Annotated in this window: 49 protein-coding genes and 3 tRNA genes (2 of these 52 cut by a window edge); 33 read left to right on the top strand and 19 right to left on the bottom strand. The window is 69.9% G+C overall.

All coding sequences use genetic code 11. The annotated features are described in order from the left end of the window. Window positions 1–267 carry the final stretch of a CAP domain-containing protein gene (locus IEY81_RS13105; RefSeq protein WP_189118918.1) on the top strand. The gene continues 810 nt to the left of window position 1, outside the view, so the window shows 267 of its 1,077 coding nt (coding positions 811–1,077); its start codon lies off the left edge, out of view; its stop codon occupies window positions 265–267. Window positions 268–271: 4 nt separating this feature from the next. Here IEY81_RS13105 and IEY81_RS13100 read toward each other — a convergent pair whose 3' ends face one another. From IEY81_RS13100 to IEY81_RS13090, 3 genes are read right to left on the bottom strand one after another with little or no spacing between them, the layout of a single operon-like run. Further along, window positions 272–1,768 carry a DHA2 family efflux MFS transporter permease subunit gene (locus tag IEY81_RS13100; protein WP_189118917.1) on the bottom strand — a complete coding sequence of 499 codons (1,497 nt, stop codon included), beginning with the start codon at window positions 1,766–1,768 and terminating at the stop codon, window positions 272–274. A 60-nt stretch (window positions 1,769–1,828) separates the two neighbouring features. Beyond that, entirely contained in the window at window positions 1,829–2,635 is an 807-nt protein-coding gene (locus IEY81_RS13095; protein WP_189118916.1) for an ABC transporter permease, read from the bottom strand. Continuing rightward, complete coding sequence (locus IEY81_RS13090; protein WP_189118915.1) at window positions 2,632–3,648, bottom strand: ATP-binding cassette domain-containing protein; 1,017 nt, start codon at window positions 3,646–3,648, stop codon at window positions 2,632–2,634. Before IEY81_RS13090 ends, IEY81_RS13095 begins: the two co-directional genes overlap by 4 nt. A gap of 230 nt (window positions 3,649–3,878) precedes the next feature. Here IEY81_RS13090 and IEY81_RS13085 point away from each other — a divergent pair, with 230 nt between their 5' ends. Further along, window positions 3,879–4,835 (top strand): helix-turn-helix transcriptional regulator, encoded by a 957-nt coding sequence (locus IEY81_RS13085; protein ID WP_189118914.1) that lies wholly within the window; start codon window positions 3,879–3,881, stop codon window positions 4,833–4,835. On the opposite strand, the gene IEY81_RS13080 is transcribed toward IEY81_RS13085, so the two are convergent. From IEY81_RS13080 to IEY81_RS13070, 3 genes are read right to left on the bottom strand one after another with little or no spacing between them, the layout of a single operon-like run. After that, entirely contained in the window at window positions 4,824–5,375 is a 552-nt protein-coding gene (locus tag IEY81_RS13080; RefSeq protein WP_189118913.1) for a GNAT family N-acetyltransferase, read from the bottom strand. The two genes, IEY81_RS13085 and IEY81_RS13080, sit on opposite strands and share 12 nt — an antisense overlap. 42 nt (window positions 5,376–5,417) lie before the next feature. Further along, window positions 5,418–6,167: a serine hydrolase gene (locus IEY81_RS13075; protein ID WP_189118912.1), complete on the bottom strand. Its 750-nt coding sequence runs from the start codon at window positions 6,165–6,167 to the stop codon at window positions 5,418–5,420. 23 nt (window positions 6,168–6,190) lie between these two features. Then, the gene (locus tag IEY81_RS13070; RefSeq protein WP_189118911.1) at window positions 6,191–6,925 is read right to left on the bottom strand and encodes a hypothetical protein; all 735 of its coding nucleotides are present in this window, start codon (window positions 6,923–6,925) and stop codon (window positions 6,191–6,193) included. 75 nt (window positions 6,926–7,000) lie between these two features. On the opposite strand from IEY81_RS13070, the gene IEY81_RS13065 reads away from it, so the two are divergent. Together IEY81_RS13065 and IEY81_RS13060 are read left to right on the top strand one after the other, a co-directional pair. Continuing rightward, a complete protein-coding gene (locus IEY81_RS13065; RefSeq protein ID WP_189118910.1) occupies window positions 7,001–7,354 on the top strand; it encodes a sterol carrier family protein in 354 nt (117 codons plus the stop codon). Window positions 7,355–7,749: 395 nt separating this feature from the next. Then, on the top strand, window positions 7,750–9,099 hold the full coding sequence (locus IEY81_RS13060) for a dipeptidase (protein ID WP_189118909.1): 1,350 nt from the start codon (window positions 7,750–7,752) through the stop codon (window positions 9,097–9,099). 21 nt (window positions 9,100–9,120) lie between these two features. Here IEY81_RS13060 and IEY81_RS13055 read toward each other — a convergent pair whose 3' ends face one another. The 3 genes from IEY81_RS13055 to IEY81_RS13045 form a co-directional block, all read right to left on the bottom strand. After that, entirely contained in the window at window positions 9,121–10,890 is a 1,770-nt protein-coding gene (locus IEY81_RS13055; RefSeq protein ID WP_189118908.1) for a GAF domain-containing sensor histidine kinase, read from the bottom strand. Window positions 10,891–11,061: 171 nt separating this feature from the next. Beyond that, complete coding sequence (locus IEY81_RS13050; RefSeq protein ID WP_189118907.1) at window positions 11,062–12,906, bottom strand: sensor histidine kinase; 1,845 nt, start codon at window positions 12,904–12,906, stop codon at window positions 11,062–11,064. Between the two features lie 61 nt (window positions 12,907–12,967). Next, window positions 12,968–14,860 (bottom strand): GAF domain-containing sensor histidine kinase, encoded by a 1,893-nt coding sequence (locus tag IEY81_RS13045; RefSeq protein ID WP_189118906.1) that lies wholly within the window; start codon window positions 14,858–14,860, stop codon window positions 12,968–12,970. Between the two features lie 179 nt (window positions 14,861–15,039). On the opposite strand from IEY81_RS13045, the gene purF reads away from it, so the two are divergent. After that, on the top strand, window positions 15,040–16,557 hold the full coding sequence (gene purF, locus IEY81_RS13040) for an amidophosphoribosyltransferase (RefSeq protein ID WP_189118905.1): 1,518 nt from the start codon (window positions 15,040–15,042) through the stop codon (window positions 16,555–16,557). Between the two features lie 14 nt (window positions 16,558–16,571). Beyond that, window positions 16,572–17,648, top strand: coding sequence for a phosphoribosylformylglycinamidine cyclo-ligase (gene purM, locus IEY81_RS13035; protein WP_229787812.1), 1,077 nt, complete (start codon window positions 16,572–16,574; stop codon window positions 17,646–17,648). A 137-nt stretch (window positions 17,649–17,785) separates the two neighbouring features. Here purM and IEY81_RS13030 read toward each other — a convergent pair whose 3' ends face one another. Continuing rightward, window positions 17,786–19,918 (bottom strand): PhoX family protein, encoded by a 2,133-nt coding sequence (locus IEY81_RS13030; RefSeq protein WP_229787810.1) that lies wholly within the window; start codon window positions 19,916–19,918, stop codon window positions 17,786–17,788. Between the two features lie 286 nt (window positions 19,919–20,204). Between IEY81_RS13030 and IEY81_RS13025 the strand changes: the two genes are divergently transcribed. Continuing rightward, the gene (locus tag IEY81_RS13025; protein WP_189118903.1) at window positions 20,205–20,396 is read left to right on the top strand and encodes a DUF3073 domain-containing protein; all 192 of its coding nucleotides are present in this window, start codon (window positions 20,205–20,207) and stop codon (window positions 20,394–20,396) included. A gap of 51 nt (window positions 20,397–20,447) precedes the next feature. Here IEY81_RS13025 and IEY81_RS13020 read toward each other — a convergent pair whose 3' ends face one another. The 3 genes from IEY81_RS13020 to IEY81_RS13010 form a co-directional block, all read right to left on the bottom strand. After that, window positions 20,448–21,782 (bottom strand): hypothetical protein, encoded by a 1,335-nt coding sequence (locus tag IEY81_RS13020; protein ID WP_189118902.1) that lies wholly within the window; start codon window positions 21,780–21,782, stop codon window positions 20,448–20,450. A gap of 33 nt (window positions 21,783–21,815) precedes the next feature. Beyond that, window positions 21,816–25,259 (bottom strand): SCO7613 C-terminal domain-containing membrane protein, encoded by a 3,444-nt coding sequence (locus IEY81_RS13015; protein ID WP_189118901.1) that lies wholly within the window; start codon window positions 25,257–25,259, stop codon window positions 21,816–21,818. Between the two features lie 122 nt (window positions 25,260–25,381). Next, a tRNA-Phe gene (locus tag IEY81_RS13010) sits at window positions 25,382–25,455 on the bottom strand. A 115-nt stretch (window positions 25,456–25,570) separates the two neighbouring features. Between IEY81_RS13010 and IEY81_RS13005 the strand changes: the two genes are divergently transcribed. From IEY81_RS13005 to IEY81_RS12980, 6 genes are all read left to right on the top strand, one after another. Next, window positions 25,571–25,643 (top strand) — tRNA-Glu (locus tag IEY81_RS13005). Between the two features lie 93 nt (window positions 25,644–25,736). Then, entirely contained in the window at window positions 25,737–26,879 is a 1,143-nt protein-coding gene (gene macS, locus IEY81_RS13000; RefSeq protein ID WP_229787808.1) for a MacS family sensor histidine kinase, read from the top strand. A gap of 5 nt (window positions 26,880–26,884) precedes the next feature. After that, window positions 26,885–27,514: a response regulator gene (locus IEY81_RS12995; protein ID WP_229787834.1), complete on the top strand. Its 630-nt coding sequence runs from the start codon at window positions 26,885–26,887 to the stop codon at window positions 27,512–27,514. Window positions 27,515–27,724: 210 nt separating this feature from the next. After that, window positions 27,725–29,518, top strand: coding sequence for a PGAP1-like alpha/beta domain-containing protein (locus tag IEY81_RS12990; protein ID WP_189118898.1), 1,794 nt, complete (start codon window positions 27,725–27,727; stop codon window positions 29,516–29,518). Window positions 29,519–29,595: 77 nt separating this feature from the next. Continuing rightward, window positions 29,596–29,669 (top strand) — tRNA-Asp (locus IEY81_RS12985). Between the two features lie 588 nt (window positions 29,670–30,257). After that, window positions 30,258–30,929 (top strand): hypothetical protein, encoded by a 672-nt coding sequence (locus IEY81_RS12980; protein ID WP_189118897.1) that lies wholly within the window; start codon window positions 30,258–30,260, stop codon window positions 30,927–30,929. A 90-nt stretch (window positions 30,930–31,019) separates the two neighbouring features. Here IEY81_RS12980 and IEY81_RS12975 read toward each other — a convergent pair whose 3' ends face one another. After that, the gene (locus IEY81_RS12975; protein ID WP_189118896.1) at window positions 31,020–32,024 is read right to left on the bottom strand and encodes a hypothetical protein; all 1,005 of its coding nucleotides are present in this window, start codon (window positions 32,022–32,024) and stop codon (window positions 31,020–31,022) included. A 351-nt stretch (window positions 32,025–32,375) separates the two neighbouring features. On the opposite strand from IEY81_RS12975, the gene IEY81_RS12970 reads away from it, so the two are divergent. Further along, a complete protein-coding gene (locus IEY81_RS12970; RefSeq protein ID WP_268244497.1) occupies window positions 32,376–32,708 on the top strand; it encodes a WhiB family transcriptional regulator in 333 nt (110 codons plus the stop codon). Window positions 32,709–32,738: 30 nt separating this feature from the next. Further along, window positions 32,739–33,095 carry a metallopeptidase family protein gene (locus IEY81_RS12965; protein ID WP_189118894.1) on the top strand — a complete coding sequence of 119 codons (357 nt, stop codon included), beginning with the start codon at window positions 32,739–32,741 and terminating at the stop codon, window positions 33,093–33,095. 10 nt (window positions 33,096–33,105) lie between these two features. Here IEY81_RS12965 and crcB read toward each other — a convergent pair whose 3' ends face one another. Genes crcB through IEY81_RS12950 form a run of 3 tightly spaced genes read right to left on the bottom strand, consistent with a single transcriptional unit; the run spans window position 33,106 to window position 34,901 of the window. Continuing rightward, complete coding sequence (gene crcB / locus IEY81_RS12960) at window positions 33,106–33,474, bottom strand: fluoride efflux transporter CrcB (RefSeq protein ID WP_189118893.1); 369 nt, start codon at window positions 33,472–33,474, stop codon at window positions 33,106–33,108. Next, window positions 33,471–33,938, bottom strand: coding sequence for a fluoride efflux transporter FluC (locus IEY81_RS12955; protein ID WP_189118892.1), 468 nt, complete (start codon window positions 33,936–33,938; stop codon window positions 33,471–33,473). The genes crcB and IEY81_RS12955 overlap by 4 nt, the downstream gene beginning before the upstream one ends. Before the next feature lie 18 nt (window positions 33,939–33,956). Next, the gene (locus IEY81_RS12950) at window positions 33,957–34,901 is read right to left on the bottom strand and encodes an ATP-binding protein (RefSeq protein ID WP_189118891.1); all 945 of its coding nucleotides are present in this window, start codon (window positions 34,899–34,901) and stop codon (window positions 33,957–33,959) included. A 315-nt stretch (window positions 34,902–35,216) separates the two neighbouring features. Between IEY81_RS12950 and IEY81_RS12945 the strand changes: the two genes are divergently transcribed. From IEY81_RS12945 to IEY81_RS12920, 6 genes are all read left to right on the top strand, one after another. After that, on the top strand, window positions 35,217–36,656 hold the full coding sequence (locus IEY81_RS12945; RefSeq protein ID WP_189118890.1) for an NAD(P)/FAD-dependent oxidoreductase: 1,440 nt from the start codon (window positions 35,217–35,219) through the stop codon (window positions 36,654–36,656). A gap of 169 nt (window positions 36,657–36,825) precedes the next feature. Continuing rightward, the gene (locus IEY81_RS12940) at window positions 36,826–37,665 is read left to right on the top strand and encodes an alpha/beta fold hydrolase (protein WP_189118889.1); all 840 of its coding nucleotides are present in this window, start codon (window positions 36,826–36,828) and stop codon (window positions 37,663–37,665) included. Further along, on the top strand, window positions 37,662–38,609 hold the full coding sequence (locus IEY81_RS12935) for a metal-dependent hydrolase (RefSeq protein WP_229787804.1): 948 nt from the start codon (window positions 37,662–37,664) through the stop codon (window positions 38,607–38,609). The genes IEY81_RS12940 and IEY81_RS12935 overlap by 4 nt, the downstream gene beginning before the upstream one ends. After that, window positions 38,606–39,682 carry a PDR/VanB family oxidoreductase gene (locus IEY81_RS12930; RefSeq protein WP_189118888.1) on the top strand — a complete coding sequence of 359 codons (1,077 nt, stop codon included), beginning with the start codon at window positions 38,606–38,608 and terminating at the stop codon, window positions 39,680–39,682. The genes IEY81_RS12935 and IEY81_RS12930 overlap by 4 nt, the downstream gene beginning before the upstream one ends. Window positions 39,683–39,733: 51 nt before the next feature. Next, complete coding sequence (locus tag IEY81_RS12925; RefSeq protein WP_189118887.1) at window positions 39,734–40,267, top strand: GNAT family N-acetyltransferase; 534 nt, start codon at window positions 39,734–39,736, stop codon at window positions 40,265–40,267. Further along, on the top strand, window positions 40,264–40,539 hold the full coding sequence (locus IEY81_RS12920) for a hypothetical protein (protein ID WP_189118886.1): 276 nt from the start codon (window positions 40,264–40,266) through the stop codon (window positions 40,537–40,539). The genes IEY81_RS12925 and IEY81_RS12920 overlap by 4 nt, the downstream gene beginning before the upstream one ends. A 632-nt stretch (window positions 40,540–41,171) precedes the next feature. On the opposite strand, the gene IEY81_RS24470 is transcribed toward IEY81_RS12920, so the two are convergent. Then, the gene (locus IEY81_RS24470; RefSeq protein WP_189118885.1) at window positions 41,172–41,942 is read right to left on the bottom strand and encodes an IclR family transcriptional regulator; all 771 of its coding nucleotides are present in this window, start codon (window positions 41,940–41,942) and stop codon (window positions 41,172–41,174) included. Between the two features lie 69 nt (window positions 41,943–42,011). Here IEY81_RS24470 and IEY81_RS12910 point away from each other — a divergent pair, with 69 nt between their 5' ends. The 12 genes from IEY81_RS12910 (at window position 42,012) to IEY81_RS12855 (ending at window position 56,509) form a co-directional block, all read left to right on the top strand. Next, window positions 42,012–42,809, top strand: a complete 798-nt coding sequence (locus IEY81_RS12910; RefSeq protein ID WP_189118884.1) for a 2-keto-4-pentenoate hydratase — start codon at window positions 42,012–42,014, stop codon at window positions 42,807–42,809. A gap of 5 nt (window positions 42,810–42,814) precedes the next feature. Beyond that, on the top strand, window positions 42,815–43,774 hold the full coding sequence (locus tag IEY81_RS12905; RefSeq protein ID WP_189118883.1) for an acetaldehyde dehydrogenase (acetylating): 960 nt from the start codon (window positions 42,815–42,817) through the stop codon (window positions 43,772–43,774). Next, complete coding sequence (gene dmpG / locus IEY81_RS12900; RefSeq protein ID WP_189118882.1) at window positions 43,771–44,793, top strand: 4-hydroxy-2-oxovalerate aldolase; 1,023 nt, start codon at window positions 43,771–43,773, stop codon at window positions 44,791–44,793. The genes IEY81_RS12905 and dmpG overlap by 4 nt, the downstream gene beginning before the upstream one ends. Before the next feature lie 170 nt (window positions 44,794–44,963). Continuing rightward, window positions 44,964–45,203, top strand: coding sequence for a helix-turn-helix domain-containing protein (locus IEY81_RS12895; protein ID WP_189118881.1), 240 nt, complete (start codon window positions 44,964–44,966; stop codon window positions 45,201–45,203). Continuing rightward, window positions 45,196–46,458: a type II toxin-antitoxin system HipA family toxin gene (locus IEY81_RS12890; protein WP_189118880.1), complete on the top strand. Its 1,263-nt coding sequence runs from the start codon at window positions 45,196–45,198 to the stop codon at window positions 46,456–46,458. Before IEY81_RS12895 ends, IEY81_RS12890 begins: the two co-directional genes overlap by 8 nt. A gap of 43 nt (window positions 46,459–46,501) precedes the next feature. After that, complete coding sequence (locus IEY81_RS12885; protein ID WP_189118879.1) at window positions 46,502–46,909, top strand: DoxX family protein; 408 nt, start codon at window positions 46,502–46,504, stop codon at window positions 46,907–46,909. Continuing rightward, window positions 46,906–47,967 (top strand): L-glyceraldehyde 3-phosphate reductase, encoded by a 1,062-nt coding sequence (gene mgrA, locus IEY81_RS12880; RefSeq protein WP_189118878.1) that lies wholly within the window; start codon window positions 46,906–46,908, stop codon window positions 47,965–47,967. The genes IEY81_RS12885 and mgrA overlap by 4 nt, the downstream gene beginning before the upstream one ends. Window positions 47,968–48,178: 211 nt before the next feature. Continuing rightward, the gene (locus IEY81_RS12875) at window positions 48,179–49,789 is read left to right on the top strand and encodes an AbgT family transporter (RefSeq protein ID WP_189118877.1); all 1,611 of its coding nucleotides are present in this window, start codon (window positions 48,179–48,181) and stop codon (window positions 49,787–49,789) included. Between the two features lie 19 nt (window positions 49,790–49,808). After that, window positions 49,809–51,284 carry an amidase gene (locus IEY81_RS12870; protein ID WP_189118876.1) on the top strand — a complete coding sequence of 492 codons (1,476 nt, stop codon included), beginning with the start codon at window positions 49,809–49,811 and terminating at the stop codon, window positions 51,282–51,284. Window positions 51,285–51,360: 76 nt separating this feature from the next. Further along, a complete protein-coding gene (locus IEY81_RS12865; protein ID WP_189118875.1) occupies window positions 51,361–53,190 on the top strand; it encodes a serine hydrolase domain-containing protein in 1,830 nt (609 codons plus the stop codon). Window positions 53,191–53,215: 25 nt separating this feature from the next. Beyond that, entirely contained in the window at window positions 53,216–54,535 is a 1,320-nt protein-coding gene (locus tag IEY81_RS12860) for a M20 family metallopeptidase (RefSeq protein ID WP_189118874.1), read from the top strand. Window positions 54,536–54,709: 174 nt separating this feature from the next. Beyond that, complete coding sequence (locus tag IEY81_RS12855; protein WP_189118873.1) at window positions 54,710–56,509, top strand: bifunctional metallophosphatase/5'-nucleotidase; 1,800 nt, start codon at window positions 54,710–54,712, stop codon at window positions 56,507–56,509. A 54-nt stretch (window positions 56,510–56,563) separates the two neighbouring features. Here the strand turns inward: IEY81_RS12855 and IEY81_RS12850 are convergent, their stop codons facing one another. Beyond that, a protein-coding gene (locus IEY81_RS12850) for an MFS transporter (RefSeq protein WP_189118872.1) crosses the window boundary here: on the bottom strand, window positions 56,564–57,671 show its 3' portion. It continues 362 nt past the right edge of the window; only the last 1,108 of its 1,470 coding nucleotides appear in the window; the start codon falls outside the window, past its right edge; its stop codon occupies window positions 56,564–56,566.

Here is a 57,671-nt window from a genome sequence, read left to right as displayed (position 1 = left end):
CTGCTGGCCCGCCGTCGCCGCCGTGAGCGGGTCCGGCGTGATGCCGAGGCCGTGCCCGGCCGGCACGCCGCTCCTGCCGGTCCTGTGCCGGGCTCTGGTGGTGCCCCGGCCTACCGGGGCCCGGCCCACCCGGGCCGCCCGGCTCCACGCGGCCCCGCCCCGAGCCGGTTCGCGCCCCCGCCGGGACGTCCCGTCCCCGGACGGCCGCTCCCGGGTGGCCCGAACCCGGGTCGTCCCTACCCGGGCGGCGGCCACCGGCAGTGGTGACGCCTCAGTCGACGGCTGCGGCGGCAGGCTGCGGGTCGACGGGCACGGCCTGAGCCGACGGCGTACGACGGAAGACCACGAGCGCGATCACGGCCGAGACCGTCATCATCGCGACCGGGAGCCAGAAGGCGACCCGCATGGCCTCGGCGGCCAGCGGCGCCGCGGCCGCGAGCTCGGCAGGTGAGGCGGCACTGAGCGCGCCCACGCCGTCGCCGGCCAGGCCGGGCAGGCGCGAGGAGAGCGCGGCGGCGAGGAGCACCGAGACGCCTGCTGTGCACAGCGCGGTGGCCACCTGGTTCAGGACGTTGATCAACGTCGACCCGGCCGGGATGGCGCTGTCCTCGAGGTAGCGGGTCGCCACGGTCATCGTCGGGAGCATCACGAACCCGGCGCCCGACGTCGCGACGGCGTGGGTGACGGCCAGTGCGAGCATCGGCGCGTCGGCGCTCAGCTGCAGCGCCAGCGCGACGAAACCGAGGGTGGAGACGACGATGCCCGAGCCGATCACCGGCAGCGGTGGGAAGCGGTCGATGAGTCGCCCGGAGACCTGGATCATGATGCCGGCCGCGATGCCGGCGGGTGCCATCAGCAGACCGGCGGTGGTGGCGGACTCACCGCGCACGGCCTGCCAGTAGAGCGGCACCAGGATCATCGAGCCGAAGTAGCCGCCCGCGAAGCAGACGAGCAGCGCGGCACTCCCGCCGGTCAGGCGGCGGCTGAGCAGCCTGATGTCCAGCAGGGGCGCCACCGAGCGGAGCGCATGCCGGACGAAGAGCGCGATCAGCACGACCCCGGCGCCGATCGGGACCAGCACCTCGGCGGCGAGCAGGGTGTCCTCGGCGAACGAGGTGCCGAGCACCAGCAGCGCCATCGCCGGAGGAAGCAGCAGAAGACCGCGTACGTCCAGGCGAGCGGTCGGACCGTTGGGCAGCCGCGGCAGGTTGCGGAGCCCGAGAGCCAGACCGATCAGGCCGAGCGGCAGGTTGATCAGGAACATCCACCGCCATGACATCGTGTCGAGCAGCCAGCCGCCGAGCACCGGCCCGAAGACCGGCCCGACCAGCACCGGCAGCCCCATCAGCGCCATCAGCCGGCCGCGTTCCTCGGGCGGTGCCGAGCGCAGCGTCAGCGTCATCGCGGCCGGCATCACGAAGCCGCCGCCGAGGCCCTGCAGCACTCGGAACGCGATCAGCGACTCGACGTTCCAGGACGCCGCGACCAAGCCGGAGCCGATCGTGAAGACGCCGATCGCGGTCAGGAACACCTGCCGGGCGCCGAACCGGCTGATCGTCCAGGCAGCGGCCGGGATGACCGTCGCCAGGGCGAGCGTGTAGCCGGTGGCGACCCATTGGATCACCGGCAGCGAAGCACCCGTCTCCTGGGAGAGACGGGTGATCGCCACGGCGACGATGGTGATGTCGATGGGGATCATCAATGTGCCGGCGATGACTGTCAGCACGATCGTCATGGGGCTGGGAGGTCTGCGAAGTCGGGAAGTCATGCTTCAAGTCTGTGAGCTGAAGTCCGGTTGAGCGCAAACCATTTCTTTACATTGGCTCCCTCAGCTGGACCGCTCCATCGTCCGTACGCCGACCAGGACTCCGGCCACCGCGACGGCCGCCGCCGCGACGAGACCGCCGGTGACGACATCGGCCGGGAACCGGCCGGCGAAGAGCGCGCGCTCCGCCTCCACGACGTACGTCATCGGGTTGATGTCGCTGAGGAACCGCAGCCAGCCGGGGGCGCCGTCGAGCGGGAGCAGGACGCCGGAGAGGAGCAGCAGCGGGAAGATCAGCATCTGCTGGACGGTCCAGAAGACCCAGTCCTGCTCCTTCGCGGCGGTGGCCAGGGCGAAGCTGAGCGCACCCAGGCCGATCGCGAACAGCGAGACGATGACGGCGCCGACCAGGACCCCGCCGAGATGCAGGTCGAAGCTGAACGGCGTGACCACGGCGAGGATGAGCGCCGTCTGGAACAGGACCGGCACGACCTCCTTCAGGGCCCGCCCGACCAGCAGGGACGGCCGGGAGAGGGGCGAGACCAGCAGCCGCTCGTGGGAGCCCGAGCGGATCTCGGCGGTCAGGTCGGCGCCGGTCATCGAGGCGCCCATCAGTGCGGTCATCACGACGATGCCGGGCACGAACCACTGCAGCGCGCTGCCGCTCTCGACGTCGGGGAGGAGGGGCGCGAAGAGGGCCAGGAAGACGAGCGGCTGCACCATCGCGAAGAGCATCGAGGCGGGCTGACGCAGCTTCGGGGTGAGCTCGCGGACGAGGACGGTCCAGGTGTCGGTGAGGAACCCGGTCGGCCGGCTCTTCGGCTGGGTCGTGCGTCGGGCCTGGGTGGTGGGGACGGTGATGGTGGTCATGCTGCTGCTCCTTCGGTCTGGGTGCCGGTGGTGGACTCGGCCGACTCGCGCAGGCTGCGGCCGGTCAGGTCGAGGAAGACGTCGTCGAGGGTGGGGGTGTGGACCTCCATCCGGGACGCGGGTGTGCCGTGGGCGGCCAGGTCGAGGGCCAGGGCTGGGGCGCTGTCGGCTCCGCGCGGGCTGCGGATCGAGACCTGCGTCCCCGTCCGCTCGACGAGGGTCGGACCGGCGAGGACCGACTCGGCACGGCCTGCCGCGACAGCGGCGTCCGCCTCGGTGGCGAAGCCGAGCCGCACCAGGTCACCGAGCCGCTCCTTGAGCCGCGTCGCGGTGTCGTCGGCGATCACCACTCCGTGGTCGACCACGATGACGCGGCCGGCGAGGGCGTCGGCCTCCTCGAGGTAGTGGGTGGTCAGCACGATCGTGGTGCCGTCCTCGTGCAGACGGCGGATCTGCTCCTGCAGGTTGGCCCGGTTCTGTGGGTCGAGGCCGGTCGACGGCTCGTCGAGGAAGAGCACCTCGGGGTGGTTGAACAGCCCGATCGCGATGTCGAGCCGCCGGCGCTGACCGCCGCTGAGCGTCTGGACCGGGCGGTCGGCGTGCTCCTGGAGGTCGAAGGCGGTGAGCAGCTCGTCGGTGCGCGTCTTCGCGGCGGCCCGGGGGATCCCGTGGGCGCGTGCCTGCGACATCAGCTCGTCCCGGCCGCGCTGCACGAAGGCGGCGGCGTTGCCCTGCCCGACGTAGCCGATCGATCGCCGGACGGCCCCGCGCGAGCGGACCACGTCGTGACCGGCGACCTCGGCAGTGCCGGAGGTCGGCGGGATGAGCGTGGTCAGCATCCGCAGCGTGGTCGACTTGCCCGCCCCGTTCGGGCCGAGGAAGGCGACCAGCTCCCCCTGCTGGATCTCGAGGTCGAGCCCGCGGACGGCCTCGACCGTCTTCTTGCCGCGCGTGAAGTGCCTGGTGAGCGCCTGAGTGCGGATCACCGGCCGCTGGTGGTTGTGGTTCGTCATGACTCCACTCTCCGAAGTCATCCGGTCAGTTCCTGGCCGCTTTCGAAAGTTTCCCGAAATCGACGGTTTAGAACTGCAGATACTGGGTAGGAGGGAGGGAGCGCGGCGGTGGTCGGCTCGAGGAGGGGGCGAGCCGACCACCGCGAGGGGGGCGCGCGACCGACTTCGCGCCCCATGTTGGCGCTCTATCAGGTCACGACCTGACCGCAATCCGGCCTAAGGTCGCAGTCATGAGCACAAGCGCCCGGATGCTGCAGCTGCTCTCCCTGCTGCAGACCCACCGGTTCTGGCCCGGCACGGAGCTGTCTGTGCGGCTCGAGGTCAGCGAACGTACGCTGCGCCGCGACATCGAGCGGCTGCGAGACCTGGGCTACGACGTGGACGCCACCCGCGGGGTCGCGGGCGGCTATCAGCTCCGGGCCGGCAACGCGCTGCCGCCGCTGCTGCTCGACGACGAGGAGGCGGTGGCCATCGCCGTCGGCCTGCGCACCGCCGCAGCCGGCATGATCGCCGGCATGGGCGACACCTCGGCCCAGGCGCTGGGCAAGGTCGTCGCGCTGATGCCGCCCCGGCTGCGCCGTCGGATGGATGCGGTCACCTCGCAGACCGACTCGCTGCCCTGGGGTGGCCGGGTGCCGTTGGACGCAGGCGTGCTCGGCGTCCTGGCCCAGGCCTGCCGCGACGACGAGGCGCTCACCTTCACCTACCGCGCGCCCGAGGCCGAGCCGACCCGGCGCCGCGTCGAACCGCACCGCCTGGTGAACCTCGGCAACCGCTGGTACCTCCTGGCCTACGACCGGGTCCGTCAGGACTGGCGCTCCTTCCGCGTCGACCGGGTCACCGATCCGACCACGACCGGCCAGCGCTTCCGCCCCCGCGACATCCCGGGCGGCGACGCCGCTGCCTACGTCCAGAAGGGGATCCGCTCCCGGGCGGCGACCTACGACATCAGCGTCTTCGTCCGCGTCGAGCCCGACGTGGTCGCCGGGCGGGTGGGCCGCTGGGGTGAGGTGGAGCCGGCCGAGGGTGGCTGCCGGATGCGGATGCAGGCCGACGACCTGGGCTGGCCGATGATGATCCTCGCCGGGATCGAGGCCGACTTCACCGTCGAGCAGCCCGCCGAGCTCGCCGAGATGGTGCAGCGGGCGGGGGAGCGGTTCGTACGCTCCGGCGCCTCATCCACCTGACCGGGAGAGCCACTCCTCGCTCAGCAGCCCGTAGACCACCAGGTCGCGGCGCTCGCCCGGGTAGGCCTGCGCGCCGCGCAGCGTGCCCTCGTGGGTGAAGCCGAGGCGCTCGGCGACAGCACGGCTGCGCTTGTTCATCACCGAGGTCTCGATGATCGCCCGGGCGATGTCGTACTCCTTGAAGAGCGTGTCCAGCAGCGCGGAGACGGCTCGGGTGACCAGCCCGCGGCCCTCGAACTCCTCGCCCAGCCAGTAGCCGATCGTGGCTGACTTCTCGTAGAGGTTGATCCGCGCGGTGGTGGCGCCGGCGACCTGGCCGTCCTGCCGGATGATGCACGGGACCGCCTCGCCCTTGACCCACTGGTTCAGCAGGTAGGTGCCGAAGCCGGCGACGCTCAGGATCGTCTGGTCGCTGTGGGCCCACGGCTCCCACTCACGCAGATGGTCGAGGTTGGCGTTGATGAGCTTGTGGACGGCGAAGTCGGTCGACCGGTCCCGCAGGACCATCTCCGCGCCGTTCCCGAGGTCGATGCTGAACAACTGGGCTCCTACCGTGCCGGACCGGGATTGGATCGTACGCCCTCAGTCCGCGCGCAGCGCGTCGATCAGCTGTGTCCCGTGGTCCCGCATCCGGGCCAGCACCGGCAGCACCTCGCCGTCGAAGCGGCAGATCACCGCGTACGCAGCACGTCGACCGCCGGTCTGGAGCAGCCCGACCTCCGCGCGGACGCCGTCGTCGGTGCCGGTCTTGCTCCAGACGCGCAGGTCCGCACCCGGGTCGGTGTGTGCCAGCGGGTCCAGGCCGAGCGCCGAGGAGACCATCGAGAGGTCGGTGGCCGGAGCCAGCCAGGAGAGGACGGTCGGGTGCGGCGTACGGAAGTAAGCTGCCCAGTCGGCGGCGCAGCCGGTGGAGAGCATCGGCGGGTCCTCGGGCGTGCGTACGTCCCGGACGGCGTCGTAGAGCATCGAGCCCCCGGGCGCGAGCCGCTTCGCGACCTCCTGGACCGGGGCGAGCCCGACCAGGTCGAGGAGCACGTTGGTGGCCAGGTTGTCCGAGACCGCTCCGACCAGCCGGGCACAGTCGTTCACGCTCAGCTCGGCGGCGTCGAGGTGCTGCCACAGCCCGCTGTCGGCGACCGGCTCGACGCTGTCGCGGCGCAGCATCCGCTGCCCGAGCGTCGGGTCGGCGTCGAGGAGCTCGGCCAGGTGGTGGAGCAGGAAGAGCTTCCCGACGCTGGCGGTCGGCAGCACGAGGTCCGGGGTGGACTCGATCAGGGTCTCGCCCGAGTCGGCGTCCACCGCGAGGATCGACCAGTCGGTGTGTGAGCTCATGCTCCGAGCCTAATGACGCATCACTAGGCGGACCGTTGCGAGGACTGCTCCTCGCGCAGCTGATCGACGACCTGGATCTTCTGCCAGATCTTGCGGTCGAGGTCGACGGTGAGGCTCTCCACCGTGCTGACCGTGTCCAGGACGACGTCGTCCTGGGAGTCCTCGGCGCACAGCGCGGCGGTCTTGCCGACCAGGCTGAGGAGCTCGGAGCAGTACTCCAGGTAGTGGACGAGGTCGTCGGCATCGAGGGTGAGCCGGACGCTCGCCGAGGTCGGGGTGAAGCCGGTGCGGAGCCACTCCGGGTCCTTGGTGAGCTGGTGCATGTCGATGATGTGGGCCAGCGATCGCAGCCGGTGGAGCACCTGCAGCGCGCGCGAGCGCAGCAGACGCTCGGGGATCGTATAGAGGAAGAAGATCGCGACCCCGGTGAAGATGAGGTCGTTGACCGTGCTCTCGAACAGCGGCAGCCACTGGGCGCCGCCCTTGAGGGTCGGGTCGCCGATCGCCGTCGCCAGGGCCCAGACGATCGCGACCAGCGTCAGCGCCAGGAACGCCACGATCACCGCCCGCGAGGCCGCCCGCGTCCACAGCAACCGCCGGCGGTGCCGCTCGCCCGACCCGGACGACTCCCTGATCAGGCCGATCAGCTCCTCGGTGACCTTCACCAGGCCCCGTTCCGGGAAGCGCGTCGCGATGCGTACGTGCAGCGCTTCCACGGTGGTCAGAACCTTCGCCGACTCGAGTCTCTCCAGTCCCACGGTCGGACCCTATCGGCTCGCTGGGGCGTAGGTGGACGAGTTCGCACACCTCGTCGCGACGGTAGGCTCGCCGCTGTGCCAGCACGACTCAAGCCCGCCCCGGCCGCCGAGGTCTCTGCAGCGCTCGAGCGCCTCACCGCGTCGGCCGAGAAGGCCGACCTTCGACTGCTCACCAAGCACTTCCTCGCCCTCCTGGAGCAGCGCGCCCCGGGCCGGAGCGTGGAGGTCCGCGTCCCGCCGTACGCCGCGGTGCAGTGCGTCGAGGGCGTCCGGCACACCCGGGGCACGCCGCCGGCAGTGATCGAGACCGACGCAGCCACCTGGATCGCGCTCGCCACGGGCGAGCTCACCTGGGCCGACGCCGTCGACCAGGCCCGAGTGAGGGCCTCCGGCGAGCGCACCGACCTCTCGGCGTACCTGCCCCTGTAGTCCCCTTCGCTGGTCGAGCCTGAGCCTCCGCTGGTCGAGTCGAGACCAACACGGTCCCCTGTCGCGCTCGAATCGACTGTGTTGGTCTCGACGCGCCTCCGCCCAGGGGCTCCGGCGGCTCGACCAGCGGGGGATCCGGAGGTCGAGCCTGTCGAGACCCCTCGAACGAAAGATCCCCAGCAGTTTGAGCCGCGAGGCCGTCTGAGCATCCGCTGGTCGAGCCGGGAGGCCGGCCACGACCGAGCGTGTCGAGACCAACACAGTCCATTCGCCGCTCGATGAAGCTGTGCTGGTTCCGACACGGCTCGGCCCAGAAGCTCCGGCGGCTCGACCAGCGGGGGTCGGCAGCGGACCGCGGACCTTCAGCGGCGACGGCCTGCTTGTAATCTCACCCCATGACCCTCTCCACCGAAGACATCAAATCTCGTGTAGACGACCTCTTCCCCGGGATCCGCAAGGACCTCGAGGAGCTGGTGCGGATCGAGTCCGTGAGCGCGGACCCCGCGAGGCTGAGCGAGGTCGAGAAGAGCGCGGAGAAGACCCGCGACCTCTTCGCGGCCGAGGGCTTCGAGGTGGAGATCGTGCGCGCCTTCGACGGTGCGCCGCCGGCGATCGTCGGCGAGAAGAAGGGGCCGGAGGGCGCCCCGACGGTGCTGCTCTACGCCCACCACGACGTGCAGCCGGAGAACGACCACGCCGACTGGGACACCCCGCCGTTCGAGCCCACCGAGGTGGGTGACCGGCTCTACGGTCGCGGCGCGGCCGACGACAAGGCCGGCATCGCCGCCCACATCGGTGCCGTCCGCGCGCTGGGCGACGACCTCCCGGTGACCGTCCGCCTCTTCATCGAGGGTGAGGAGGAGGTGGCTTCGGCGACCCTGCCGCAGCTGCTCGAGAAGTACCAGGACCGGCTGAAGGCCGACGTCATCGTCATCGCCGACTCCGGCAACTGGGACATCGGCGTCCCGGCGCTGACCACCTCGCTGCGCGGCCTCATCCGCGTCGACGTCGAGCTCCGCACCCTGGGCCACGCGGTCCACTCCGGCATGTGGGGCGGTCTGGCCCCCGACGCGATCATGGCGCTCGTACGCCTCCTCAACACCCTCTGGGACGAGGACGGCGCGCCCGCGGTCGAGGGGCTCGTCTCCGGTCCGGCCGCCGACGTCGACTACCCCGAGGACCGGCTCCGCGCCGAGTCCGGCGCCATCGACGGCCTGCACTGGGTCGGCAAGGGCAGCGCCGTCGAGCGGATGTGGACCCAGCCGGCGATCACCATCACCGGCCTGGACGCGCCCAAGGTCGACGGCGCCTCCAACACCCTCTCGCCCGCGGCCCGCGCCAAGGTGACCATCCGGATCGCCCCGGGCGACACCGGTGAGAACGCCGTCGCCGCCCTCACCAAGCACCTGGAGAAGCACGTCCCGTGGGGCGCCCAGCTGGCCACCAAGGTCGTCGACACCGGTGAGCCGATCGCCCTGGACGCGACCGGCCCGGCCTACGACGCGGCTCGCGCCGCCTTCACCGAGGCCTGGGACGGCACCGCCCCGATCGACATGGGCGTGGGCGGCTCGATCCCGTTCATCGCGGAGTTCCTCGAGGCGTTCCCGCAGGCGAGCGTGCTGGTCACCGGCGTCGAGGACCCCGACACCCGCGCCCACGGCGCCAACGAGGGTCTCCACCTCGCCGAGTTCCGGCGCGTCGTCGTCGCCGAGGCGCTGTTGCTTCAGAAGCTCGGTAGCCGCTGACCGCGACCGGCACCCGGGTGGTTACGCGCTGTACATCGTGAGCACGACCCGGGTGCCCTCGCCCGGGCTGGAGTCGAGCTCGACCAGCCCGTTGTGGCGGTTGGTGATGATCTGATCGACCAGCGTCAGGCCGAGACCGGCCCCGCGTGAACCGCCCAGCGCGGAGTTGGAGCCCCGGAAGAACGGCTTGAAGACCTCTTCCTGCTCCTCGTCGGAGATGCCGACGCCGGTGTCGGCGATGATGATCGTGACCTCGGCGCCGGCGCTGTAGAGCATCACCTGCACCCGCGAGCCCCGGTAGCTGTAGGTCAGCGCGTTCTTCACCAGGTGGAGGAAGGCGGCGCGCAGCTCGCGCGGGTCGGCGACGACGTACGCCGGCCCGGTAGGGGTCGTCAGGACGCACTCGATGTCCTTCTGAGCGGCGTCGGGATCGAGCTCGTCGAGCACGTCGTGAAGCATCTCGGAGACCTCGATGGTGGTCTCGCCCGGAGCGTTTGCTGGGTCGCGGATCCGGGAGAGCAGCAGCAGGTCGCTGACGATGCCCTCGATCTGGGCGCTGCGTACGGTGAGCGTCTCCACCTGCACGATCCACGGCAGCGTGTTGGGCTTCTCCGCACCCAGCGCGTTGAGCGAGGTGCCGAGCGCGTTGACCGGGATGCGAAGCTCGCGCGCGACCGCCTCGATGAGCCGGTTGCGCTCGCGGTCGGCGTCGGCGAGCTGCTGGGCGAGGTCGCGCTCCTGGGTGTAGGCGTTGGCGGTGAGCACTATCCGGCCGAAGTCACGGCCCAGCTCCATCGCCAGGCGACCCTCCGCGTCGGTCCAGCTGGGCCTGCCGGGGGAGCGCAGGAGGACGATGTGGCCGAGCCACTCGTGGTCGGCGCCCACCGGCACGACCAGCGCGCTGTCGGCGCCCAGGGTCTCGAAGAACTTCTCGGCGACGGCCGCCTGCTCGCTCCACTCCGCGGACTCCACGATCTGCTGGCGGCTCATGATCGAGTAGGTGCCCTCGGCCCAGTAGCGGGACGAGTTGCGTGAGGTGAGCGAAGCCAGGCCCGGGTCGGGGTCCCAGTTGAGGCCCGGGGTCGCGTGCACGACCATCTCGTTGTGGGGTCCCTTGGTCGCCATCCAGATGCCGTCGGCGCCCAGACCGCGGATCAGCGAGTCGTGGCTGGCGTCGAGCACGTCGGCGAGGCTGAGCTTGGAACTGGCGTCGCGCAGGAACTCCTTGGCGGTCTCCAGGTTGGCGGCGCGCTCGTAGAGGCGCTCGCGCTCGAGATAGCCGAGCACGACCCGCTGGGCACGCTTCGCGAACCGGTTGAGCACACGCCGCTGGGTGAAGTCGGGACGACGACCGCTGATCGGCATGTCGACGGAGAGACAGCCCTTGATCGACCCGTCCTCGCCGATGATCGGCGCGAGCAGCATGTCGTGGGGGTGCCAGGCGTCGGGGGCGTCGATCATGTTGGTCGTCGAGACCCAGCTGCCCTCGTGGAGATTGACCCGCTCGTGCGGGATGAACCGCCAGGCGCCCCAGTTCTCCCCGCGGGAGAGGTTGCCCTGCATGTCGGAGAGGGGCCATCGGGTGCCGAGGATCTCCTCGGCGGTCTCGCGCTGGCCGTGAGCGTTCAGGCCGCTGGTGAAGCCGTGGACGGCGACCATCTCCACCTCGTCACCGCGGACGACGTTGATCGCGGCGATGCCGAAGCCGAGCAGCTCGCAGATGCCCTCGGCGATCATCTGCAGAGCAGGGTCCACCGGCAGCGACGTCTTGCTCGGCGTGCTCTGCGGCACGTCGATCGCATCGACTGACTGTGGTGGGGGCATCCTTGCTCTCGATTAGGTCGGTCAGGGGGTGTTGCAACGTCGTGGCAGTCCTGAGGACCTGGGCACCACGGAGTGTTGCACGAAACACGCATCCTGTGCAGGCGTAGGCCACCGTCTCGACCAGATTGTGACGTTCGGTTAACCGAGCGAGGCCGCGTCGTTGGACAGCGGGAGCACCATCGAGACCCGGGTGCCGGTGCCGGGCTCGGAGCGCAGCGTCACGCGGCCGTCGTGGCGTTTGGCGACCCGGTCGACGATGCTGAGCCCCAGCCCGACACCCTTCCGGCCGCCGATCGCCTGGCTGGTGCCGCGGTAGAACTCGTGGAAGACCTGGCGCTGCTCGCCCGCCGGGATGCCGACACCGTTGTCGGTCACCGAGATCGCCGCCTCGCTCGCGCTCTCCACGATGTAGAGCCGCACGTGGCCACCGCGGTGGGTGTAGACCAGCGCGTTGTCGACCAGCCGCAGGATCGCCGCCTTGATCTCGCTGCGGTCGCCGAGCACGTGGACACCGTGGTTCGGCACGTCGATGGTCACCTCGATGCCACGCTTCTCCGCCTCGTACGTCCTCTGCTCGAAGATCTCCTGCAGCAGCGAGGTCAGGTCGACGACCGCCAGGGTCGGGCGCGAGGACGGGTCGGAGAAGCGGGAGAAGAGGAGCAGGTCGTCGACCATCGCGACCAGCTGGTCGGACCTGCTGATCAGGTTGCCGACCTGCTGGAACCAGGTGGTCGAGCCGCGGTCCTCGTGGCGGATCGCGTCGATGCCGGTGGTGAGAGCGGTGAGCGGGTTGTGCAGCTCCTGGGCGACCGACTCGATCAGCCGGCTGTGCACCTTGTCGGCGGTCGCGAGCCGCTGGGCGAGGTCGCGCTCCTGGGTGTAGGCGTTGGAGGTGAGCACGATGCGGCCGAAGTCGCGGCCGAACTCCATCGCGAGGCGTCCCTCGGCGTCGGTCCAGCGGGGTCGTCCCGCCCCACGCAGCAGCACCAGGTGACCCAGCGCGGTGGTCTCGACGCCGATCGGCACGACCAGGAGCGAGTCGGCCTCGACGGCGTCGAGGAAGTCGATGCCGAGCTGCGCGAACTTGCGCTGGTCCGGACTCTTGTCGTGGAGGATCGTGTGGCGGAGGATGTCGCGGTTGATGATGCGGTGCAGACCCTCGTTCCACAGCCGGGTGCTCTGGTAGGACTGTATGCCCGTGCCGGCGTAGTCGTCGGCGCTCCACCGCAGGCCGGGCGAGGCGTACCAGACGTTGCCGCCCATGCCGTCCCGCGCCTGCACGTAGAGGCCGTCCGCGTCGAGACCTCGGCTCATCGCCTCCTGGGTCGCCTCGAGCACCGCGGTGAACCCGAGCTGGGAGTTGGCCTCGCGCAGGAAGCTCTGCGCCTCGAGGAGGTTGTTGGCCCGCTCCTCGAGGTATTCGCGCTGCAGGGTCAGCAGCACGGCGCGCCGCGCCTGTCGGGCGAAGCGGTTGAGGATCCGCTGCTGTCGGCGACCAGGCCGGCGGCCGTTGGTAGGGCGGTCGATCGAGAGCACGCCGACGAGCTCGCCGGCGTCGTCGTAGAAGGGGGCCAGCAGCTCGTCGAGCCGGTGCCAGTCCTGGGACCCCTTCATGATGTCCTCGTCGGTGTCGGCGACCCAGTAGCCCTCCGCCTCACCGATGGTGTTGCGCTCGTGGGGGATGAACTTGATGTCACCCCAGTCCAGCGACATCTCCAGGAGCTCGGTGACGACCGAGACCGGGAACCGGGTGCCGAGCATCTCGGCGACGGTCATCTCGCCCTCGACGGTGTGGCCGGTCTCGTCACCGTAGGCAGCGACGATCTCGAACTCGTCGCCACGACGGATGTTGATGACCGCGGCCCCGAAGCCGACCAGCTCGGTGACGCCTTCGGCGATGAGCTGCAGACCCGGGTCAGGGGTCGGGTACGCCTCGGAGGCGCCGTCTGGCACGTCCGGTTCCCGTGAGGGCGTACTGGTCATGAGCTCTCCGCCGAGATGAAAAAATGCGACCCGTTACCGGTGCCTGGTCGAACAATCTTCGTCAAACAATGGGAAGCGTCACACGGAACGTGCTTCCCTCGCCAGGTGTCGAGTCAACTGATATCAGTCCACCACGTCGGCTGATGATGCGCGACACGATCGTCAGACCAAGTCCGGTGCCAGGTTGTTTGAGGGCGGTGGGGTTGGTGGAGCGGAAGAACTCGGTGAAGAGGCGTTCCTGGTCCTCGGGCGAGATGCCGAGACCCTGGTCGGTCACCCGGAGCTCGAACCAGCCGGGGCTGGTGCGCGTGCTCACGATGACCTGACCGCCCTCGGGGCTGTACTTGATCGCGTTGGTGACCAGGTTGATCACGACCCGGTCGAGGTCGCCCGGCGCCATCGTCACCCGGACGTCGTCGTCCGGCATCTCGAAGACGAGCTCGTGGGTGTCGTTGCTGGGCATCTCGGCGAGGAGCTCCTTGTGGACCTCCTCCAGCACCTGCGAGACCTGGATCGGCACCGTGTTGGGCAGATGGTCGGGATCGGAGACCTTCGAGAGCATCGCCAAGTCGGCGACGATCTTCTCGGTGCGGTCACGGTTGCGGGTGAGCGCCGAGAGGACCTCGGAGTACTCCTCCTCGGACTCCGCGTAGGGCAACGACTCGATGTTCCACCGGAACGCCGAGAGCGGGTTCTTCAGCTCGTGGGCGACCGTCGCGATCAGCCGGCTCTTGTGGGCCTCGAGCTCGCGCAGCGAGTCGACCGCCGCCTTCTGGCGCAGGTAGGCGCGCGAGTTGTGGACCACGCGGCCGAAGTCGCGGCCGAGGTCGGCCGCGGTGATCAGCTCGAGCTCGCTCCAGTGGGGCTTGTCGGGGCCGCGGCCGAGGATCATCGCGCCGTACCACGTCTGGCCGGACCCGATCGGTACGCCGACGAGCGAGCCGATCTTGTGGTGGCGCACCCACTCGGTCATCAGCCGCTGCGCCTCGGGATCGGGGTGGGGCAGCCGCTCGGGGCCGTCGGGGGTCTGCACGGTGATGCTGCGCTGCTCCCACAGGTAGCGGCCGTAGTCGACCATGAACTGCAGGTTTGTCAGGTCCTCGATCGGGAGCTTGAAGTCCTCGCGGTAGACCTTGGTGCGGATGCCGCGGCCGCTGGGGCGGGACATGTGCAGCCAGAAGTCGGTCAGGTCGAGCACGTCGACCAGCCCGGTGCTCAGCGAGTTGAGGATCTCGTCGGGGTCGAGCTCGCGCCCGGCGCGGCGGATCACGTCGCGGGCGGCCTCGGCGAGGCGTACCTGCTCGGAGAGCTCCTCGCGCTCCAGGGCGAGCAGGATCGCGCGCTGGGCCTGCACCGCGTGACGACCCAGGACGGCGCGCTTGTCGCGGCTGGGCCGCAGGCCGTCGGTCGGGATGTCGACCATCAGGGTGCCGCGGAGCCTGCCGCTGTCGTCACGCAGGGGCGCGACCAGGAGGTCGAGCGGGTTCCAGGCGCCGGCGGCGCCGGAGGACTCCATCGACGGCACCCAGCCGTACGCGTCGGCGGGCGACTTCAGCCGCTCGGCCGGCACGAACTTGAAGATGCCCCAGTCGTCCGCGCGCGCGAGGTCGGCCTCGAGCTGCTCGATCGGGGTGACGGTGCCGAGCAGGTCGGCGCGGGCGGAGTCCTGGCCGGAGACGACCACCATGTGCAGGTGGCCGTCGGCGCGGGCGACGCTGATCGTGGCCATCTCGAAGCCGGCCAGCGCGGTCAGGCTGTCGGCGATCAGCTGGAGGTCGGAGAGATCCTCACCCGGGGTGAGCAGGCCTCCGATCTCGGCCAGATCCGTGGTGATCGTCGTCATCGTCGTGGTGAGGTCGCTTCTGGCGCGCTTCCCGCCCAACGGTGGTGGGGCGAAACCCGGCGGCACCGTCAGTCGGTGCCCGCCGGCAGGCTTGGGCGCTGGAGAAGTCATCGGGGCGATTATCCGGGAATCCGGTCCCGGGCGGTAGGGCAGACGTGGATAGTTCTTTGCATTCATGATCCCCAGACGTTCATGTTTCCACTTTCGCAGGGCGGTCAAGGGTTCGGAGATCGTCAGAGTCGGCCCTTACACTCGGTGCCGTGGTCAACCTCACCAGCTCAGGTAGGCACGTGTCCCGACGCAAGGGCGGCGACGGCCGGCTCACCGCCGCCCTCGACCCCCACGACCAGGGTCCCCAGGACCACTGTGGAGTCTTCGGTGTGTGGGCACCGGGCGAGGACGTCGCCAAGCTGACGTACTTCGGCCTGTACGCCCTCCAGCACCGCGGCCAGGAGTCGGCGGGTATCGCGGTCAGCAACGGTCGGCAGATCCTGGTCTACAAGGACATGGGTCTGGTCAGTCAGGTCTTCGACGAGCCGACCCTCGAGTCGCTCAAGGGCCACGTCGCCGTCGGTCACGCCCGTTACTCCACCACCGGTGCCTCGGTGTGGGAGAACGCGCAGCCGATCTTCAAGCCCACCCCGGACGGCTCGGTCGCCCTGGGCCACAACGGCAACCTGATCAACGTCTCCGAGATGCGCTCGGCCGTCGAGGAGCTCCCTGAGCACTCCGAGGGCAAGCACGCGCCGGTGTCGACCAACGACACCTCGCTGCTGACCGAGCTGCTCGCCTACCACCCCGACTCCTCGCTGGAGGCGCGTGCGCTGGAGGTGCTGCCGACGATCCGCGGCGCCTTCTCGCTGGTGTGGATGAACGAGGACACGCTCTTCGCCGCCCGCGACCCGCAGGGCATCCGCCCGCTGGTGCTGGGCCGTCTCGACCGCGGCTGGGTGATCGCCTCGGAGGACTCCGCGCTGGCCACCGTCGGCGCGAGCGTCGTCCGCGAGGTCGAGCCCGGCGAGATGATCATCATCGACGAGTCCGGCCTGCGCTCGGCGCGCTTCGCCGAGGCCGACCGCAAGGGCTGCGTCTTCGAGTACGTCTACCTGGCCCGCCCCGATGCCAACATCGCCGGCCGCAACGTGCACGAGTCCCGCGTCCAGATGGGGCGCGAGCTCGCTCGTGAATACCCGGTCGAGGCCGACCTGGTCATCCCGGTGCCCGAGTCCGGCATCCCCGCCGCGACCGGCTACGCGCTGGAGAGCGGCCTGCCCTTCGGCCAGGCGTTCGTGAAGAACTCCTACGTCGGCCGCACCTTCATCCAGCCGTCCCAGACGCTGCGCCAGCTCGGCATCCGGCTCAAGCTCAACGTGCTCGAGCACATGGTGCGCGGCAAGAAGATCGTCGTCGTCGACGACTCGATCGTGCGCGGCAACACCCAGCGTGCGCAGGTGCGGATGCTGCGCGAGGCGGGTGCGCTGGAGGTCCACGTACGCATCTCCAGCCCGCCTGTGAAGTGGCCGTGCTTCTACGGCATCGACTTCGCGACCCGCGCCGAGCTGATCGCCAATGGCCTCGACGTCGAGGAGATCGCCTCCTCCGTCGGTGCCGACTCGCTGGGCTACATCTCGCTCGACGGGATGATCTCGGCGACCGACCAGGACCCCTCCACGCTGTGCACCGCCTGCTTCACCGGTGAGTACCCCGTGGAGCTGCCCGACCAGAGCATGCTCGGCAAGCACCTCCTCGAGGTCTCGCTGCAGTCCCCGACCGCGGGCAAGGCCCTGCCGGTCCTGAACAACCCGTGATCGGAGATCCACCAGTGAGCCAGACCCCCGAAACCGCCTCGGCCAACGCTTACGCCGCAGCAGGTGTCGACATCCACGCCGGTGACCGCGCCGTGGATCTGATGAAGGTCTGGATCGAGAAGTCCCGACGCCCTGAGGTGCTCGGCGGGGTCGGCGGCTTCGCCGGTCTCTTCGACGCTTCGGCCCTGAAGGCCTACGAGCGCCCGCTGCTGGCCACCTCCACCGACGGTGTCGGCACCAAGGTCGCGATCGCGCAGGCGATGGACAAGCACGACACGATCGGCTTCGACCTGGTCGGCATGGTCGTCGACGACCTCGTCGTCTGCGGCGCCGAGCCGCTCTTCATGACCGACTACATCGCCACCGGCAAGGTCGTCCCCGAACGGGTCGCCGCGATCGTCAAGGGCATCGCCGAGGCCTGCGTCGAGGCCGGCTGCGCGCTGGTCGGCGGCGAGACCGCCGAGCACCCGGGCCTGCTGGCCGCCGACGAGTACGACGTGGCCGGCGCCGCCACCGGCGTCGTCGAGGCCGACGGCCTGCTCGGCTCCGACCGGGTCGAGGCCGGCGACGTCGTCCTCGCGATGGAGGCCTCCGGCCTGCACTCCAACGGCTACTCCCTGGTCCGCCACGTGCTGCTCAACTCCGGCGCCTACACGCTCGACCAGCAGGTCTCCGAGCTCGGCCACACTCTCGGCGAGGAGCTCCTCACCCCGACCCGCGTCTACGCCAAGGCCTGCCTCGAGCTGGCACGCGGGACGAAGACCCACGCGATGTCCCACGTCACCGGTGGCGGCCTGGCCGCGAACCTGGAGCGGGTCATGCCGGCCGAGCTCTCCGCCCGCATCGACCGCACCACCTGGACCCCGTCCCCGATCTTCGACCTGGTCCGCCGCACCGGCTCCATCGACCTGCCCGACCTGGAGATGACCCTCAACTGCGGCGTCGGCATGGTCGCCCTGATCGCCCCCGACGACGTCGACGAGGCCGTCCGCATCCTCGCCGGCTACGACATCCGCGCCTGGGCCGCTGGTGAGGTCACCGACGCTCCTGGCGGCAAGGTCGAGCTCACCGGGGCGTACGCGGGCTGGTGAGGTTGGGCCCGCTGGGGCCCAGGCCAGGGATACCCGGTCGACCGGGTATCCCTGTACTTGTCGGGTGTTTCAGTGCCCGTCAAGTCCAAGTTTTCCCGGTCAACCGGGTATTCATGGGGCTGATGTGACTGCTGTGATCAGCCCCTGAGCACCTGGACCACCGCCGGCCGCGGACCAGCGAACTCGCCGACGCGTGCCCGGCCCTCGACATAGTCAGGAAAACGGGAGCGCTGCGCGTCCCAGGTGCCGTCCTCGCCGGGGTGCTGGACGGCGACGAAGATGGAGCCGTCGCGGTCGTGGACGACCGGACCACAGGTCTCGGCGTCGCGCGGGACGGAGAGGAACTGCTGGACGTGGCCGCGCTCGCGACCCTCGAGCGGCACCTTGAAGAGCCCGTCGCACTTCTGGATCGAGCTGGGCTGGCCGTCGGTGGAGATCCACAGGTTGCCCTCGGAGTCGAAGGCCAGGTTGTCGGGGCAGGAGATGGGGGAGACCTTCTCCTTCGGGTAGCCGGCGAAGTAGGTGCCCTCGGCGGCCGGGTCGCCGGCGACGATCACGAGGTTCCACCGGAAGACTCGGGAGGTGTGGTCGCCGTCGTCCTCGACGATCTCGACGATGTGGCCGTCCTTGTTCTCGGTGCGCGGGTTGGCCTCGTCGACGCCGGCCCTACCGCTGGTGCCGCGCTGGGAGTTGTTGGTGCAGGCGACGTACACCTTGCCGGTCGTCGGTGACGGCTGGACGTCCTCGCAGCGGTCCATCTTGGTGGCGCCGGCCCTGTCGGCGGCGAGACGGGTGAAGACGAGCACCTCCTCGACGCTCATCCCTGCCACCTTGCTGCGACCGTTCCTCACCAGCGGGATCCACTGGCCGTAGCCGTCGAACCGGCCGTCGCGCGGGAGCGTGCCGGTGCCGTCGATCTGGGATGCGGGGGAGTCGCCGTGGAAGCGCGCCACGTAGAGGTCGCCCTCGGTGAGCAGGTCGAGGTTCCGGCGCCGGTCGCGCTTGTCATAGCGTCCCTTGGACACGAACTTGTAGAGGTAGTCGAACCGCTCGTCGTCACCGGTGTAGGCGACCACATGGCCGTTCTTGGCGACGACGACGTTCGCGCCCTCGTGCTTCAGCCGGCCCAGCGAGGTGTGCTTGCGAGGCGTCGAGGTGGGGTCGGTCGGGTCGATCTCGACGATGTAGCCGAACCGGTTCGGCTCGTTGGCGTAGTCGGCCGTACGCGCGTCGAACCGCGGCTCGATGGCCTCCCAGCCGTACGTCGACTCACCCTCGCTCAGGCCGTAGCGCTTGTTCTCCGGCGTGGAGCCGTCGGCGCGGAAGTAGCCGTTGAAGTTCTCCTCGCCGGACAGGATCGTGCCCCACGGGGTGGTGCCGCCGGAGCAGTTGCCGATGGTGCCGAGCACCACGGTGCCGGTCGGGTCGGCCGCGGTCCTGAGCAGGTCGCTGCCGGCGGCCGGGCCGGTGAGCCGGAACGGGGTGGAGGCGGTGATGCGGCGGTTCTTGGGGGCCGAGGGGACGTAGCGCCACCGTTCACCGGGCCTCGAGCGCTCGAGCTCGACGATCGCGAACCCGTGAGCGGCCATCGCGATCCTCAGCTGCTCGGCGGCGTCGAGGTCGGGCGGGAACATGATCGCGGGGTTGACGTACTCGTGGTTGCAGCACAGCAGCGCCTTCGTGCCGGCGCGGTTCGTCACGATGACGTCGGTGTAGTCGTTGTTGTAGCCGAAGGCCAGCGCCTGCTTCTCGGCGCTCTGGTCGCTCGCGTCGAACGGCACGCCTCCCGGCAGGATCGGGTCGCCCCAGCGGATGATCGGCTCCCAGGTGTAACCCTGCGGTACGACGAAGGTGTCCTCGGTGGCGGCGACCGGGGAGATCGGCCGGAACGGCAGGTTCGTACGTCCGCCGGGGCCGTGTCCGTGTCCGGAACCGTGGCCGGGACCGTGGCCAGGGGTGGCAGCCGCCAGGCCGCTGCCACCGACCGCGAGCGCGAACGCACCGGCCCCGGCGAGCCCGAGGGCGCGGCGGCGGCTGAGCGCGCTGCTCGCGATGTCACGGAAGTAGCCGTTCTCGGAGGTGTTCGGGACGGGCTTCGCGCAGGCGCTGTCGCACTTGAGGGCACAGGTCACCGCGCTGCGCTTCCCACGGGTGTGGCCGGCCATGGGCAGCAGCTTGCGGCGCGCGGCCGCGTCACCACTCAGGTCGTCGGGCTGGTCGCTGCACGAGGGACAGGCGTGGTCGGTGCGGGGGTCGCTCAGTTCGGTCACGGCACTTCCGTTCAGACGCGTTTGTCGGATCTCCCGAGATCGGCAGGGACGCTATGGGTGTCAGGACAACCGTCGGACGCCTCGATCCGACGGCGAGGTGAACGGGGGATGACGAGCGAGAACAGGCTCGGAATCGTGTGACCTCAGTAACATTCGCTCCTAGCGAACGCATTTTCGACACCCCGGCGTGCGGAATCTTGGCATGAACCGGTAGCGTTGCCCTTACGAGAAACCTGTGAACAGCCCGGGACTATCCCGGCCAAGTGCGACGAGGGGGCTGGACCCTATGGGGCGCGGCCGAGCGAAAGCCAAGCAGACGAAGGTCGCACGCGACCTGAAGTACCGGACCTATGAGACGGACTTCGGGGCCCTTGCGCGCGAACTTCATGGTGATGACGACACCAGTCAGAAGTCGGATCCGATGCCGGACGACTACGACGACTGGTCGGACTACGACGCGGGATCCTCGCGCGACTAAGGGGCTGTCGACCAGAGCGGTGACGCCTTGGTCGACATCTCCTCGGACCGATCAAGCCTTGACCGATCGGCTCAGGACGACCTCACCGTGGGTGCCATAACCCGGTAGCCGGCCGCCGTGCGGCGTGCCGTCGAAGGCGACGTGCAACCACTCGTTCCCGACAGGGATCAGCGTGGGCCACGGGAGGTTCGAGACGTACTCCGACCGGAGCTCTGCGACCTCCTCGAGGTCCAGATCGAAGACCGGGTAGCGAGCGCGGACGTGACGTGGGTTGTCCCGTCCGTCGCTGGCCCCGACCACGACCGTGCCGCCCAGCGGGACGAGCGTGGTGCCCTCGGTGGCTGTCCGGTCGGTACGCGCTGCCCGCAGGGTCAGCGCGTCCAGACTCGGTCCGCCGGCGAGCATCGGGTGGAAGTCGAAGTACTTCTTCGCGCTCACGTAGCCGACCAGCCACTCACCGTCGTGGCGCACGAGGTGGGGGTCCCAGACGCCGACCGACGGGCACTGCTCGACGCCGGGCCCGTCCGTGGGCAGCTCGAGCGGGGTCGCGTCGAGGACGTGCTCGCCACGGGTCAGATCTGCCCGTGAGCGGGCGATCGCGACCCCGACCGGCGTCCACGGCTTGCTCGGGTCGGTCTCGTCCGGCGCCTTGAACCCCGCCCAGGTGCTCGTCGTGACGACCCACTCGTCGCCGTCGCGCATCAGATGGGTCGCGTGGTCGCCGTAGACCAGCCCGTCGCGGCGGAAGTAGAGCGCGCCTCGGTGGACGAGGTCGTACGTCACCGGGTCGAGCGCCCATACCGAGGTGTGCGCAGTGGGGAAGAAGCCGGGCCCGGCGCTGGTGGCGGTGAGCAGCACGGTGCCGTCGGCGTCGTGGAACGGCGAGCCGTCGGCGTACGTCACCACCCGGATGTCGCGCAGCCCGAGCTGTCCGAAGGCGCCGGTGCGCACGTCCGAGGCCGCGCCGTCGTGACTCATGCTCAGGCCGGCGAGCCAGCTCTCCGCCCGCGGCTCCACGCCGACCTCGGAGAGGTCGACCCGGGCTCGCGCGACCCAGTCGCCGTCCGCGCAGGTCAGCGCGGTCAGCATCGTCCCGGTGAGGGTCAGCGCGAAGCGTCTGACCCTACGCCTGCTGCCGCGCTCGACGACGCCGTGGCGCCGGCTGGCGTGGGACGTACGCCGCGACCCGACAGTCGTCTCGAGCCACACCCGCCGCCCGTCGTACCTCCCGGTGAGCACGTCCCCGCCCGAGGAGAGGCTCAGCGAGACCGGGCCGTCGCAGGCCGCCTCGATCGCGGCGTTGGCCGCGGGCCGGGAGGAGCTGGTGGAATCGACCGCGATCGTGACGGGGCGCTGGCGACGTACGATCTGGAATTCGGGGAACATCGACTCCAGTCTTCCGGGCCCACGGGCAGAGCCCTAACGCAACCCCCTGACATAGGCGGTGGCGCGGCGCAGGTCGTGGAGTCGCGCCTCCCAGGTGATGCCGAGGAAGAGCAGCAGGAGACCGGCCGCGCCGAGGACCCACCACTGCTGCAGCGCGTGAGCCGACGGCATCTGCGCCAGCGCGAGCACGGAGGCGACCAGGGCGCCGCCGACCAGCGGTGCGGCCCAGCGCAGCCCGGCACCGCCGATGATGAAGGCCAGGCAGGCGAGACCGAGAAGCGCGGTGCGCATCGAGACCGGGTCCTGGAGCGCCGCCGGGACGGACGGGACGAGCGCCAAAAAGACGCCCGGCCCGAGCACCGGCAGCGAGGCGACGTCGCGGTCGAGGCGGAGCTTGATCACGCCGTAGACGACCAGCACGATCGCGGGCGGCAGCGTGTAGGGCTCCCAGATCGCGACCGAGGTGTTGGCCAGCCGGATCCAGAGCGCGATGGTACCGAGACCGAGCCCGACCCAGCCGAGCCAGCGACGCTCCTCGTGGGCGATCGCGTGGATGGAGACGGCGACCGCGCCGAGGATGAGCAGGATGCTCAGCCAGAGCACGTCGACCCGGCCCGACTCGGTGGTCGTGGGACCGCGCAGGCCGAAGTCGACGGTGCCGAACTCGATCGTGCCGACGAGGATCGTGATCGTCGCTGCGATCGCGGCGGTGATCTCGGCCGACGGCAGCAACCGCAGGACGGTGACCGCGGTGAGGATGACGATGATCCCGGCTGCGGCGTGCGGCTGCGCGATCTCGGTGAGGTTGGCGAACATCCAGCAGAACGCGGTCAGTGTGACGACCCAGTAGGGAGCGGTGACCGTCTTGGTCTGCTGCTCCCAGGCGAGCCGGTCGACGGCGACGGCTGCCGCGGTGAGCACCCCGGCCACCACCAGCGCCAGCAGGTCGTTGTTGAAGGCAGCGCCGAGCGAGCCGAGGCCGAGCAGGCCGGCGATCGTGAGCCGCGGACCGGACTGCTGGGACTCGTGGCGAAGGACGGTCGCGATGCACATGACGCCGGCGATCAGCAGGAGGATCGCCAGCCAGTCGGTGTCCAGCGCCCAGGAGTCGTCGAACGCGCCCAGCACGATCGACACGATCCCGCCCGCTGCGGCGGCCGCCTCGGTGGAGGGGCGGCGGCGGACGAGCACGATGACGCCCAGCCCGAGCAGGACCACGGCCGCTGTGTAGGGCCGCTCGACGTCGGCCAGGCGGGCGGCCTGCCAGACGGCGGCGGTGAGCGCGAGGATCCAGTAGGAGGTCGCGACCTCCCGGGTGTTGCCGGTCTGCACGCGGTCGACGAGCACCGCGAGGGCGGTGAGGATGATGGTCACGACCAGAGCCAGCACGTCGTCGGTGAGGACGGCGGCCGTGGCTGCGCCGAGCCCGACGGTGCCCGCCACGGCCAGCGCGGGAGGCTGACGATGGTGGATACCGATCGCGGCGGCCAGGACGGTGGCGATGGTCAGCATGATCGCCGCCCAGGTGACGTCGACGGCGCCGATCCCGATCGAGATCGCGGCGCAGGTCGCGGCCGCCCACCAGCCCGAGGCGCGGAAGCGGAAGAGGGTGATCAGGCCGAGTCCGGTGACGATCGCGCACGCGGCCCACTGCCGCTCCACGTCGATCAGCGGCGCGAGCGACCAGGAGCCGAGCGTGAGCATCGCGACCGAGTAGCTGGCGGTCACCTCGCGCTCGGCGCCGAGCAGACCCCGACCGGCGTACGCAGCCACCCCGGCCAGCGCGAGCGCCACGACCACGGTGAGCAGGTCGCTGGGCAGCGCGGCGCCGAGCGCGGCCAGGCCGAAGATGCCGGCGGCCAGCAGCCGCGGCCAGCGCTCGGCCGTCCACGCCAGCGCGATCGCGACGCCGAGCAGCAGCAGCGCCGGGAACAGCAGCGGCGCGTCGTAGCAGGCGATCGTGACGGCGAGCCCGGAGAGGCCGCTGGCGAAGAGGATCCAGTAGACCGTCTCCCGGTAGGAGCGGAAGGCGGGCGGGTTGGCCCGGTAGAACCAGACGGTGCCGAGGGCGTCGATGGCGACCAGCGCCGGCAGCGTGAGCCATCCCGGCAGCAGCGACTCGGGGCCGTCGATCGGCGCGAACGCCGACTCGGTCCACGGCTCGGCCGCGAGCCGGACGGCGGCCGAGGTGGCGAGGACGAGGACGGCGCAGGCCAGGCTGACGGCGTAGGGGCTGAGCGCGGCCGCGGCCCAGCGCCAGGGCCGGGGGAGCAGCATCAGCGCGGCCGCGGCGATCAGCGTGACCACCACGGCGACGATGGTGAGCGTGACCGTGCCGTCGTCGAGCGCGGGCTGGGTGAAGGTGTAGGCGGCGATCAGGAGCGAGCCGCCGACCATCGCGACCTTCGCGTCCTTGGGGAGCGGGAAGAGCAGCGCCACGATCGTCAGCACCGCGGCGGCGCCCAGCAGCAGCGGGAGGGTGCCGCCGAGAAGCAGCTCGCGGCCGGTCAGCGCGGGGTCGGCCAGGCCGCGTACGAGGAGCAGCAGCCAGAAGCCCGCCATCACGATCATCGCGCCGAGGGTGAGCGCCTGCAGGTCGGTCTTGCTGGCGACGATCACCACGACGAGCGCGATGATCGTGGCGACCAGCGGGAACCAGATCAGGTCGGAGATGAGCTCGAGTCCGGCCAGGGCGGTGAGCACGCCGACCGAGGCCGCCACCTGCGGCCCGATCACCGCGGTGAGGTTCTCGCTGCGCGAGGCGATCAGCGACATCGCGGTGCCGGCCAGGAAGACGGCGACACCGACGATGACCAGGAAGCCGCGGTCCCACTCGACGTCACCGAGCCAGCCGGCGTACTTCATGCCGGCCAGGTCGAGCGCTATCAGTCCTAGTGCGAGCGTCCAGACGCCTTCGGTGCCGGCGCGGAGCTGGAGACGCATCAGCACCGCGCCGCCGACCGTGAAGAGCGCGGTGAAGACGAGCAGCATCGTGGTGCGGCCGCCGACGCCCATCGCGGCCCAGGCGACCGCGAGGAAGACGACGCCGGCGACCAGCAGGAAGAGCACGCCGACGCCGACCAGGATCAGCGGCACCGTGATCGGCGCGCGCCTGGGCGCGGGAGCGCCGGGGAACGGCGCGGGCGCGGCCACCGGCGCCGCCGGCTCGGCGAGTGGCGTGGCGACGGGTTCGACCGGTGCGCCCGGTTCGGGCTGGATCTGCGGGGGAGCCACCGGCGGCGCGCCGACGGGCGCGAGCGGAGGCGGTGCGGGCGGCGGGACCGCCCGTGCGGCCCGGTCGGCCTCCTCCCGGATCGAGCGCAACCGGGTCATCAGTACGTCGGCCCGCAGCAGCGTCCCGTAGAGCTCTTGGGCGACGGCGTTCTCCAGCGGCAGCCCGCAGTGGGGGCAGGGGCTGGTGCCGGGCTCGAAGGACTCCCGGCAGTCGGGGCAGCGACCAGGATCGGCGTACTTCACAGCGAACCATCCTTGCGTAGTTCCGCTGATAGGTGTGCGGGAAACGCAGGGCGTGGATACCGAGTCCCGAAATCACAATCGGCTCCGACCCATAGCCGCAGGTCGGAGCCGATTGTTGCTTGTGGGCAGGGGCGGGGTCGAACCGCCGACCTATCACTTTTCAGGCGATCGCTCGTACCAACTGAGCTACCTGCCCAAGCGAGATGGAACATTACCGGAAACGCCCGCGACGTTCCGAATCGGGACCCGAGGATGGACACAGGGCGTCGCTTTGGCTGCCTCGGACGCAGGCCTCTAGGATGTCTCGGCAGGCCCCCTTCGTCTAGCGGCCCAGGACCCCGCCCTTTCACGGCGGTAGCGCCGGTTCGAATCCGGTAGGGGGTACACAGTCTCTGCATGGCTCGATTCTGGATCTCGAGCGAGGCCGGCCACATCGGTACGGATACTCAGATCGGTTTTGATGCCAGACTGCGCACTGTGAGTGCGTGGGCGTCGCCGGCGGCGATCGAGGTCGAGAGCAGCCTCTTCCGGGCGCTCGCCGTGCTGCGCGTGGTCGTCCTCGTCAACGCCATCGGCCTGACCGCCTACCGCGCCGGCAACTACGTCTCGGTGACCGCAGCCATCGTCTGTGGGCTGGTGATGATCGGCTGGACAGCCTTCGCGATCTGGGCGTACGCAGCTCCCAGCCGCCGCACGGCGCTGCTCGTCGGCGCCGACCTGGCGATCGCGCTCGGTCTCCTGCTCGTGACCCCGCTGCTGAAGGGTCCGGGGTTCCACGCCAGCGTGCCCGGCTTCTGGGTCAGCGGCGCGCTGCTCGCCTGCGCGATCCACTACCGCTGGGTCGGCGGTCTGCTGGCCGGCGCGGCGCTCGCCGCGGTCGATCTCGGCCTGCGTGAGTACATCGACCAGTCGATCTACGGCAACGCGTTCCTGCTGTTCATCGGTGGCCCGGTGGTCGGCTACATGTGCGAGTCGGTGCAGCGCATGGCGCTCCAGCGCGACGAGGCCGAGCGCGCTGCGGCGCGGGCCGAGGAGCGCACCCGGCTCGCCCGCGCGGTCCACGACGGAGTGCTCCAGGTGCTCGCCCTCGTCCAGCGCCGCGGCGGCGAGCTGGATGGTGACGCCGAGCTCGGTCGGCTCGCGGGGGAGCAGGAGCGGGAGCTGCGCGCGCTGATCCGCGGCGAGCAGCCCGGCCGCCACCCGGGAGCCGGCATGGTGGATCTGGCCGCTGCCCTCGCCGAGCTGGAGACCGGCAACGTGACCGTCTCCGGGCCCGCGAGCGCCGTCGAGCTGCCCGCGCACGCGGCCGAGGAGATCGTCGCGGCGACCGGCGCGGCACTCGACAACGTACGTCTTCATGTCGGGGAGGACGCGCGCGCCTGGGTGCTGCTGCAGGCCTTCCCCGACCACGTCGAGGTCTCGGTGCGCGACGAGGGTCCGGGCATCCCCGACGGTCGGCTCGCCGAGGCGGAGCGGGACGGGCGGCTCGGCATCGTCGGCTCGATCCGCGGCCGGATCCTCGATCTCGGAGGGACTGCCGAGCTCAGCACAGGAAGGACAGGAACGGAATGGGAACTGATCGTGCCGCGACGCGGTCTGGAGAAGGTGGAGCAGCGGTGAGGGTCATGGTCGTCGACGACCACCCGATGTGGCGCGACGCGGTCGAGCGCGACCTCGCCACCGCCGGCTTCGAGGTCGTCGCCACCGCCAGCACCGGCCGGGAGGCCATCACCAGGTTCGCCGCGACCCGTCCCGACGTCGTCGTCCTCGACCTGCAGATCCCCGAGCCCGACGGCGTCCAGGTCACCACGGAGGTCGTCGCGCTGCACCCGACGACCAAGGTCCTCATCCTCTCCGCCTCCGGCGAGCAGAACGACGTGCTCGCCGCTGTCAAGGCCGGCGCGACCGGCTACCTGATCAAGTCCGCCTCCCGCGAAGAGCTCCTCGACGCCGTACGCAGCGTCGCCGCCGGCGACCCCGTCTTCACCCCCGGCCTCGCCGGCCTGGTCCTCGGTGAGTTCCAGCAGAGCGCCGACACCGAGGTACGCGGCGACAAACCCACCCTCACCGACCGCGAGACCGAGATCCTCAAGCTCGTCGCCAAGGGCCTCAGCTACCGCCAGATCGCCGACCGTCTCGTCCTCTCCCACCGCACCGTCCAGAACCACGTGCAGAACACCCTCCGCAAGCTCCAGATGCACAACCGCGTCGAGCTCACCCGCTACGCCATCGAGCAGGGCCTCGACGCCGACTGACCCCATGCCGAGTCGGCGCATCTGCCCCGGATTTCGACGCCGAGTCGGCGCGTCTGCCTCAGCTTCTGGCGTCGAGTCGGCGCGTTTGCCCCATATCTCGGGGCAGTTGCGCCGACTCGGCGTTGTAGAGCGGGGCAGTTGCGCCGACTCGGCGGTCTGTGGTGGGGCAGTTGCGCCGGGTCGGGGTGGGGGATGGGGGAGAATCCTGGGGTGGCCACGCTTCTCTATCTTCACGGTGTCGGGAACGGCGATCCGCGCGATGCCTGGCGGCGTGCGTTGGACAAGTCGTTGCGAGATGTCGGCTATCCGGGGCTCGACGAGGTGGAGGTGATCGCACCGAAGTACCCCGACGTGCTGCGCACCGACGACGGTGACAAGACGATCAAGCTCCCGCCGATCACGACGCCGCGGATGAGTGCCGAGGAGCAGCGAGACGTACGCCGCCGGGTGGAGCGGGCGACCGCTGAGCTCGAGTCGGTCCTCGGTGAGCCCGTTCCGGCCTCGCCGGTCGGCGTGACCGACTCGCTGGCGCCGATCGTGCTGCGGGTGCTCCGGCAGGCCCACAACTACGTGACCAAGCCCGGCATCCGGGCCCGCACGCTGCGCATGCTGCTCGACGAGCTCCCCGAGGAGGGCGAGATCGTCATCGTCGGCCACAGCCTCGGCTCGATCATCGCCATCGACCTGCTGCGCCGGCTCCCGCCGAAGCTGAAGGTGGCCGGGCTGGTGACGATCGGCAGCCCGGCCGCCCACCCCAACCTCCACGACGACTCCGACCGCCTGGAGATGAAGGCGCCGATGGGTCACGTCGCCTGGTGGGTCAACGTGTGGAGCAACGGCGACGCGGTCACCGGCCTGCGCGGCATCTGGCGCCACTTCCCCTGGGCGCTCGACCTCCAGGTCGGGCTCGGCCTCGACCACCGCACCACCACATACCTCCGCTCCAAGCCGGTCGCCACCGCGATCGGCCGCGGCCTCTTCGGCTCGCTCACCAAGGAGCTCGCGGTCGTCGAGGGCACCCCGGACGTCGCCCTGAACTCGCTCGAGGTGCGGTTGGCGATGTGGCTCGCCTACGCGCAGTTCCTCCGCGACCACCTCAAGGGCGCCACCAAGGAACGCTTCGGTGCCGCCCTTCGCGTCGTCCAGCACGAGGTGCTGGAGCGCCTGATCGAGAACTATCGGGCAGATGACGTACGCATCCCTCAGCAGCTCCTCGACCTGCGCGTCTCGCCGGACGTCCCCAGCGACGCCGACCTGCCCCGGCCCAAGCCGCTGACCCAGGTCTCCAAGGAGGAGGCGGTCCTCGCGCTGGTGGCGCTGGCGACCGCCAACCCGGTGCGGCCCTACGAGATCGAGGTCCCCGACGACGTACGCCGCCAGGCCTTCCATGACCTGACGGTCTGGATGGGGCTCGGCGGCGGTCTCGGCGAGAACCTGCACGCGGCGATGCAGTCCGCGTCGAAGGCCGTCTACCCGGTCGACCAGTGGAAGCTGTGGGTCGGCATCGGCATCGGTGCCGCCGTGCTCGTCGCCGGCCCCATCGGGCTCGCCCTCGCCGCACCCGCAGGGCTGGCCGGGGGAGCGGCCATCATCGGTGCGCTCTCCGCCTTCGGGCCCGGCGGGATGGTCGGCGGCCTCGTCACCGCCGGTGCGATCACCACCACGGGCGCCGGCACCATCGCCGCCACCCTCGTCTCCAGCTCCTCCACCGCCGAGGACGTCGAGGTCACCGTCATCCAGCTCCTCACCGCCGCGATCCTCCGCTCCCGAGAAGGTCTCGAGCAGGACCTCGGTGTCTGGCTCGCGATGTCCGAGATCCAGCGCCAGACCGGCCGCGAGGTCGCCCGGCTCGCGGCCTACAGCGACGACAAGGCCCCCGGCGTCGAGGCCCTCCGACGCAAGGCCCGAGCCGCCGAACGGGCCATGACCTACATGGTCAAGAACCACCTCGTGGAGGGGCTCACCGACGAGGAACCCAAGGGCGACGAACCCTTCGAGGAGTAGGACGCGTCCCCGATTGTGAATCCCTCGCACCCATGGGCTATGTTTTTCCCGTTGCCGCACGAAGCGGAAACAAACAAGGCCCTGTAGCGCAGTTGGTTAGCGCGCCGCCCTGTCACGGCGGAGGTCGCGAGTTCAAGTCTCGTCAGGGTCGCAAGAGTCGAGGCGGCGTGTGACTTCCAAGGAAGTCCACGTCGCCTCTTGCATTTCATTGCGGCCTCCGGCCGCGGCGGGCATATCCCCGCACCCCTTAGTTGCTCGGGGTGATCGATCGCTCCCGTGCCCGTTGGTCGAGCTTGTCGAGACCTCTCGTACACGCGTCGCCGACCCCATCGTTTCCGGCCGGTTCCGTGTGGCTGGAGGGCCTTGTTTTCGTTGGTGTGGCGCGTGTGTCCGGTGATGTTCTGGGACGGTGGGACACGCCGGGCTGTGGCGAGCGCACGACGGGCCATGCGTGGGAGGGTGGACGTCCTGCTTCGGCGGGAGTCTCGGGCCGAGAGATCCTCGGATCTCACCCCCGGTTCGGGCCGTTCGACCCTGTGGGATATAAGCCGAATTGGCGGTAACGTGCGGGCTGCTGTCCTCTCGTGAGAGGATTCTGCCGCTTGTGTCGACGTCGCAAATCGGCAGGGCACGGGGGAACGACTAAGACGTTCGGTATTCAGGAGGCAACACCACCATGTCGTCGTACTACCCGCATCGGCCGCCCCATGCGGCAAGTGCGGACGAGCTTGCGTCACGGATGCAGACGAACGGTGCCTACCGCACCCCGGCCGCGCCCGCGCAGCAGCAGCCCCCCGCCCTTGGTTGGGACCAGCGTCCGCAGCAGTCACAGGCCCAGCCGCAGTACCAGGAGCCGGCGATGCAGCAGCCGGCTGTCATGGCCCAGACGACCGGTACGCACTGGCCCCAGTTCGTCAACAACAACCGTCTCATCGGTGCGCTCGTGGCCGGTTTCGGCGCCACCCAGCTCGCCACGATGTTCGGCTACTGGATCTACGGCCTCGGCATCATGGAGGGCCCGCTGGACTTCGCGTTCTTCAACGGCGTCATCCTGACGCCGAACGCGACCGCCAACGAGGCCGGCTTCGCCGTCTCGCAGTGGTTCGCCGGTATGGGCTTCCACTACTTCAACGGCATGGTCTTCGCGCTCGCCTACGCGCTGGTGATCTTCCCGTGGCTCGGCAAGACCCACACCACCGGCAGCAACCTGGCGCGCTCGATGGGTATGGGCATGTTCCTCGCCACCGCGTCCTGCGGTTGGTGGATCCCGGCCCTCCACCCGGAGGACGTCATCGGCATCGACCCGGGCTTCTTCTCGATCAACCTCGGCTGGGGCACCGTCCTGGGTGTCTACCTGTGGCACGTGGTCTGGGCCGTCGCCCTCGGCCTGTTCTTCAACCCGCAGGACTGACCCGCGGGTCGAGATCCACACAGCAACACAGACAAGAGCCCCAGCCACACGGCTGGGGCTCTGTCATATCCGAAGGACGTACGCGGCGCGCTACTGCTCCGGCCAGGCGTCGTAGACCTGGCCACCGTTGGTGGTCAGGTGGTTGTGCAGCTGCTCCCCGGCAGCGACGTCGCGGATCGTGCGGAGCACGAGCCGGCGGCCGTCGGTCGGGTTGGCGGTCGGCGGTCCGGGAGTCAGCGCCATGGTCTCGCTGATCCGGTCGGCCAGGACCCGCAGGTGGCTGCGCTCGCCGCCGGCGTAGATGACGTGGGTGTGCTCCAGCGGGGAGGCCCACAGGATGTTGCCCTCGACGACGATCAGACGGGACTCGGTGGCCATCACCTTCATCTCGACGTCGGTCATGTTCTGGATCATGTCGGCGCCGGCCAGGATCGACTCGCCCTCGTGGAGGAAGGCGGGGAGGGCGTGGGCGAGGTTGGCCTCGACCATCGCGGCCTCCTCGCGAGCACGCTGTTGGCTGTTCTGCTGGGCCGCACCCGCGTAGCCGCTGCCGACGGTGCGGTAGGCGCCGGTGTTGGGGGCCTGACCGTAGGAGCCGGTGTTGGCGCCGTAGCCCTGACCACCCTGGTTGCCGTAGTAGGAGGAGCCGGGGTTCGGGTAGGCGCCCGGGGTCGGCGCCACGCCGTAGCTGTTGGGAGCGGGCTGACCGTAGGCGCTCTGCCCGCCGCCGGCGGCGGACGGGCCGTACTCGCCACCCCAGCTCGCGTCGACGTTCACCTGCGCGCCCGCGGCACGCGCGGCGTAGTCGAGGGTGGGGAAGAAGTCGTGGAAGGCGTCCTTGTCGCGGATCTTCATCGTCGTCGAGTAGGACGAACCGGGCACGAGGGCCTCGATGATGAAGTCACCCAGGCTCGGTGGCGGCGGCACGCCGATGAAGGTGAGCACGGCGAGGTTGACCGAGAAGACGCGCTCGTGGAACTCGAACATCACCCGGCGGTCGGTCAGGAACGCGTGACCCGAGGCGTTCCCCTCGTGGGGGAACTTGACCGCGACCCGAGCCCACTGCACTTCGCCGGGCTGGAGCAGAGACTTCACCAGAAGCCAGTCGCGAGATTCCGAGGCGATGGCTCGGCTGTTGGGATCATGCGCCATCCGTCGGTGGAAGTCCTCCACGGGTCGGTGGCCCACGGTGATGTTCGCCGAGGCCCTTCTCATTGAGCGCATGGTCGCAAACCCTAGCCCTTCCTCCCTCTAGTGTGGATTGTTTGTACCAGCAGGTTCGGGGTGTTGTGGAATCCCCCGGTTGGGTGACATATCAACTCTGCTCCCCGGCTCCAAGCACCTGCCTATTGACAGAAAACTGACAGGCCATCCGACCACCCTCTTTGGTGGGTATCCCTGAAGAGGGGGATCAGCGAGGGGATGGGAACTGTGATGACTTCGTCGGTGGCGACTGCGAGCGAGACGACCGGCGTGCACTGGAGCGAGCTGCCGTGCGCGATCGAGGACGGCGACCTGTGGTTCGCCGCGACGAGTGCCGACGCGGACCGAGCCAAGGAGCTCTGCCGTACGTGCCCGCTGCAGCAGTCGTGCCTGCAGGGCGCGATCGCGCGGCAGGAGCCGCACGGCGTGTGGGGCGGCGAGGTCTTCTACGAGGGGATCGTGGTCGCTCGCAAGCGCACCCGCGGCCGCCCGCGCAACGGCGAGCTCCACCAGCGGGACCTGGAGCGCCAGGCTCGCGCGAACCTGCGGAAGAACACACCGGAAGCGGTTGCGTAACGCTGTCTGCGACCCGGCAGAATAGAGGGCGTGGGGATCGAGACAAGCCCGGAGCGCTTCGACGAGCTCGTGGATCAGGCGTTGGACGCCATCCCGGACGAGCTCGCCTCCCAGGTGCACAACCTGGTAGTGCTCGTCGAGGAGTGGCCGCCGGAGGGGGAGCCGCAGGACACCCTCGGTCTCTACGACGGGGTGGCGCTGACCGACCGCAACGATCTGTACGGCATCACGCTGCCCGACCGGGTCTTCATCTTCCGGCAGCCTCTCCAGCAGATGTGCGAGGACGAGGACGACCTGGCCGCCGAGATCCGGATCACCGTCATCCACGAGATCGCGCACCACTTCGGCATCGACGACGAGAAGCTCCACGAGCTCGGCTGGGCCTAGACAGGCCGGCCTAGAGCGCTGAGCCGATCAGCCAGCCCAGACCGACGGCGGCGAACCCGACGGCGAGCGAGCCGATCACGTTGAGCGCAGCCGCGTGCCACCGCCCGTCCTCGGCCAGCCGGACGGTCTCGTAGGAGAACGTCGAGAAGGTCGTCAGCGCTCCGCAGAAACCGGTGCCGGCCAGCGGCAGCATCCATTCAGGCAGTACGCCGCCTGCGGCCGCCCCGGCCAGCACGCCGAGCACGAACGAGCCGATGACGTTGACCACCATCGTCCCCCACGGGAACGCGCCGCCCCACCGCTCCCGGACGTAGAGGTCGGTCAGGTAGCGGGCCGGTGCGCCGATCGCTCCGCCGAGCACGACGAGCAGCGCGGTCATCGGTCCTCCTCGCGGCCGGGGTCGGGGTCGAGATCCGGATCGACGCCGCCGACGACCACCTCGCGCCCGCTGTCGAGCACGACCACCCGGCCGATGGTCAGACCGAGCCAGGCGGCGCCGATCCCGGCGACCATCGAGACGAAGAGGTAGAGCAGCGCGAGCGCGGGTGCGTCTCCGCCCAGGACGTACGTCTCCAGCTCGTAGGTCGAGAAGGTGGTGTAGCCGCCGAGCACGCCGACGCCGAGGAACGGGCGCAGGTAGCGGGTGCGGGACCACGGGCCGAGAACGAATGCCATCAGCAGGCCCAGGAGCAGCGAGCCGGAGACGTTGGCGATCAGCGTCGCCCACGGCAGGCCCGCTCCGTCCCCGGTGGGCAGGGCGACGGCGAGGCCCCAGCGGGCGAGCGATCCTAGCGCTCCGCCGGCGGCGATGGGAGCGAGCAGGTCGCCATGCTCACGCAGCACGCCGTCAGCGTACGGGTTCTAGGAGGCGTTGCCGGTCATCTGGGTGCCGGTCCAGCGGGTGGGGCGGCCGCCGGCGGCCTGGGTGAGGTATTCGCCGAGGAACCAGCGCTGGAAGGTGACCTGCTCGGGGGAGCGGGCCAGCACGAGCAGGCGCTCCTGGCGGCAGAACTCGTCGATGAGGTCGAGCATGTCGAGGAAGCGGCGCATGGTCTCGGCGGCGGCCCGCGGCATGCGTACGTGCAGGTCGGCGGTCTCCCGCTCACGACCCTCGCCCGGGCCGATCACCCCGGAGAGCTGGCCATGGCCCAGACCGTCGAGCAGCTGGCGCTCGAGGGTGCTGAAGAGGGACGAGAGGCTGGCTGCGAGGGGGTAGTCGTTGGCGTGGGCGAGCGAGAGGAGGCGTACCTCGCGGCGCAGCTCGCGGAAGTGGTGCTGGAAGCCGCGGTAGAGCGAGAGGGGCACGCCGAGGATGCTCACCTCGACGGTCTCGGTGCCGAGCCGCTCGGGCTTCGGCGGGGCGCCGGAGGGCCCGGTGATCACGCCCTCGACCCCGTCGCCCTCGTCGATCTCGGCCGCCGGGGTGAACCAGACCGTCTTGCCGGCGCTGTCGATGTCGGCGCCCCAGGCGTCGGAGACGCTGGCCACGATCGAGAGCCCGCGGCCGACCGTGAGCAGGACCTCGTCCTCGTCGTCGAGAGCGAGGGGCACGGGAAGCAGCGGCGGCTCGGTGGAGGCGTCCCGGACCTCGACGCGGGGGTGGTCGACGGTGCCGCGCAGCCGGATCGTGACTGGTGCGGCGCCGTGGAAGAGGGCGTTGGAGACCAGCTCGGAGACGCCGTACTCAGCGCAGTCGACCAGGTCCGTGCGGTCGATCTCCGTGCACACCGAGCGGACCCAGGCGCGAGCGTCCTGGACGGCACGAGAGCCGGTGCGAAGCAGGAGAGCTGGCCGGTTCAACGGCATGGTCTCCTCCTCCGATCTCGCGGCTCGGGGTACACACGATTGCGTTGTGTGCTGTTCGTTGCAAGAATTTTCCGCACTTGAAGGTGTCCGATATCTGCCCCGGACCACTAGGGCACAAGGTCCCGGTCACCCTCAGAGATTACGGTGAACGCGTTTCGAGCCGACGACGGACACGCGGCGAAAACGCATGCACAGCGGCTATCAGGCAACTGTGACGAAGTAGGCGCACCCAGGAATGAACAGATCCCCCGGAATGGTTCAGAATAAGGGTGGAACGTTCAAAACGTCTCTTGTCGAGATAGCGGAGGGTTAGCAATGTCAGCGGACCAGGCGAAGCACCGGGTCGTCATCATCGGTTCCGGCTTCGGAGGGCTCTTCTCTGCGAAGGAGTTCAAGGGCCGTGACGACGTCGAGGTGACCTTGATCGCGAAGACGACGCATCACCTCTTCCAGCCACTGCTCTACCAGGTGGCGACCGGGATCCTCTCCCAGGGCGAGATCGCCCCGCCGACCCGCGACATCCTGCACCGGCAGAAGAACGCCAGGGTCCTGCTCGGCGAGGTCACCGACATCGACACCGAGGCCAAGACCGTCTCCGCCGGTGTGCTCAACCAGCAGATCGACGTTCCCTACGACTCCCTGATCGTCGCTGCCGGCGCCGGCCAGTCCTACTTCGGCAACGACCACTTCGCCGAGTTCGCGCCCGGCATGAAGTCGATCGACGACGCCCTCGAGCTGCGCGGCCGCATCTTCGGCGCCTTCGAGATCGCCGAGCTGACCGCCTCGCGCGGTGAGCCGATCGGTGACCTGCTGACCTTCGTGGTCGTGGGGGCCGGCCCGACCGGTGTGGAGATGGCCGGCCAGATCGCCGAGCTGTCCCGCCGGGTGCTGAAGAAGGACTTCACCCACATCCAGTCCGAGAAGGCCCGGGTGGTCCTGGTCGACGCCGCGCCGCAGGTGCTCCCGCCGTTCGGTGAGAAGCTCGGCGCCAAGGCCGAGAAGGCGCTGGAGAAGGCCGGTGTCGAGGTCATCCTCGGCGCCATGGTCACCCACGTCGACGAGTTCGGCATCGAGATGAAGTTCAAGGACGGCAGCACCCAGCGGATCGGCTCGATCGCAAAGATCTGGGCCGCCGGTGTGCAGGCCTCCTCGCTCGGCAAGACGCTCTCGGAGCAGACCGGCGCCGAGCTCGACCGGGCCGGCCGGATCGCGGTCAACCGCGACCTGACCCTGCCGGGTCACCCCGAGATCTTCGTGGTCGGCGACATGATCAACCTCGACCACCTTCCTGGTGTCGCGCAGGTCGCGATCCAGGGCGGTAAGCACGCGGCGAAGACGATCAAGAACCGGCTCAGGTCGAAGCCGGAGCCGGGTGACTTCAAGTACTTCGACAAGGGTTCGATGGCCACCATCAGCCGCTTCAACGCCGTGCTCACGATGGGTCGGTTCAAGCTGTCCGGCGTGCTCGCCTGGTTCGGCTGGCTGCTGGTCCACCTCGCCTACCTGACCGGCTTCCGCAACCGGCTCACCGCGACCCTGCACTGGATGATGTCGTTCATCGGTCGCGACCGCTCCGAGCGCACCACCACCATGCAGCAGATCTTCGCCCGCGAGGCGCTCGAACGCGTTCCGGGTGGCATGGCCGCGCTGATCGACGACCCGGCCGAGGTCGCCGCCCAGGTGGAGGCCCGCCGCAAGGAGCTCGAGGAGCACGCCGCCGAGGAGTCGCGCCTGGCCGACTCCCGCAGCTCCTAGCCGAACAGAGCCGGCGCACCGCGCCCGACGATCCGACCCGCCGCAGACCGGTCTGCGGCGGGTCGATCTCATTTCGCCTCCCGCGCGCCGAGATCGGTGCTTGCTATTGTTCGCGGACACGGTGTCTCATTAATCTTGGCACGAGACACCGGCGACCGGAGGAGGACGCGTGACCGAGGTGACGACACGACTGGTCGAGGCCAGTGACGGGCTGCAGATCGCGGTCCACGAGCAGGGGCCGGCGGAGGCCGAGACCGTGGTGCTCGTCCACGGTTACCCCGACAACCACACGGTGTGGGACGGCGTCGCGGCGGTGCTCGCCGAGCGGTTCCATGTCGTCGCCTACGACGTACGCGGGATCGGGGAGTCGGGAGTGCCCGACTCGACCGCCGGCTACCGGCTGCCGCAGCTCTCCGCCGACTTCCGGGCGGTCATCGATGCCGTCTCGCCCGATGCGCCGGTGCACGTCGCCGCGCACGACTGGGGCTCCATCCAGACCTGGGAGTCGGTGACCGACCCGGCCCTGGGCAGTCGGATCGCGACGTACGTCTCGATCTCGGGGCCCGACCTCGGGATGGCGACGACGTGGTTGCGTGAGCGGGCTCACCTGGGGAGCTCGCTGCGGCAGCTGGCGCACTCCTGGTACGTCTTCGCCTTCCAGCTGCCGCTGCTGCCGGAGGCGATGGTGCGGTCCGGGCTGCTCGCGCGGTTCGTCGGCGGCGGGCCGCGGCCGACGAAGGACCAGGTCAACGGGGTGGAGCTCTACCGGGCCAACTTCATCGGCAAGGTCATCAGCCCGAGCCCACGGCCGACCGACGTGCCGGTGCTGGTGCTGGCGCCGCGCGGCGACGTCTACGTGACGGTGCCGCTGCAGACCGAGGCACCCCGGGCGTACGCATCCTCGCTGGTCACCCAGGTCATCGACGGGGGCCACTGGGTGGTCGCCGAGGAGCCGGAGCTGGTCGCGGGCGAGATCGCGGCCTTCATCGAGAAGGAGGGGTCGCGATGATCAAGCCGAGCATCCCGAGCATCCCGATCAGGCCACGCGCGAAGAGCAGTCGCGGGCACGAGCCGGCCAAGGTGGCTCTGCACCCGCGCAACGTGAAGTTCGACTGGAGCCGGCTGCCGCTGGTGTGGATCCCGGGCGAGGTCTTCGCCTCCCACTACGTCAGCGTGCTGCACCTGCTGCTGCCCGAGGGGGAGCGGTGGTTCGTGAAGGTCTTCTCCGAGATCCTGCCGCTGATCGAGGACGACCAGCTGCGCGAGGACGTGATCGGCTTCATCGGGCAGGAGGGCGTGCACGCCGCGGCCCACCAGGAGGTGCAGGACTACTTCACCTCGAACGGTCTCGACGTCCGCCCGTTCACCGCCGAGATCGAGGCGCTGTTCCGCAAGATCCTCGGCGACCGTGACCTCACCGGCCGGGCCAAGGAGGAGTGGCTGATCGAGCGCGCCGCGATCATCGCCGGCCTCGAGCACCTCACCGCCGTGCTCGGCAACTGGGTGCTCAACTCGCCCGAGCTCGACGCCGCCGGTGCCGACGAGACGATGCTCGACCTGCTGCGCTGGCACGGCGCCGAGGAGGTCGAGCACCGCAACGTCGCCTACGACGTCTTCCAGCACGTCGACGGCCGCTACCTCCGCCGCGTACGCACCTATCTCCTCGGCGGCAGCGCGCTCCTCGTGCTGTGGTGGCGCGGGGTCGGCTACCTGATGGCCAACGACCCGACGGAACCCGACCCGGAGCAGCGGCCGCGGCCCGGGTTCCTGAAGCTGCTCGACGCCGAGCGGCGTGGCCTCGTGCCCGGGGCGGTACGCATCGGGTGGGCGACCTGGAAGTACTTCCTGCCCGGCTACGACCCGGCCAAGGAGGGCTCGACCGCCCAGGCGGTGAGCTATCTGGCGAAGTCGCCCGCGGCACTGCGGGCGGACGCCCTCGCGGAGGCGCAGTGAGTCGGGCGGCCCGCTACGCGGTCCCGGACATCCCCGACTCGAAGCTCTACCGGAGCTTCGAGACGATCGTCGGCGGCTACTGGACCAAGGCCGCCTACCGCTCCTGGCGCCGGCGCAAGCCGCTGGGCCGGATCGACCGGGATCTGCGCGTGCGTGTCAGCCGGGTCGACGAGGAGGGCGTCGACGTCAGGGCGATCTGGTTCGAGAGCGAGGACGGGGTGGACCTGCCGCCCTGGGACCCGGGCGCGCATGTCGACGTGGTGCTGCCCAGCGGCCGGCTGCGGCAGTACTCGCTCAACTCCGACCCCGACGACCTCTCCCGCTACCGGATCAGCGTGCGGCGGATCGAACCGGCCGCGGGCGGTGGCGGCGGATCGTTCGAGGCCCACCATCTCGGCGTCGGAGACCGGCTCGTCCTGAAGGGTCCGCGCAACGCGTTCCCGTTCGTCGACTCGCCCGCCGGCTACCTCTTCGTCGCCGGCGGCATCGGGATCACCCCGATCCTGCCGATGCTGCGTGACGTGGTGCGCCGCGGGGTGCCGTACGAGTTCGTCTACACGGGGCGCTCGCGCGACACCATGCCGTTCCTCGACGAGCTCGCCGAGATCGTCGGCGACCACGAGATCCACCTATGGCCTGATGACGAGAGGGGCCTCCCGGATGTCGAGAAGATCATCTCGCTGGCGCCGGAGGGCGCCGCGCTCTATTGCTGCGGGCCGATGCCGATGATCGACGCGATCCGGGCGCAGATCCCGGCCCCACGGATCGACACCCTGCACTACGAGCGCTTCTCGCCGCCGCCGGTGCTCGGTGGCAGCCCGTTCCGGGTACGCCTCGAGGAGTCCGGCCTCGAGGTCGAGGTGGGCTCCACCGAGTCGGCGCTGACCGCCGTCCGTCGGGTGCGGCCTGCCCAGGCGTACTCCTGCCAGCAGGGCTTCTGCGGCACCTGCCGGGTGCCGGTGCTGGCGGGCGAGGTCGAGCACCGTGACCATGCGCTGGCCGACTACGAGCGCGAGGGTCACATGATCCTGTGCGTCTCGCGCGCGAAGGGCACGGTGGTGATCGACGGCTGAGGTGGTCGATAACCAGTTGCTCCGATGGTCACGGCCTGATGTTCTGGGCTCATGACCACGCTCACCGTCCCCACCACCGATCTGTACGAAGCCTGGGCGGCCTGCGTCGCCGACTTCGGTGGAGCTCACCTGGACGGCGCTGCGATCCCGGACGAGGAGGCCGCCGACGTGAGCCGCGAGGCGTGCGAGCGGGTGGTCGCCAAGACCGCGCGGGAGCGTGACGTCTCGATGCCGCCGCCGGACGGGCGGGTGCACGGCTCTGCCTTCTGGATCACCGAAGGCACCGAGATGGTCGGCTTCATCCAGCTCCGCCACGAGCTCAACGACTTCCTCGAGCAGGTCGGCGGCCACATCGGCTACTCGATCCGCCCCTCGGCCCGACGCCGGGGCCACGCCACCCGCGCCCTCGGGCTGGTCCTCGAGGAGGCCCGCGCCCTCGGCCTCGACCGGGTGCTGATCACCTGTGACGACACCAACCTGGCCTCCGCGCGCACCATCGAGTCGCAGGGCGGCGAGCTGCAGGACGTCGTCGACGGGTCGGAGTACGGTTACGGGATGATGCGGCGCTACTGGATCAAGCTGTGAACGACGCGGTCGCCACCCAGGTCGAAGTGGAGTGGGCGCTGACCGGCGACACGGGCGCGCCCGCCGACCTCGTCGACGAGGTGCTGACCACGCTGCGCGACACCGGGCGCGTGCCGGAGGCGGGCGTCGACGTGTTGCGTGCGGCGGCTTTCCGGCTCGCCGCCGAGGACCGGGTCGACGAGATCGGCCAGGCCTGGCTCGAGCTCCTCGACGCTGTCCGGGCCCACCCCGACGCCGCGCTCACCGACCTACCGCCCGCGCGCACCGACTGACCCCACTCGCCGAGTCGGCGCATCTGCCCCGCTCTGAGACGCCGAGTCGGCGCGTCTGTCTCGCGCTGGGACGCTGAGTCGGCGCGTCTGTCTCGCGCTGGGACGCTGAGTCGGCGCGTCTGCCTCGCTTTGGGGCGTCGAGTCGGCGCGTCTGCCCCGCGCTGGGGTGTCGAGTCGGCGCGTCTGCCTCGTAGCCGACCGAAGCGGTGACCAGCGCCTCGAGCCGGATGGTCGATCACCGCCACCGGCGGCCAGTGCTCCGTCTTCCCCGCCGAAACGGCACTTCGGTCGCTCGAGATGGCACGTGCGTTGGTCGAGATGGCACCTGCGTTGGTCGAGAGGTGACGTCTATCGGTCGAAACGTCACTTAGGTCGTTCGAGTGTGTACGGCGTCATCTCGATCGGCGTACTTGCCGTCTCGACCGACGCGACTGCCGTCTCGGCCGACGCGACTGCCGTCTCGGCGGACGCAACTGCCGTCTCGGCCGACGCAACTGCCGTTTCGGTCGGCGTACTTGCCGTCTCGGCCGACGCGACTGCCGTTTCGGCCGACGCAAGTGCCGTTTCGGCTGACGCGGTTGCCGTTTCGGCGGCTACCTCCACAGGACACCGACCGGAATCCGAAGATCGGATCAGCGGGAGAGCGAGCGGCGGCGGCTCACCAGGCTGGAGAGGCCCTGGGCGGCGGCCCGGACCGGGGTCACGAAGGCCTCGGGCTTGAAGCGGCCGACGGGGCCGGTGATGCTGATCGCGGCCAGGGCACGCTCGCCGTCGCCGAGCACCGGGGCGGCGACGCACTGGAGGCCGACGGCCGACTCCTCGCGCTCGAAGGCGACGCCGGTCTCCAGCGCAGTGGCGAGCTGGCGCTCGAGGAGCCCGGGCGCGACGATCGTGTGCGGCGTACGTCGTTCGAGCGGGCTGCTGAGCAGCTCCTGCTGCACCTCGGCGTCGGAGAAGGCGAGCAGGATCTTGCCGATCGCGGTGCAGTGGACCGGCATCCGTCCGCCCGGCCGCGAGGGCGACTTGGCTTGACGGTGGCCACCGATCTTGGCGACGTAGACGACGTCGTGACCTTCGCGCACGCCGAGGTGGACGGTCTCGTGGGTGCGCTCGTAGAGGTCCTGCAGGAACGGCATCGCCAGCTCCATCAGCGAGCGTTCGACGGAGGCGCGCATGCCGAGCTCGAAGAGGCCGCCGGAGAGGCGGTAGCCGAGGTCGGTGCGGTCGAGCAGACGGTTGGTGACCAGGTCGCCGGCGACCCGGTGGACGGTCGCCTTCGGGAGCTCGGTGCGGCGGACGAGCTCGGCCAGGGGGAGCACCTGGTCGTCGACCGTGAAGGCACGCAGGATGGTCACCGCCTTGCCGAGCACGGTGTCGAGATCGGCGGACGGGTGCGGTGGCATGGGTTCACCGTACCGGTCAGCGGGACGCGAGCCACCCGGGTTGGGCCCAGCTGCTGAGACCGTGGGCACATGAACGAAGTGACCTCCCCGCCCGCGGTGGTGGCTGCCGTCGACCGGCTGCTGACCGCCGCTGCCACGGGCACACCCGTCGCGCCGATGCGGGACCTGCTCGACGCGACCGACCTGAAGTCGGCGTACGCGATCCAGGAGCGGCTGACCGCCGCCCGGGTCGACGCCGGTGCGACGATCGTGGGCCGCAAGATCGGACTCACCTCCAAGGCCGTCCAGGAGCAGATAGGCGTGGACACGCCCGACTTCGGCGTGCTCTTCGACGACATGGCGTACGCATCGGGCGACATGATCGCCGCCGACGCGATCCTGCAGCCGCGGGCCGAGGCAGAGATCGCCTTCGTCCTCGCGGCCGACCTCGCCGACGGCGACCTCGGCTACGACCAGGTCCGGGAGGCCATCGACTACGCGGTGGCGGCGATCGAGATCTGCGGCAGCCGGATCGCGGACTGGAAGATCTCCTTCGGCGACACGGTTGCCGACAACGCCTCCGCGGGCGCCTACGTGCTCGGCACCGAGCGTCGCCGGCTCGACGAGTTCGAGCCGCGCGAGGTGACCATGTCGATGTCGATCGACGACGAGGAGGTCTCGACCGGCACCGGCGAAGCCTGCCTCGGCGACCCGGTCAACGCGGTCCAGTGGCTCGCCCGCTACGCCCGCGACTTCGGCGAGCCGCTGCGCGCCGGCCAGCTCATCCTCTCCGGTGCGCTCGGCCCGATGCGGCCGGTCGCCCCGGGCAACACCGTTCGTTCCACCGTGTCGGGCCTCGGCTCGGTGACCTTCACCGTAGGGAAGTGACCTCCATGAGTAAGACCAAGGTGGCGATCATCGGGTCGGGCAACATCGGCACCGACCTGATGATCAAGGTGATGCGTACCTCCCAGCATCTGGAGATGGGCGCGATGGTCGGGATCGACCCGGCCTCCGACGGCCTCGCCCGTGCGGAGCGGTTCGGTTTCGCCACGACCGCCGAGGGGGTTGAGGGTCTGATCGGCCTGCCCGGGTTCGACGACATCGAGATCGTCTTCGACGCGACCTCGGCCAAGGCCCACGTCGCCAACGCGGCAGCGCTGGAGCCCTACGGCAAGCGTCTGATCGACCTCACCCCGGCCGCGATCGGGCCGTACGTCATCCCGGCCGTCAACATCGACGAGCACATCGACGCACCCAACGTGAACATGGTGACCTGCGGCGGGCAGGCGACCATCCCGATCGTCGCCGCGATCGCGCGGGTCGTGCCGGTCGCCTACGGCGAGATCGTCGCCTCGATCTCCTCGCGCTCGGCCGGCCCCGGCACCCGGGCCAACATCGACGAGTTCACCGAGACCACCTCGGCGGCGATCGTGCAGGTCGGCGGCGCCAAGCGCGGCAAGGCCATCATCATCCTCAACCCGGCCGAGCCGCCGCTGATCATGCGAGACACCGTCTTCGCGCTGGTCGAGGGCGGGTCGCGCTCGGAGGAGGAGCTGACCGCCGAGATCACCGAGTCGGTCGAGAAGATGGTCGGCGACGTCGCTGCGTACGTCCCCGGCTACCGGCTCAAGCAGAAGGTGCAGGTCCACCCGATCCCCGACGACCAGCCGGTGGAGACGCTGCTGGCCGAGGGTGAGACCGCGCGCCCGACCCATCAGGTGTCGGTGTTCCTCGAGGTCGAGGGCGCTGCGCACTACCTGCCTGCGTACGCAGGCAACCTCGACATCATGACCTCGGCCGCGCTGCAGATGGCCGAACGGATCGCCGCGGCGAAGGAGAACCGACGATGAGCACGCCCATCTATGTCCAGGAAGTCTCGCTGCGCGACGGCATGCATGCCGTACGCCACCGGATCACGCCCGAGGACGTCAAGCGGATCGTGATCGCCGCCGACGAGGCCGGCGTCGACGCCATCGAGGTGGCCCACGGCGACGGCCTGACCGGCGGCTCGGTCAACTACGGCCCCGGCTCCAACTCCGACTGGGAGTGGATCGAAGCGGCCGCCTCGGTCATCAAGAACGCCAAGCTGACCACGCTCCTGCTCCCCGGCGTCGGCACCATCGACGACCTGCGTCGTGCCTACGACCTCGGCGTACGCTCCGTCCGCGTCGCGACCCACTGCACCGAGGCCGACGTCTCGGCCCAGCACATCGCGGCGGCCCGGGAGAGGGGGATGGACGTCTCCGGCTTCCTGATGCTCTCCCACATGGCCCCGCCGGAGCAGCTCGCCGAGCAGGCGAAGCTGATGGAGTCCTACGGCGCCCACTGCGTCTACATCACCGACTCCGGCGGCCGGCTGACGATGAACGATGTCCGCGACCGCGCCCGGGCCTACCGCGACGTACTGCACGACGAGACCGAGATCGGCATCCACGCCCACGAGAACCTCTCGCTGTCCGTGGCCAACTCGGTCGTCGCTGTCGAGAACGGCGTCTACCGGGTCGACGCCTCCCTGGCCGGCCACGGCGCCGGCGCCGGCAACTGCCCGATCGAGGCGTTCATCGCCGTCGCGAACCTGTCCGACTTCAAGCACAACTGCGACCTGTTCAAGCTCCAGGACGCCGCCGACGACATCGTCCGCCCCCTCCAGGACCGCCCCGTCCGCGTCGACCGCGAGACGTTGACGATGGGCTACGCGGGTGTCTACTCGTCCTTCCTCCGCCACGCCGAGAACGCCTCCGCCCGCTACGGTGTCGACACCCGCGACATCCTCATGGAGTGCGGCCGCCGTGGCCTCGTCGGTGGGCAGGAGGACATGATCGTCGACATCTGCCTGACGAAGCTCGCCGAGCGGGAAGCGGCGAGCTGATCCGCTCTGCGACCCAGTGGAGGGTGAGGCGTTCCTGGTGCGCCTCGCCCTTTGCATCATCGTGATTCCGCGATAGTCCCTCGCGACTACGAAAACGTAGTCAGCACGGAGGACTACGATTTCGTAGTCAACCGGCATGAATACGTTATCGTAGTCGTGGAGGTGGTTTCATGCCGTACACAGGAAAGGTCACCAGTCCCGAGTCGCTGGGCCGAATCCTGCAGCAGGCGCGGCTGCTCAACGGGTGGAGCCAGCGTGAGCTCGCCGCGAGGATCGGGACGACCCAGCGCTACATCTGGGAGATCGAGGCGGGCAAGCCGTCGATCTTCGTGGAGCGTCTCTTCGCGCTGATGCGGGAGACCGGCACGGAGCTGACCGCGACGATCGACCCCAGGAACGACGATGAGTGATCTCGTCGTCGAGCTCTACGGCGAGCCGGTCGGTCGGCTCAGCGGATCGAGCGCGACCTACGACTTCGTGGCCGCACCTGAGGCGATCGAGACGTACGGCCTAGACAGCACGGTCCTGTCGCTGGCCGTCCCGCTGGCTCCTGTCGCACCGCGCGGGCGCAAACCGCGGCGGCAGAACTTCTTCGCGGAGATGCTGCCGGAAGGACGGATGCTGTCGAGGCTCGCCGCGATGATCCGCGTCAGTGAGCGCGACGTGATCGGACTGCTTCGCGTCTACGGCCGCGACGTCGCCGGCGCGCTCCAGATCTGGGACCCCGACATGCCCGGCGAGCCGAGAACCCCGAGGCTCGAGCCGGTCGGAGAGCAGGGTGTCGCCGACCTCCTGCACGAGGTCAGCACCTTCCCGCTGGCCAACAAACCGGCCGGTGGCAAGACGTCACTGGCGGGTGTCCAGGACAAGATCGTGCTGGTCCGGAACGCGGAGGGCTGGCACCGCGCGCTCGACGGGTATCCGTCGACCCACATCCTCAAGCCGGTCACCTCCGACTTCCCGTCGATGGTCTTCGACGAGGAGTACGGCGCGCGGATCGCGCAGGCGATGGGGCTGACCAGCTATGAGACGTACATCGAGGAGTTCGCCGGGACGCCGGCGCTGGTGATCGAGCGGTACGATCGCCGGCGACGGCTCGACGGTCTCCCGAGCCGGGTCCACCAGGAGGACTTCAACCAGGTGTTGGGTGCGCGCGGCGACCAGAAGTACCAGAAGTACGGCGGCCGGGTCTCGCTGCGGAGGATCGCCGCGGAGCTCGGTGCGCTCGGTGATTCCGCATCGTTGCGCAGGCTGGCGAAGATGACGGTGCTGGCCGCAGCCGTCGGCAACCTCGACATGCACGCCAAGAACATCTCTCTGCTTCACCATCAGGACGGGTCGGTGGAGCTTGCGCCTGCGTACGATGTCGTGCCGCAGCGGCATCTGCCCAACGACGGTGAGCTGGCGCTGGCGGTCGACGGGGTCTATCAGCATGCGGCCCTCACCAGCGCCGATCTGGTCGCGGAGATCGCCTCGTGGCACCTCCGGGATGCAGAGTCGCTCGTCGAGGACACCTTGGCGGACGTCGCCGAGACCGTCGAGCGACAAGTCCCCGCCGACGGCGCCCGCCCGGGGCTGGTCGAGGACATCCGGACGTTCACCGCCAACTTGCGGGCAGGGCGCTCGGTGGGAGCGGCGCTGAGCGGGGCGCGCGACGGCTCGTGACCGTCACGAAACACGCTTTGCCCCTTGTGAAAGAGTCGTGCCCGTGACCAAGAAATCTTCATCGCTCGATCTCCCGCTGGCCGGCTTGGCCGCACTGTTCCTCGGCTCGGGGACGCTCCATCTCGTGAAGCCCCAGGTCTTCGAGCCGATCGTGCCGCCGCAGCTGCCGGACGCGCGCAAGGTGGTCGAGGTCTCGGGGGTCGCTGAGATCGTCTGCGGGCTGGGGCTGCTGCACCCGAGGACCCGCCGGATCGCCGGGCTGGCGAGCGCTGCGCTGTTGGCAGGGGTCTTCCCGGCCAACGTGCAGATGAGCGTCGACGCGGGCAGGCGGGCCAACCGGAAGCGCACCGCCAAGGCAGCGGGGTTCTTCGCGGGCACGCTGGCGCGGCTGCCGCTGCAGTGGCCGATGATCAAGGTGGCGCTGCGCGCCGGGAAGGGGAACCAGGCATGAGCTACGCGCCGGCGGAGTCGCGCTACGACTCGATGGAGTACCGGCGTACGGGACGCAGCGGTCTCGATCTGCCCGCGGTCAGCCTCGGGCTGTGGCACAACTTCGGTGACGACCTGCCGTTCGAGCGGCAGCGGTCGATCCTGCGTACGGCCTTCGACGCGGGCATCACCCACTTCGACCTGGCCAACAACTACGGTCCGCCTTACGGCTCGGCGGAGGAGAACTTCGGCCGGCATCTCCGTGGCGACTTCCAAGGGCTGCGCGACGAGCTGGTGATCTCGACCAAGGCCGGCTGGGACATGTGGCCGGGGCCGTACGGCAAGATCGGTGGCTCGCGGAAGTACCTGATCTCCAGCCTCGACCAGTCGCTGAAGCGGATGGGGCTCGACTACGTCGACATCTTCTACCACCACCGGCCCGACCCCAGCACCCCGCTGGAGGAGACCATGGGCGCGCTCGACCACATCGTGCGCTCCGGCAAGGCGCTCTACGTCGGGCTCAGCTCCTACTCCTCGGCGCTGACCCGCGAGGCGGCCGCGATCCTGCGCGAGCTCGGCACGCCGATGCTGATCCACCAGCCCTCCTACTCGATCCTCAACCGCTGGCTGGAGACCGACGGGCTGCTGGACACCCTCGACGAGGTCGGCGCCGGCGCCATCTCGTTCTCACCGCTTGCGCAGGGTCTGCTGACCGACAAGTACCTCGGTGGCGTCCCGGAAGGCTCCAAGGCGAACCAGGGGAAGTCGCTGGCGACCTCGACCATCACCCCCGAGGTGCTGAGCGCGATCGAGTCGCTCAACTCGCTCGCGGCCGAACGTGGCCAGACGCTCGCCCAGATGGCGCTCGCCTGGGCCCTGCGCGACCCGCGGATGACCTCGGTGGTCATCGGGGCCTCCCGTCCCGAGCAGGTCACCGACTGTGTCGGAGCCCTCGCCGCGCCGGAGTTCACCGGCGAGGAGCTGGCCAGGATCGACGAGTACGCCGCGGGCACCGGTGACGCCATCGACCTGTGGAAGCGCGCGCGGGTCGAGGGTGACTACCGGCAGATCTTCAACTGAGCAGATCTTCCGCAGAGCAGATTCTCGGGTCGCCTCGTCCTTCCGGAAACGAGGTGGTTGTCATGGGTTCGGTGGTCTCGACAAGCTCGACCACCGGGCGACTGAGCCGCGGCGCGAGAATTTACCCGGGCCGCGGCCTCGGGTTTGCTACCGTCGCGGAGCCTTCGTCGTTGCAGGCGACCCCCACGCTCCGTCTCGGTAGGAGATCCGCATGTCCGCAACCACCGAACCTAACGCACCGACGCGAGGCGACCGGCTGCTCGCCTGGGTCGAGAGGACCGGCAACAGGCTGCCGGACCCGTTCATCCTGTTCCTGATCCTGTTCCTGGTGGTCGGGGTGGTCTCGACCGTCCTGGCGCTCATGGACGCCGAGGTCACCCTGCCGGGCGCCGACGAGGCGCTCGTCATTCACGGTCTCTTCACCGCCGAGGGGCTGACCTGGCTGACGGTCAACCTCGGCGCCAACTTCATCGGCTTCCCGCCGCTGCTGACGGTGGTGACGATCCTGCTCGCGGTGACCGTCGCCGAGCGCACCGGCCTGCTGGCGGCCCTGATCCGGCTGACCCTCGCCTCCGCGCCGCGGTGGCTGCTGCCCTACGCCCTCGGCGTCGTCGGCGTCACCGCGAGCGTGATGGCCGACGCGTCGATGATCGTCATCCCGCCGCTGGCCGCAGCGGTGTTCAAAGCGGCCGGCAGGCACCCGATGGCGGGGCTCGTCGGCGGCTTCGCGGCAGCCGGTGCCGGCTACTCGACCAGCCTCGTCGTGACCAGCCTGGACGCGCTCTTCTCCGGGATCACCAGCTCGGTGACCGCCACGCTGCCGGACCCGGGCGCGGCGGTGACCCCGGTCTCCAACTACTACTTCAACGTCGCCTCGGCGATCGTGCTCGCCCTGGTCGCGGGCTTCGTCATCGACCGGATCCTCGAGCCCCGGATGCTGCGCCAGAACGTACCGACCGACGAGGTCGAGATCGAGACCGACGACCGCTTCGAGACCAAGGACGACGAGGTCGCCACCGCCCTGCGGAGCAACCGCCAGCCGCTGGACGCCGAGCTCACGCCGAAGGAGCGCAAGGCACTCCGGGTCGCCGTCGTGGCCGGCACGGTGCTGGCCGTCGCGATGGTCCTGGCGGTGCTGCCGCAGGGATCGCCGTGGCGCAACGAGGACGGCAACTTCCTGCCGGAGTCGCCGCTGATGAGCTCGACCGTGTTCATCACGTTCGTGCTCTTCCTGGTGCCTGGCATCGTCTACGGCTTCGCCGCGGGCACCCTGAAGACGGCGGCCGACGTACCGAAGGTGATGGGTCAGGGCATCAAGGAGATGGCGCCGTTCCTGGTGCTGGCGTTCATGCTCGGCCAGTTCATCGCGCTCTTCAACTGGTCCAACGTCGGCCCCGCGTTGGCCAAGGTCGGTGCCGACGGGCTGCAGTCGACCGGGCTGACCGGCTTCCCGGTGATCATCGGATTCATCATCCTGTGCTCGTTCCTGAACCTGTTCATCATCAGCGGCTCCTCGATGTACACGATCATGGGCGCGGTCTTCGTCCCGATGTTCGCGCTGATCGGCTTCGAGCCCGGCTTCACCCAGGCCGCGTTCCGCATCGGCGACAGCGCGACCCAGGTGATCACGCCGATGAACCCCTACATGTTCGTCGTGCTGATGATGATCAGGAAGTACGAGCCGGCAGCAGGTCTCGGCACCCTGATCTCGCGCACCCTGCCGTTCGTGGTCCCGTTCTGGGTCGCCTGGCTGCTCGTCCTGACGGTCTTCTACTTCGCCGGTCTCGACGTCGGTCCGGGAGTCAGCCCACGGATGGACTGAGGGACGCTAACCTGCGCCCATGCGGGTCGATGAGTATCTGAGGTACGACGCTACCGGGCTGGCGAAGCTGGTCGCCGACAAGGAGGTGACCGCGGCCGAGGTGCTGGCCGCGGCACGAGAGCGGGCCGAGGCGGTGAACCCGCGCATCAACGCGATCGTCGCCGACATCCCGGAGGCCGAGGCCCAGGCCGCCGACGACAGCCTGAGCGGGCCGTTCGCGGGGGTGCCGTTCCTGGTGAAGGACCTGGCGCAGGAGTACCAGGGTCATCCGACCACCTACGGCTCCCGCGCGCTCGTCGACGACGTCGCCGAGGAGCACTCCTACTTCACGCGCAGCGCGCTGGACGCCGGCCTGGTGATCTTCGGCAAGACCAACACCCCGGAGTTCGGGTCGAAGGGGATCACCGAGCCCGAGCTGTTCGGCCCCGCCCGCAACCCGTGGAACCCCGACCACACGCCGGGTGGCTCCTCGGGCGGCTCCGGAGCCGCGGTCGCGGCCGGGATCGTCCCGGCCGCCGGCGCCAACGACGGCGGCGGCTCGATCCGCATCCCGGCCGCCTGCAACGGGCTGGTCGGGCTGAAGACCACCCGCGGCCTGCTGCCGCTGGGCCCGCAGACCCTGGACGCCTCCAACGGCTTCGTCGTCCAGGGCGTGGTCACCCGGACCGTACGCGACGCGGCCGGTCTCTACGACGCGCTCATCGGCGACGAGTCGCTGGCCATGCTCCACGCCCCGCGCCCGTCGACCGGCTTCACCGAGGCGATCGCCACGGAGCCGCGCAAGCTCCGCATCGGGGTCACCTCCGCCTCCTCCATCGTCGACCCCGACCCGGAGGCGGTCGCCGCCGTCGAGGACGCGGCCAAGCTGCTTGAGGCGCTCGGCCACGAGGTCGAGGAGGTCGAGGCGCCCTACGACGCCGCCGAGCTCGGCCGCGACTTCCTGACCATCTGGTTCGCGTCCGCGGCCGCCGAGGTCGCCGAGACCAGGCTCCGGGTCGGGGCGAAGGACGCCGACTTCGAGGCCGACACCCTCGCCGTGGCCGAGCTCGGCCGGGCCGGGGGAGTGGTGGCGCTCGAGCTGGCCCACCTCAACCGGCGCAACCACGTGCGGCGACTGAGCGAGTTCCACGAGACGTACGACCTGCTGCTCACGCCGACGCTGGCCAAGCCGCCCCTGAAGGTCGGTCAGCTCACCACGCCCAAGGCGCTGCAGACCGCCGCGCGGGTGCTCTCGAAGGTGCACGGCGGCCGGGTGATGCGGGCGACCGGGATGATCGACCAGCTCGTGGACGAGAACCTCGGCTGGGTGCCCTACACCCAGCTCGCGAACCTGACCGGGCGGCCCGCGATCTCGGTGCCGACCCACCGGACCGCCGCCGGGCTGCCGCTCGGGATCCAGCTCTCCGGGCAGCTCGGCGACGACGCGCTGCTGCTGCAGGTCGCCGCTCAGCTGGAGCAGGCGAAGCCGTGGGCGGAGCACTGGCCGACCCTCTGAGCGCGTTCCGATCTCGTTGGTGAAAGAAATTTTCATTCCTCTACCCAACGAGGTTCCAAAGCGGCAGTATCGGAGCATGACCCCCACCTCGGACATGCTTCTGACCTCTCGCCGTACGCTGCTCGGCGGCACGATCGGCGGGGTCGCGATGACCCTGCTCGGTGGTGCCGCGGTGGCCTCCACGCCGGAGGACCCGACGAAGTCGGCAGCGGCCAGGACGCTCGCCGCCCTGGCCGGCAAGCCGCCGACGGTCACGCCGGACGAGCTCACCTTCACCCCGCGGACCGTCCTACGTCCGGGGCATGCCCGCCAGGTGGGTCTCGACCCGGCGCAGATCGCCACGATCCGCACCGAGCTGACCCGGTTCCTCGAGCCGACACCGGAGAACCCCGACCACCCGCTGTACGCCGGGGCGACCGCGATCGCGGTCAAGGACGGCGTGATCGTGGCCCACGAGAGCGTGGGCAAGGCGCTCAAGTACGGCCTGGACGGCACCACCGTCGTCGAGCTGCCCGCCGACCAGCAGGTCGACGCACAGCTGGACACCATGTGGGACGTCGCCTCGATGTCGAAGCTCTTCACCACGACCGCGATCCTCCAGCTGATGGAGCAGGGCCGGGTCGACCTCGAGGCGCCGGTGGTCACCTACCTGCCCGAGTTCGCGCCGCACGGCAAGGACGCGATCCTGGTGCGCCACCTGCTGACCCACGTATCCGGTCTCCTCGCCGGGCCGGTGCCGTCGTTGTGGGCGGGCTACGACACCTACGAGGAGCGCGTCGCGGCGATCATGGACACCGAGCCGACGCACGCGCCCGAGCAGATCTACCGCTACTCCGATATCAACCTGATCACTCTCGGGCTGATGGTCGAGCGGCTCTCGGGGAAGAAGCTCGACGTCTACGTGCACGACCACGTGACCGCCCCGCTGGGCATGCGCGACACCATGTACAACCCGCCCGCCGACCGGCTCGACCGGGTCGCCGCGACCGAGTACGAGCCCTGGGCAGGCCGGCCGATGATCCGCGGCGAGGTGCACGACGAGAACTCCTGGGCACTGGGCGGCGTCGCCGGGCACGCGGGGGTCTTCTCGACGGCCGCCGACATGGCGAGGTTCGGCCAGATGTTCCTCAACGGCGGCGTCTACAACGGCACCCGGATCCTGAAGGAGGAGACCGTCCGGCTCTCGCTGCGCGACTACACCGGCGAGCAGTTCGGAGACTCCCGCGGCCTCGGCTGGGAGCTCGCCACGACCTGGTACCACGGCCCGATCTGGTCGCCGGTCTCCTTCGGCCACACCGGCTACACCGGCACCAGCATCGTGATGGACCCGATCGGCCACCAGCTCGTCGTGCTGATGACCAACCGCGTCCACCCCAGCCGTGACTGGGGCAGCAACAACCCCTCCCGCCGAGCCGTCTCCGACGCGATCGGCATGGCCTCGGCCGTCCGAGCCGCCAAGGGACGTACGTCGTGGTTCTCGGGGCGGGCCAACTCGAAGACGGCCACGCTCGACGTGCCGCTGCCGGCGACCGCGGGCGCGAAGCTCACCTTCGACTACTGGTTCGACACCGAGCCCGACTTCGACTACGGCCGGCTGCAGTGCTCCACCGACGGCACCACCTTCACTGCGCTGCCGGCGACGCTGCACGGTGGCGGGTACCGCTGGGAGAGCGGCGGCGTCGTCGACGGCTACGGCGGGCGCCGGTGGCTGCGCGGCGCGGCCGAGCTGCCCGAGGGCACCACCACGGTCCGGTGGACCTACGAGACCGACGGGTCCTCACAGGGCCGCGGGATCTTCGTCGACGGCATCGTGGTGAGCCAGGGGAGGCGTACGTTGTTCGACTCCGGTCGGCGCTCCGACGAGGCGCGCATCGTCGCCGACGGCTGGGCCCTCAGCGATCGGTGACGTGTCACCGATAGCCTCGGGCGACATGAGCACGCCGCAGCAGCCGAACCCGTTCCTGGTCAACCAGCTCCGCGACGAGACCGACGCCAAGGCGCTCCACACGAAGGCGACCGAGTCGAGCTCGGCGGGCGCGCCTCGCGGCATCCTGGATGCGATCCGCGACAAGCTCGCCGACCTCGGACCGGAGCTGGTCGCGGTCTCGCACGACCTCGCCGAGCACCCCGAGACGAGCTTCGAGGAGCACCGCAGCGCGGCCGGCCTCGCCGAGTTCGTCGAGGCGCACGGTTTCGAGGTCGCCCGGGGCGCGTACGGCCTCCCGACCGCGCTCTACGCCTCCGCCGGCGGCGCGAAGGAGGGGCCGACGATCGCGGTGCTGTCGGAGTACGACGCGCTCCCCGGCATCGGCCACGGCTGCGGCCACAACCTGATCGCGACGGTCGGCGTGGGTGCCTTCCTGGCGATCGCGAGCGTGATCGACCGCATCGGCGGCCGGGTGATCTGGCTCGGCACCCCCGCCGAGGAGGGCGGTGGCGGCAAGGAGCTGATGGCGCAGAAGGGCGCCTTCGACGGCGTCGACGCGGCGATCATGATCCACCCGTTCACCTACGACAACTCCGAGCCGGTCTTCCTCGGCCGCCGCCAGCTGAAGGTGAGCTACATCGGCGTGCCGGCGCACGCCTCGATCCAGCCGTTCATGGGCCGCAACGCCCTGGACGCGGCCAACCTGCTCTACACCGGCGTCGCGCTCAACCGGCAGCAGATGCCGCCGACCGACCGGGTGCACGCGGTCTTCACCGAGGGCGGGCTGCGACCCAACGTGATCCCGGAGCGCGCCTCGCTCGAGTTCTACGTACGCTCCGCCTACCCCGAGACGCTCAAGATCCTCTCCCAGCGGCTCGAGGAGATGGCGATGGGTGCGGCGCTGATGACCGGCTGCGGCGTCGAGTTCAGCTGGGACGAGTCGCCGGTCTACCTGCCGATCCGCAACAACTCCGGGCTCGCCCAGGTCTGGAACCGGCGCTACCAGGAGCGCAACCACACCGTCCTCGCTCCCGGCGTCGTCCCCGACCTGCTCGCCGGCTCCACCGACTTCGGCAACGTCTCCTTCCGCGTCCCGGGCCTGCACGCGATGGTCAAGATCGCCGAGCCCGACGTGTCCCTGCACAGCCGCGAGTTCGCCGCTGCCGCGGTCACGCCGTACGCCGACGAGGTGCTCGTCGACGCGGCGTACGGCCTCGCCGGGGTCGCTGCCGACTACCTCTCGGACGCGAGCCTGCGGGAGACGGTCCGCCAGGAGTTCGAGGAGGCCGGTGGCGCGGTGGACGTGGCGGAGTTCTTCGGCTGAGACGTCCGGAACTTTACCAAGATCGAGGCTCATCAACGGTTGATGACGATTCGGCAGCGGTAACCCGATTACCTCTTCACAATCACAACCCGAAGGGGCATTGTTCCCTTCGTCGATCACCGAGATGGGGAGCCCACAGCAATGCCTCGTAACCTCCGCAGACTTCGCCCCGTAGTGGCCGTTGCCGCCGTCGCTCTCGCGGCCGCCGCAGTCGCCACTCCGGTCGCGACCGCCTCCGCCAAGCCGGGGAAGCACCTCGTCGATGTCCAGCTGCTCTCGTTCAACGACTTCCACGGCAACCTCGAGGCGCCGTCGGGTTCGAGCGGGCGCCTGGTCACCGACCACCACATCGATCCGGCCACCGGCGCGCCGGTCGACGACACCGTCGACGTCGGTGGCGTCGAATACCTCGCCTCCCACCTGGCCGAGGCCCGCAAGGGTCACGACCGGTCCCTCACCGTGGCTGCCGGTGACCTGATCGGCGCCTCGCCGCTGCTCTCGGCCGCCTTCCACGACGAGCCCTCCATCGAGGCGATGAACCAGCTCGGCCTGGACGTCACCTCGGTCGGCAACCACGAGTTCGACGAGGGCTACAAGGAGCTGCAGCGCATCGCCGACGGCGGCTGCATCGACGACGGCGACGGGGAGAACAACCAGAACTCCTGCGCGGCTCACGAGTACGCGGGCGCCGACTTCGACATCCTCGCCGCCAACGTGGTCGAGGACGCGACCCGCAAGACCATCCTGCCGTCGTACGCGATCAAGGAGGTCGACGGCGTCAAGATCGGCTTCATCGGGATGACCCTGGAGGGCACGCCCGACATCGTCACCGCCGAGGGCATCAAGGGGCTCTCCTTCAAGGACGAGGTCAAGACCGCCAACGCGCTGGTGCCCAAGCTGAAGAGCAAGGGCGTCAAGGCGATCGTCACCCTGATCCACGAGGGTGCCAACCTGCCGAAGGAGAAGTGGACCGACCCGGCCACCGGCACCGTCCACGAGGTCAACGCGACCTACGACTACACCTGTGAGCGTGGCGGCGAGCTGGTTCCCGACTCGCCCATCGTGCCGATCGCGAAGAACCTCGACCCCGAGATCGACATGCTGGTCACCGGCCACACCCACAACCCCTACGTGTGCGACGTGCCCGACCCGAAGGGCAAGTCCCGCCTGGTCACCTCGGCCTCGTCGTTCGGCCGTCTCTACACCGAGACCAACCTGAAGTACGACCTCAAGAAGCGCGACATCGTCCGCTCCTCGGTCAGGGGCTCGAACATGCTCGTCACCCGTGACGTGGCCAAGGCGCCGGCGCAGACCGAGCTGATCAACACCTACAAGGAGCTGGTCACCCCGATCGCCTCCCGTGTGCTCGGCACGATCACCGCCGACGTGACCCGCACGGCCAACGCCTCCGGGGAGAGCGCCCTCGGTGACCTGATCGCCGACGCCCAGCTGGCCGACCCGTCGACGGTCGTCAACGGTGAAGCGCCGGTCATCGCGTTCATGAACCCGGGGGGCATCCGGGCCGACCTGACCGCGGCCAACTCGCCCTACGGCGAGGCCGTCGGCGACGTCACCTACGACGAGGCGTTCACCGTCCAGCCGTTCAACAACTTCATGGTCTCGCTGACCATGACCGGTCAGGACATCTACGACCTGCTCACCCAGCAGGTCACCGGCGCCAACGCGGGATCCCACAAGATCCTGCAGGTCTCCGAGGGCTTCTCCTACGAGATCAGCTCCTCGGGTCCGGTGGAGGGCTCGGTCATGCTCAACGGTGAGCCGATCGACAAGTCGGCCTCCTACCGGGTCGTGACCAACAACTTCCTGCAGGGCGGCGGCGACGCCTTCGAGGCCTTCACCCGGGGCACCGACCCCTACTACGGCGGCCTCGACATCGACGCCTTCTCGTCCTACCTGGAGTCCAGCTCGCCCTACACCCCGGGCGCGCTCGACCGGATCACCGGCACCCACTGAGGCATCACGACAACGGGCCCCGACCAGCAGCTGCAGGTCGGGGCCCGTCTCGGTTCATCGGGACCCGGCGAGCACAGCCTCGTCCGCGACCTGGCCGCCGGACGTCTGCCGCGGCCGCGGGATGAGCAGCACGATCAGCGCGCCGACACCGGCCGCGAGCGCCCCGATCACGAAGCAGAGCTGGAAGGCCCCGGCCGTCGGGATCTCGGGCATGCCCGGAGCCAGCACGGTGGTGCGGCTGGTCAGCACGATGGCCATGACCGCGCCGGCGACCGTGGTGCCCATCGAGCGCATCAGGCTGTTGAGCCCGACGCTCGCGGCGGCCTCGGCCTGCGGGACGTTGCCGAGGATGAGCGTGGGCATCGCGGCGTAGCCGATCCCGACACCGGCCGAGGCGACGCACGAGGCGAGCATGAGCTGCCACGGGGCGTCCATCAGGAAGACCGCGACGACGTAGCCGCCGGCCAGCACGACCGCCCCGATCGCCATCGTGCCGCGACCGCCCAGGCGGGTCAGCAGGCGCGAGGAGACCGGGGTGAAGAGCATCATCATCAGCCCGGCCGGCGCCATCCACATGCCGGCCTGGAAGATGGTCTGGCCCAGGCCGTAGCCGGTGGCCTCGGGCATCTGCAGCAGCTGTGGGACCACGATGGACTGCGCCATCATCCCGAAGCCGATCAGCACCGCCGCGATGTTGGTGAGCAGCACCGGTCTGCAGGCAGAGGTGCGCAGGTCGACGAGCGGGTCGTCGTGACGCAGCTCGTACCAGCCCCAGAGCAGCAGCACCACGACGCCGCCGACGATCATGCCGAGGGTCTGCGGCTCGTCCCAGCCCCAGTCGTTGCCCTTGGAGACGCCGACCAGCACGCCGACCAGACCGAGGGCGAGGCCGAGCGCACCGACGAGGTCGAGGCGGCCGGGGTGGGCGTCGCGTACGTGCGGGACGACCGCCGCGGTCAGCACGGTGACGACGAGGGCGAGCACCGCGGAGACCCAGAAGAGGGCGTGCCAGTCGAAGTCCTGGGCGATCCAGGCGGCCAACGGCAGGCCGAGCGCTCCGCCGACCCCGAGGGTGGCGCTGACGCCGGCGATCGCGGTGTTGCGCAGGTGTTCGGGCGCGATCTCACGGACGAGGCTGATCGCGACCGGGATGTAACCCATC

The sequence above is a fragment of the Nocardioides luteus genome (assembly GCF_014648595.1).
In the GTDB taxonomy this organism is placed as follows: Bacteria; Actinomycetota; Actinomycetes; order Propionibacteriales; family Nocardioidaceae; genus Nocardioides; species Nocardioides luteus.
The sequence above is the reverse complement of the archived record's forward strand: the minus strand, read 5'-3'. Positions and strand labels throughout refer to the sequence as shown.

Excerpts from the sequence above, each read along its gene's own strand:
- IEY81_RS12865 (WP_189118875.1), top strand. The coding sequence starts at position 51,361 with ATGACCCCCACCTCGGACATGCTTCTGACCTCTCGCCGTACGCTGCTC.
- IEY81_RS13090 (WP_189118915.1), bottom strand. The coding sequence starts at position 3,648 with ATGACGAACCACAACCACCAGCGGCCGGTGATCCGCACTCAGGCGCTC.
- IEY81_RS12950 (WP_189118891.1), bottom strand. The coding sequence starts at position 34,901 with ATGCCGTTGAACCGGCCAGCTCTCCTGCTTCGCACCGGCTCTCGTGCC.
- IEY81_RS12905 (WP_189118883.1), top strand. The coding sequence starts at position 42,815 with ATGAGTAAGACCAAGGTGGCGATCATCGGGTCGGGCAACATCGGCACC.
- IEY81_RS12895 (WP_189118881.1), top strand. The coding sequence starts at position 44,964 with ATGCCGTACACAGGAAAGGTCACCAGTCCCGAGTCGCTGGGCCGAATC.
- IEY81_RS12980 (WP_189118897.1), top strand. The coding sequence starts at position 30,258 with ATGCAGACGAACGGTGCCTACCGCACCCCGGCCGCGCCCGCGCAGCAG.
- IEY81_RS13095 (WP_189118916.1), bottom strand. The coding sequence starts at position 2,635 with ATGACCACCATCACCGTCCCCACCACCCAGGCCCGACGCACGACCCAG.
- IEY81_RS12935 (WP_229787804.1), top strand. The coding sequence starts at position 37,662 with ATGATCAAGCCGAGCATCCCGAGCATCCCGATCAGGCCACGCGCGAAG.
- IEY81_RS13075 (WP_189118912.1), bottom strand. The coding sequence starts at position 6,167 with ATGAGCTCACACACCGACTGGTCGATCCTCGCGGTGGACGCCGACTCG.
- IEY81_RS13020 (WP_189118902.1), bottom strand. The coding sequence starts at position 21,782 with ATGTTCCCCGAATTCCAGATCGTACGTCGCCAGCGCCCCGTCACGATC.
- dmpG (WP_189118882.1), top strand. The coding sequence starts at position 43,771 with ATGAGCACGCCCATCTATGTCCAGGAAGTCTCGCTGCGCGACGGCATG.
- IEY81_RS12925 (WP_189118887.1), top strand. The coding sequence starts at position 39,734 with ATGACCACGCTCACCGTCCCCACCACCGATCTGTACGAAGCCTGGGCG.
- IEY81_RS13085 (WP_189118914.1), top strand. The coding sequence starts at position 3,879 with ATGAGCACAAGCGCCCGGATGCTGCAGCTGCTCTCCCTGCTGCAGACC.
- IEY81_RS12875 (WP_189118877.1), top strand. The coding sequence starts at position 48,179 with ATGTCCGCAACCACCGAACCTAACGCACCGACGCGAGGCGACCGGCTG.
- IEY81_RS24470 (WP_189118885.1), bottom strand. The coding sequence starts at position 41,942 with ATGCCACCGCACCCGTCCGCCGATCTCGACACCGTGCTCGGCAAGGCG.
- IEY81_RS13050 (WP_189118907.1), bottom strand. The coding sequence starts at position 12,906 with ATGACCAGTACGCCCTCACGGGAACCGGACGTGCCAGACGGCGCCTCC.
- IEY81_RS13045 (WP_189118906.1), bottom strand. The coding sequence starts at position 14,860 with ATGACTTCTCCAGCGCCCAAGCCTGCCGGCGGGCACCGACTGACGGTG.
- IEY81_RS12860 (WP_189118874.1), top strand. The coding sequence starts at position 53,216 with ATGAGCACGCCGCAGCAGCCGAACCCGTTCCTGGTCAACCAGCTCCGC.
- mgrA (WP_189118878.1), top strand. The coding sequence starts at position 46,906 with ATGAGCTACGCGCCGGCGGAGTCGCGCTACGACTCGATGGAGTACCGG.
- IEY81_RS12870 (WP_189118876.1), top strand. The coding sequence starts at position 49,809 with ATGCGGGTCGATGAGTATCTGAGGTACGACGCTACCGGGCTGGCGAAG.
- IEY81_RS12890 (WP_189118880.1), top strand. The coding sequence starts at position 45,196 with ATGAGTGATCTCGTCGTCGAGCTCTACGGCGAGCCGGTCGGTCGGCTC.
- IEY81_RS13060 (WP_189118909.1), top strand. The coding sequence starts at position 7,750 with ATGACCCTCTCCACCGAAGACATCAAATCTCGTGTAGACGACCTCTTC.
- IEY81_RS13100 (WP_189118917.1), bottom strand. The coding sequence starts at position 1,768 with ATGACTTCCCGACTTCGCAGACCTCCCAGCCCCATGACGATCGTGCTG.
- IEY81_RS12945 (WP_189118890.1), top strand. The coding sequence starts at position 35,217 with ATGTCAGCGGACCAGGCGAAGCACCGGGTCGTCATCATCGGTTCCGGC.
- crcB (WP_189118893.1), bottom strand. The coding sequence starts at position 33,474 with ATGACCGCGCTGCTCGTCGTGCTCGGCGGAGCGATCGGCGCACCGGCC.
- IEY81_RS12910 (WP_189118884.1), top strand. The coding sequence starts at position 42,012 with ATGAACGAAGTGACCTCCCCGCCCGCGGTGGTGGCTGCCGTCGACCGG.
- IEY81_RS13025 (WP_189118903.1), top strand. The coding sequence starts at position 20,205 with ATGGGGCGCGGCCGAGCGAAAGCCAAGCAGACGAAGGTCGCACGCGAC.
- IEY81_RS12995 (WP_229787834.1), top strand. The coding sequence starts at position 26,885 with ATGGTCGTCGACGACCACCCGATGTGGCGCGACGCGGTCGAGCGCGAC.